Here is a 56,369-nt window from a genome sequence, read left to right on the forward strand (position 1 = left end):
GATGCCCTGCAGGTAGGCGCGGTGCTGGTCCAGATCGCCTTCCTCTTCCCAGATCACGGCCACGTCGGGGTCGTTCATCCAGCGGTGGAAGCGCGGCAGGTCCTGCTCGGTATCGAGGCTGCGGAACGAGAAGGTGCGGTCCAGCCACGGGATGTACCGCTGGTAGAGCACGCCGCGCTGCTTGGGCGCGCGGCGGGGGTGGTATCGGCCGTTCGTGAGCGCGAAGCGCTGGGCCATCGGCGGCGGCACCTGGGGCAGCCAGAGGGCCTCGTGCTGCCAGAGCGTGTCCTTGCAGGCCCGCAGCGTGCCGTCCGGGTGCGGCAGGAGCACGCCGGCAGCCGACAGCGGCGCGAGCCATGCGGCCTCGGCCAGCACGATCTCGCGCCGTGCCAGGTGGAGCGAAAAGGCCGCATCGAGCGCGGCCAGCGCATGCGCTGTGCCGCCCGCCTGTGCATCGCCGGCCCCGTGCGACATCGCCAGATCGTCGCCGCGGGCCGCCAGCGTCCATGCGGATGCGTGGCCGGTGCGGGTATCGGTCACGCGCAGCTCGGGCCCCTCGGCATGCACGGTGTGCAGCACGCCGCCCGGGTAGGAAATGAACGGGGCCGCCTCCGCGCCGGCGTTCGTGGCGGCGGCTCCGGTGTCGGGGCTGGAATGGGGCGTGGCGAATTTCATGGTGTCTCCTGTTCGTTCTCAGAGGGAGGGGGTGGCGGGGGCCGAAGCGGCGGGGGTGGTGTGCGGCGCCAGCAGCGCGAGGCCCTGGTGGAGGGCCGGGAACAAGCTGCGGTGGAAGTTGTTCCAGCGCAGCTCCAGGATGTTGTCCTGCGGCTGGATGTCGGTGGCCAGCACGTCGAAGATCACCTCGCCCGAATCGATGCCGTTGTCTACGTAATGGAGCGATGCGCCGGTGCGTTCCACGGGCGCGATGCGCTCCGTGGCCAGCGTCTGCCAGTCGGTCACGCGTTCGCCGCGCGCGCCGTGCAGCGCATCCAGCGTGGCCCGGGCGCCGCGGCGCTGGTAGGGCGATTCGAGCCGCGTGATGCCGGGGTGGATGTTCACGATGCGGCGGTAGAAAGGCGCCCCGGGCCGCACCAGCGCATCGAGGATGACCAGCAGCCCGTCGAGCACCACCACATCGGCCTGCAGGCCCCGCAGCGCGTCCAGCAGGGCGTCTTCAAAGGCCTGCTTGCCGGCTGCGCGTTCCGGCGCGCCCAGCGGCAGGCGCCGGTACTCGGACGGCACGGGCTGCAGCAGGTCCCGCAGCTTGCGGTCCTGCGTGGTGAGTTCGTGCGGAAAGATCCAGGGCCGGCCCGGCGTGCATGCGAAGCCGTAGTCGCCCAGGGCGGCCCGGTCGCGCGGCGAGCCCGGGTCGTCGTCGAAGAGCACGCCCTCCAGCGAATACGCGTCGCCGAGCGGCGTGGTGTCGAGCGCGTGCGCGAGGTATTCGAGCGGGGAGGGCATGTAGCGCCTTCCTCCGCGGTAGTCGATGAACTGCCCGGCCTGGTCGGCGGCCGCGTTGCGCAGGGACAGGATGTAGACGAGCTTGGCCTGTGGCATGGATGGTCGGTGAACGGAAACGGTCGGAAGGGGTGGAGGGAAGCGGAAAAGGGAAAAGGGAACGGAGAAAAGGGCGGCTGAGCGCGGCTGCGCAGCCGGGTGGCCGTGCCCGTCAGGGCACGGAGGCCTCCGGCGCCGTGGGCGAAGGCGCAGGCGCGTGTGCATGCGCTTCCCCATCGTGTGGGGTGCGGGGGCTGCGGTGGCACGGGTCCAGCGGGCATCTGCCGCAATAACCCTCGCCGGGCAGCAGGTAGTACAGGCAGCACTCGCGGTGCAGCGCGACGGGCACGGTGCCCTGTGCCGTGGCCATGGGCACCACGCGGCGGGGCCGGCACAGCGGATTGGTGCGTGGCGGGCCGGCAGGCCCCGCCGCCGCGTCCGGCGCCGGCCCGGGCCAGTCGGGCGTGTGCAGCAACAGGGCGGCATCACGTGCGATGGTGGGCACCTGCGGTGCGAGCTGCGCGGCCTGTTCCAGCACCGCTTCGAGGTGCCGCGCTGCATTGCTCCACAGTACCTTGGGCGGAACGCGCGCCACGCGCTCCAGCGCGCCGAAGAGGGGGTGCCAGTGCCTCCATACCAGCCCGTCGTAGCGCTCGGCGGTGCTGCCGGCGGGCATGCGGGTGCCCGCAGAGGCGAGGTGGAAATCCCGCAACCGCCCGTCGGCGTCCAGCCGCACGTGCAGTTCTGCCAGTGCCACGGGAAAGGCATGGCCCAGCACGCTGGCGGCCGCGGCCACCGGCGGCACCAGGGCACCCAGGTAATCCAGCAGCCAGGCCGACGCGGGTGCGCGCAGGTCGCGGGGGGCCGCCACGTCGATGCGCCACACGCGCTCCGCGTAGCGCCGCAGCAAGGCGTCGAGGACATCGGGCTCCAGCAGCTGCGATGCCGGCAGCGCATCCGCGGGTGGCTCCGGCGCGCACTGCAGGCGCTCCGCGAGCGGCGCCAGCGCGCCCTGGAAAAGGGGCTGCAGCAGCGGGATCACGGGGCAGGGGGACCGGCGAGCCGGTCGGTGCCATGGGCGGTCGGGGGCGCAGGGGCGCAGTGCATTCCTGGGAGACGTTCCTGCGCCCCGCATGTTCAGGGCGGGCGCGCAGCGGTGCGGCGGGTGGCGGCCGGCCGTGAACATCGCGCGGCCGATTGCGTCTTTGCTGCAGGCACCCGGGTTTTCCTCCGGTACCTGCCGCGTGCCTTGCCCCGAGCGGCTTGCGGCCACGCACCGGCCGGCGGGCCACGGGCCCGCCGCTTCCCCTTTTGCACAGCAACCAGGCCCTCGATGGGCGGAAAGAGATCTTGCGCATGACAGCAGTCACAGCTCCGCGCGCCCCGGCTTCCGAGGTGGCGCGACTCCTTCGACCGTTTCTTCCGTGGATCGCGCTCTCCACGGTGTGCGGGGTGGGCGCCGGCATCGCCACGGTGCTGCTGCTGCGCACGGTCAACGAGGTGCTGCACCGCCAGGGCGGCATGTCCGGCGGCCTGCTCTGGACCTTCGTGGCGCTGTGCGCCGCGGCGCTCTTCGGGCGCCTGCTGGCGGACGTGTCCACCAACTACGTGGGCCAGAAGCTCGTCGCCCAGGTGCGCATCAGCCTCGCGCAGAAGATCCTCTCGGCGCCCATCGACGCGCTGGAGCGCTACCGCACCCACCGCCTCATGCCCGTGCTCTCGCAGGACGTGGACATGATCAGCGACGCCGCCTTCGTGCTCTCCTCGGCGCTCATCGCCACGGCGGTCACTGTGGGCTGCCTCGTCTACATGGCCTGGCTCTCGGTGCCGCTGTTCGCGATCGTGCTGGGTGCGCTGGTGCTCGGCGCCAGCCTGCAGGTGGTGGCGCAGACGCGCGCAGAAAAGGGCTTCTGGAAGGCCCGCGAGCACGAGGACAGCCTGCACAAGGCCTACCGCGCCATCAGCGAAGGCGCCAAGGAGCTGCGCATGCACCGCGAGCGCCGCAACCGCATGCTGGGCGGGCAGGTGGAGCGCATCGTGGCGCAGATCCGCGACGTGAACGGCCGCGCGATCAACACCTACGTCATGGCGACGGCCTTCGGGTCGGCACTGTTCTTCCTGCTCATCGCCATGATCCTGGGCTGGGCCGCCTTCCAACCCACCGAGCCCGCCGTGCTGAGCGGCTTCGCGCTCGTGCTGCTGTTCCTCAAGGGGCCCATCGACCAGATCGCCGCCACGCTGCCGCACATGGGCCGTGCCAAGGTGGCGTTCCTGCGCATCGCCGACCTTTCTGCCCGCTTCGCCACGCCCGAGCCGCACCTGCACCTGGACCGCCCGTCCCCCGCGCCCGTGCTGCACGAGGGCATCGCGCTGAGCGGCGTGCGCTATGCCTTCGATGCGCCGCCGGACGGCGGCGAGCCCTTCGTGCTCGGCCCCATCGACCTGGATCTGCGGCGCGGCGAGATGGTGTTCATCGTGGGCGACAACGGCTCGGGCAAGACCACGCTCATCAAGCTGCTGCTGGGCCTCTACGCGCCCCAGGGCGGCGAGGTGCGCATCGACGGCGTGGCGGTGGACGCCCCCGCGCGGGACGACTACCGCCAGCTCTTCACCACCGTGCTCTCGGATTTCTATCTCTTCGAAGACCTGGCCGGCGGCGGCACCGAGGCGGGCCCGGGCATGGCCGCGCTGCCCGAGGCCGCACGGCCCTACCTGGAGCGCCTGGAGATCGCGCACAAGGTGAGCGTCAAGGAGGGCGCCTTCAGCACCGTGGACCTGTCCACCGGCCAGCGCAAGCGCCTCGCGCTGGTGCATGCCTACCTCGAAGGCCGGCCGGTGCTGGTGTTCGACGAGTGGGCCGCCGATCAGGACCCCGCCTTCCGCCACCTCTTCTACACCGAGCTGCTGCCCGAGCTGCGCGCCAAAGGCCACCTGCTCATCGTCATCTCGCACGACGACCGCTATTTCCATCTGGCCGACCGCGTGGTCCACATGCGTGCGGGCCGCATCGCCGAGAACCGCGTCCGTGCGGACCGCGAAAGCCTGGCCGCCTGACGGACCGCCCGCGCCTCCCGGGGCGCACCCTCCCTTTCTCACAAGGTTTCCAAGGAGTTGTCATCCCATGCAGCACATCCATGACCTGATCGGTATCGGCTTCGGCCCCTCCAACGTGGCGCTCGCCATCGCGCTGGAAGAGCGCCGCGACGCCCACGGCCGCGCGGCGCAGGCCTTCTTCATCGAGCGCCAGCCGGCCTTCGCATGGCACCCGCACATGCTGCTGGACCAGTCGCACATGCAGATCTCGTTCCTGAAGGACCTGGCCACGCTGCGCAACCCGCAAAGCCGCTTCACCTTCCTGAACTACCTGCACGAGCAGGGCCGCCTGCCGGACTTCATCAACCTCAAGAGCTTCTTCCCGAGCCGCCACGAGTTCAACGACTACCTCGGCTGGGCGGCCCGCCAGTTCGAAGGAATATGCGCCTACGGCGAAGAGGTCTTCGAAGTGCTGCCCGAAGCCGCACCGGACGGCAGCGTGGAACGGCTGCGCGTGCGCTCGCGCAACGCCGCGGGCCGCGTGCAGGAGCGCGTCGCGCGCAACCTGATCGTGGGCGTGGGCGGCACGGCGCGCATTCCCGAGGTGTTCCGCGGGCTGCACGGCGACCCGCGCGTCTTCCACTCCAGCACCTACCTGCGCGATATCGCGCGCCAGGGCGAGGCGCGCAGCATCGCCATCGTCGGTGCCGGCCAAAGCGCGGCCGAAATCTTCATGGATCTGCAGGGCCGCGCCCACGCCCCCGAGGTGGATTGGGCCATGCGCGCGCGCTCCATCCGGCCCTCGGACGACAGCCCGTTCGTCAACGAAATCTTCAATGCCGATTTCACCGACTACGTGTTCAGCCGCGACGGCGCTGACCGCGAAGCCCTGCTGCGCGAATACGCCGGCACCAACTACGCCGTGGCCGACCTCGAACTGATCCAGCAGATCTACAAGGTTCTCTACGAGCAGCGCGTGGCCGGCAGCCAGCGGCTGCGCATGCTGCGCCAGCACGAAGTGCGGGCCACGCGCGCCGATGCGTCCGGCGTCTTCCTGACCTTCTTCGATGCCGACCGGGGCGAGGAGCAGACCGTGCGCTACGACGCCGTCGTGCTGGCCACGGGCTACGAGCGCGTGGCCCACCGCGGGCTGCTGGAACCGCTGGCGCCCTACCTGGGCGACTTCACCGTGGACCGGCAGTACCGGCTGCAGACGGCCGAGCACTTCCGCCCCGCCGTCTTCCTGCAAGGCGCATGCGAAGACAGCCACGGCCTGAGCGACACGCTGCTGTCGGTGACCGCCGTGCGCACGGGAGAGATCGGCCACGCGCTGGCCGCCGCGCTGCCGCCCGCGCGCGACCCCATCCGCACCCGCGGCCCAGGCTCCGCAGGCACCCCGGCCCTGGCGGATGCCGCACGCGAAGACGATCGGCTGCGCGTGGCCTGAGCGACCCGCGGCGTCGCGGCGCCCGGGGCGGTGCTCAGGGCGGTGCTCAGGGCGGTGCTCAGGGCGGTGCTCAGGGCGGGGGGGCGCGGACGCCGAGCGCACGACAATCCCGCCATGCAGATCCCCAGCGCAGCGATGTGCCCCGTCCCCTGGCCTGTGCCCGGCACCGTGCCGGCCGGCCTGAGCGTGTGGCGCGTGCCGCTCGACCTGGGCCGCCCGGCGCCAGCCGATGACTGGGCCGTGCTCTCCCCGGACGAGGCGGCGCGGGCCCGTCGCCTGCGCCAGCCCGCCGATGGCGTGCGCGCCGTGCGCACGCGCGCAGCGCTGCGGCGGCTGCTGGGTGAACGGCTCGGCGTGCCGGCGCCCGATGTCCCCCTGGGCACCGGCCCCTGGGGGCGGCCCCGGCTGGCCAGCGGCACCGGGCCCGATTTCAATGTCTCGCATTCGGGCGACTGCGCGCTCATCGCCCTGTCGGAGCGCGGACTGGCCGTGGGCGTGGACATCGAGCGCACCGATGCCATCCTGCAAGGCACGCCCGTGGACCGCGCCGCGCTCGAAGCGCTGGTGCTCTCATGCCGCGAGCAGGGCGCCGCTCCTGCGGTGCGCCTTCCCTTCCCTGCCGTCTGGACGGCGAAGGAGGCGGTGCTCAAGTGCCTGGGTGTCGGCGTGGCGGAACACCTCGCCGCGGTCTCCCTGGAAGAGGATCCGGTCGCACCGTGGCCACCGGCCCGGGACTTGGCAGCAGACGCAGGAGCAGGCGGAGTCGGGTGGCCACCACTGGATGCCCCGGCGTCGGGCCGCTGCCTCCGGGTCCGGCTGGAGGGCGCGCTGCAGGGCTTCGGCGTGCAGGCATGCACCTTGCCGGCGCCCGCGGGATATGCCGCCGCCCTGGCTTGGTCGGACCCCCTGGGCTGGCCGCGGGGAACGCCGATTGCCCAGAGCAGGGCAGGAGCTTCCGCGACCGGCTAGTTGCTATTGCTTGTATAGCAAAGTATTCAATGAATACGGCGGCATGAGCACCTTTTCATGCCAAGACGGAGCGGGGCATCGCCAAACTTGCAGCAAGGAGCGCCCATGACGTCCCCCAAGGTCACCCGCACCCCCTGGCCGTTTCCCACGGCCGAATCGCACCCCGCGCCGCCTCCGCAGGCCAGCGGGCTCCAGGTACAAACCGTCGAGGAAGACACGCTCGACAGTGCCGTGGAAGAAACCTTCCCTGCCAGCGACCCCGTCTCGGTGGTCAGCACCAAGGCCGTGCCGACCCACGGCTCCGGCGACAGTGGAAAAAAGCCGCACTGACGGCACCGCGGCCGGGGGGCGCGGCCGCCTGCCCGGGGCCGCCGCGCCGCCGTCCCGATGACGCAGGACGCCAGCCTCACCCTGCTCGGCCTCCTCATGGCGCTGTGGATCGCGGCCGGTGTTACGGACTGGTGGTGCCACCGCCGCACGCACATCGAAGCCACCTCGGGCCTGGCCGAATCGGCCTTCCACTGGGCGCTGTTCCTGCAGATGGGCGCCGCCGTGCTGGCGGCCCTGCTGCTGCGCCCCACGGCCGCACTCGTCGCCTTCCTCCTCGCCATGTGGGCCCTGCACGAAGTGGCCACTTGGCTGGAACTGCGCATGGTCGCGCCCGTGCGCACCATCACCCCCCTGGAGCAGATGGTCCACAGCTTCATGGAAATCCTGCCCCTCGCCGGCGTCATGCTCCTGTGCCAGCCCGCGCTCACCGCCTGGCTGCAGGCCCCTGAGAGCGAACGCACTCTCGACTGGTGCTGGCTCCCACGCGAATCCCTGCCGCCCTGGCCGGTGCTTGCGGGCTACGCAGTGGCGATCGCGGTCTGCAATGGGGGACTGCTGGCGGAAGAGAGCTGGCGGTGCTGGCGCACCGCCAGGGCGGGAGGGGGCCGCTGAGGGAAATGCCGCGGGGGAAGGCTCTGTGCATTTCGGTGCGCCCTGCGATGCCGGCGAATCAGACTGGTGAAGCGCGCGTTCCGGGCTGCCGCGCGGCGGAGACGGACGTTGCGCGATACAGCTTTTGATGTGTTGGTTTGCTATGTTTTTTATAGCTGACTATTCAATGTATTCAGCGGCATGGAAGCGAAAAGACTCCATATAAGCTTCGCAACTGCTTTGTTCGACTCCACATGCGGCGTTTGTTGGTTCCGGGTCATCCGCCGTTATTTGCGGAAGATGGCTGCAGCGCAACGGTGCCGAGCGCCTCCCGCAGGCGCTCCCCGCCCGGGCTTTAGGCCTCGGCTGCCCGCGCCAGTGCGTCCAGGGCCGCCTGCACGTCCTGCGTGCCGACGCCTTCGACAGGCGCCAGGTGCCCCGCCAGCGCGGCCAGCGCTCCGGGCTCCCGCTGCAGCCGCGCGATGGCCTGGCCCGCGTCCCGTGGAACGTCGAAACCGGTGCTTTGCAGCAGCAGGCGCCCGTCCGCGGCCACCAGCTTGAAATAGAACTTGCCGTCCGCCTCGCGGTACTGCTTGAAGGAGGGCAGGGCGGCGGGCCTGGCGCTTGCGGCCGGGCGGGCGGCCGCGGCAGCACCGCTCCGAAGGCTGCGCAGGCCCACGGCGCTGCGCAGTTCGCGGATGAACGGCTGTGCCAGCGCGCGCGCGCGTTCGGCGCCGGCCAGCAGCGTGTCTTCGATGCGGCCGGGGTTGGCGATCAGCGATTCATAGCGCTCGCGCATCGGGCCGATCACGCTGTCCACGCGTTCGAACAGAACCTGCTTGGCGTCGCCCCAGGCGATGCCCTCCGCATACTGGTGGCGCAGCGCTTCGGCCTCCGCGGCAGTGGAGAACGCCTGGTAGATCTGGAAGAGCGCCGAGCCCTCGGCTTCCTTGGGCTCGCCGGGCGCGCGGGAATCGGTCTGGATGCCGCCGATGAGCCGCCGCAGTTGCTCGCGCGGGCTGAAGAGCGGGATCGTGTTGTCGTAGCTCTTGCTCATCTTGCGGCCGTCCAGGCCCGGCAACGTGGCCACATGCTCGTCGATGGCGGCCTCGGGCGGCACGAAGTGCTCGCCGTACATGTGGTTGAAGCTCGCCGCGATGTCGCGCGCCATCTCGATGTGCTGCACCTGGTCGCGGCCCACGGGCACCTTGTGCGCCTTGAAGAGCAGGATGTCGGCGGCCATCAGCACGGGGTACATGAAGAGGCCGGCCGTCACGCCGTCGTCCGTCTCGCGCCCGGCGGCCTCGTTCTTGTCCTGCGACGCCTTGTAGGCATGCGCGCGGTTGAGCACGCCCTTGCCGGTCACGCACGACAGCAGCCAGTTCAGCTCCGGGATTTCGGGGATGTCGGACTGGCGGTAGAACGTCACATGCTCCGGGTCCAGGCCCGCCGCGAGCCAACTGGCCGCGATCTCCAGCGTGGAGCGCTGGATGCGCACCGGGTCTTCGCACTTGATGAGCGCGTGGTAGTCGGCCAGGAAGTAGAAGCTCTGCACCCCGGGCCGCAGGCTGGCCGCCACCGAGGGGCGGATGGAGCCGACGAAGTTGCCCAGGTGGGGCGTGCCCGTGGTCGTGATGCCGGTGAGGAAGCGCGTGGTGCTCATGGTCGGAAACGGAAAGCGAAGGACGGGGGAAAGCCGGGGCGGAAACCCGCTGCGTGGCTCCGGGATGGGGCGTGAGGGCGGGGTGGTGGAGCCTGTCAACGCAGCAGCGCGGTGAGCGGGGTCAGCAGCAGGTTGATCGCGGAATAACCCACCGACATCAGCGGGCGCAGCCACACCGTGCCCACGATGCCCGCCACCACCAGGGCCAGCACGATGAAGAAGCCGTAGGGCTCGATGCGCGAAAGCCAGTGCGCCTGCCGCCAGGGCAGCAGCCCCATCAGGATGCGCCCGCCATCGAGCGGCGGCAGCGGGAACAGGTTGAAGGCCCACATGACCAGGTTCACGAGCACGCCGGCACGCGCCATTTCCATGAAGAAGCGCTCGTCCACCTCGAAGGCCACCAGCGCCACCATCAGCACCGCCCACAGGACCGCCTGAACGAAATTGGAGGCCGGGCCCGCCAGCGCGACCCAGATCATGTCGCGCTTGGGGTTGCGCAGGTGCCCGAAATTCACCGGCACCGGCTTGGCATAGCCGAACAGGAACGCTCCCGAGGTGGCGAAATACAGCAGCAGCGGCATCAGGATCGTGCCGACCGGGTCGATGTGCCGCAGCGGATTGAGCGTGATGCGCCCCATCATCGCCGCGGTGTTGTCGCCGAAGTAGCGTGCGGCGTAGCCGTGGGCCGCTTCGTGCACGGTGATCGCGAAGAGCACCGGCAGGGCATAGATGAGAACGGTTTGGATGAGATTGGAGAAGTCCACCGGCCGATTGTCTCAGAGGCCGCGTTGCGCGCCGGTCACGCAGGCAGGGGAACCCCTGGGGTCCGCCGGTTACCCGCCGCGTTAGCATGCTTATTTGTTGCCAAATGCAACGCGGGCGGTCGGACATCTCCGGCCCGGCGCACCACTACGGCAGGAGACGCGGCTATGGCTTGGGATGGTTTGAGAACCGGGACGCGGCTGGTGCTGGCGTTCGGCGTGCTGGCGTTGCTGGTCGCGGTGCTGATGGGCGTGGGCATCGCCGACATCGGCCGCGCCCAGGACGCGCACCGCGCCGTCCTGCAGGCCGCCGCCGCCTTGCCCGATGCGGCACAGCGTGCCCCCATCGAGCGCGCGGTGGCCGAGGCGCAGGGCGAGTTGTCCGGTCTGCGCGCCTGGCTGCTGGGCCTGGGATGCGCCGTGTTCGCCGTGGCGTTCGGCGCCTTCGTGCTGTTGCGGCGGGGCATCGTGGCACCGCTCGACCAGGCCATCCTCATCGCGGAAACCGTGGCGGCCGGAGACCTGAGCCAGGAATTCAGTTCCGACCTGCAGGGCGATTTCGGGCGCCTGCTGGGCGGGTTGGGCACCATGGAGGACACGCTCACCGAACTGGTGTCGCGCATCAAGCAGTCCACCGACGCGATCGGCGCCAGCGCGGGCGAGATCGACGCCGGCAACGGCGACCTGGCGCGCCGCACGGACGAACAGGTGGCGTCGCTGGCCGAAACCGCCGCGAGCATGGAGCAGCTCACCGCCACCGTGCGCCAGAACGCCGACCGCGCGCGCTCGGCCAGCGGCCTGGCGGTGGCGGCCTCCGGCACGGCCGAGCGCGGCGGCACGGTGGTGGGGCAGGTGGTGCAGACCATGCAGGCCATCAGCGGCAGCTCGCACAAGATCGTGGACATCATCCAGGTGATCGAGGGCATCGCGTTCCAGACCAACATCCTGGCGCTGAACGCCGCGGTGGAAGCGGCCCGCGCGGGCGAGCAGGGCCGGGGCTTCGCCGTGGTGGCCGCGGAAGTGCGCAGCCTCGCGCAGCGCAGCGCCGTGGCGGCGCGCGAGATCAAGGGCCTCATCGACACCTCGGTGGAGCAGGTGCAGAGCGGTGCCGGCCTCGTGGAGCAGGCCGGGCGCACCATGGAAGAAATCGTGCGCTCGGTGGGGCAGGTGACCACGCTGCTCGGCGAGATCTCCCATGCCCTGCACGAGCAGAGCGACGGCATCGCGCACGTGAACCAGTCCGTCGCGCAGATGGACGGCACCACCCAGCAGAACGCCGCGCTGGTGCAGCAGGCGTCGCGCGCGGCCGCGGCGCTCAACGAGAGGGCGCACGACCTGCAGCGCGCCGTGGGGGCGTTCAAGCTCGATTGACGGGGCCGTTGGCCGGGCGGGCCGTAGACTGCCTTCAGCGCCGCCGGCCCCCGGCGGCTTTTGGTTGGTGACCGAGAACGGAAGGCAGGCCCCATGGACGGCATCGGCGACGGTGCGCCGCCCTGCACGCGCAGGGCATTTTTCCGGCACGCATCCCGCGCATCGGCGGGCGTGGCGGCGCTCTCCGTGGCCGCATGCGCGCGGCCCCTGCAATCGCCGCCTCCGCTGCGCATCGACCGCAGCGTGTCCTCGGAGAGCCAGGATGCACGCGTGCGCCACCTGGTGCTGCACTACACGGCCGCACCGCTCGCGCGCTCGATGGAACTGCTCACCGACGCGGCTTTCCGGGTGAGCGCGCATTACCTGGTGCCCGAGGGCGAGGATCTGCCCGTGTACCAGCTCGTGCCGGAAGACCGGCGGGCATGGCATGCCGGCCCGAGCTACTGGCAGGGCGAGCGGATGCTCAACGCCAGCTCGATCGGGATCGAGATCGTCAACCCCGGCTTTCCGGACGAGGACCAGGCGCTGCCACCGATGCTGCGCCGCTGGCACCCCTACGGCGAGGCGCAGTTCCAGGTGCTGGCACGGCTCGCGGCCGGCATCATCGCGCGGCACGGCATCCGGCCGACCCGGGTGGTCGGGCATTCCGACATTGCGCCCGGGCGCAAATCCGACCCGGGGCCGCTGTTCCCCTGGGAGCGGCTCTACCGCGAGCACGGCATCGGCGCGTGGCCCGATGCCGCGGCGGTCGAGCGCCACGCCCGGCTGCGGCCTTTTGCGGGCGACATGGCATCGCTGCAGTCGCGGTTGCAGGCCTACGGCTACGACACGCCGCAGACCGGCCTGTTCGATGAGGGGACGCGGCAGGCCGTCATCGCGTTCCAGATGCACTTCCGGCCGGCGCGCTGCGACGGGGTGCCGGACACGGAAACGGCCGCCATCCTGGATGCGCTGCTCGAGAAATACCGCGGTCCGGGCCGCGCGGCGGGTGCGCCCGGCAGCGGGGCAGGCGAAGACAACGGGGAGCCGCAGGAAGCCGGGGCACGCTGAGCGGCCCGGCCACCGGCAGGCCCGTCAGAGCCCCAAGGTCGCCAGGCTGCCCCGCCCCTCGCGCACCACGCGCGGCTCGCCGCCGCTGGCCATGTCGGTCAGGTCCACGACGGTCGTGGGCTCCAGGGGGCAGGCGCCGGCGTCCACCACGGCGTCGATCTGGTGCTCGAAGCGCGAGCGGATTTCGGCGGGGTCGTTCATCGGCTCGGTCTCGCCGGGCGGGATCAGCGTGGTGGCCAGCAGCGGTGCGCCGTGCAACTCCAGCAGCAGTTGCAGCCCCTTGCGGTCGGGCACGCGCAGGCCGATGGTCTTGCGCTGCGGGTGGCTCACGCGGCGCGGCACTTCCTTGGTGGCATCGAGGATGAAGGTGTAGGGGCCGGGCGTCGCCTGCTTGACGAGGCGGTACTGCCGGTTGTCCACGCGGGCGTAGTTGGACACCTCCGAGAGGTCGCGGCACAGCAGCGTCAGGTGGTGCTTTTCATCGACCTGCCGGATGCGGCGCAGCCGGTCGACGGCGTCCTTGTCGTCGAGCTGGCACACCAGGGCGTAGCTGGAATCGGTGGGCACGGCGAGCACGGCGCCGCGCGCCAGCAGGGCGGCGGCCTGCTTGAGCAGCCGGGGCTGCGGATTGTCGGGGTGGACTTCGAAGTACTGGGCCATGGGTGTCGCGCGGGGCCGGTTTTTCAGGCGGCGGGCTGCCGGACGCGGTCGGCGAGCAGGTCCCAGACCGGGGTGAGCGTGCCGGGCAGCGGTGGCAGGGCGCCCAGGTCGGTGTGCGATTCCTGCGGGCTGTGGAAGTCGCTGCCGCGTGAAGCGGCCAGCCCGAATTCCTGGGCCACGCCGGCGTAGGTGATGTACTCGGCGGCCGTGTGGCTGCCCGTGACGACTTCGACCCCGCGGCCGCCGTGCTGCCGGAATTCGGAGAAGAGCGCGTATTCCTCGGTGGCCGAGAACCGGTAGCGCGCGGGGTGCGCGATGACGGCCATGCCGCCGGCTTCGTTGATCCAGCGCACCGCATCGCCCAGAGCGGCCCAGCGGTGGGGCACATAGCCGGGCTTGCCCTCGGTGAGGAACCGGCGGAACACCTCGGAGGTGTCGCGGCACACGCCGGTCTCCACGAGGAAGCGCGCGAAATGCGTGCGGGAGATGAGTTCGGGGTTGCCCACGTAGCGCAGCGCGCCCTCGTAGGCGTCGCGGATGCCCACCCGTGCGAGTTGCTCCGCCATCTCCTGCGCGCGTTCGCCGCGGCCGCCGCGCGTGGCTGCCAGGCCCTGCCGCAATTGGGCGTCGTCCGGGTCGAACCCCAGGCCGACGATGTGCACCGTCGTGCCGATGAAGGTCACGGAGATTTCCACCCCGGTCAGGTAGGCCATGCCCTGGGCGGCAGCGGCAGCCATGGCGCGGTGCTGGCCGCCGACCTCGTCGTGGTCGGTCAGGGCCCAGAGCGTGACGCCGTTGGCGCGCGCCCGCTCCGCGAGGGCTTCAGGCGTGAGCGTGCCGTCGGACACCACGGAGTGGCAATGGAGGTCGGCATTGGGCTGGGTAGGCACGGGGCCATTGTAGGACCGGGTTTTTCGCGGTGTATGCCGCGCGCCACGAAAACGCCTTCCGGCAACGCGACCGTAGTGCCATGCACCGGTATTTGTCACATAGGTTGGCTAGGCACCGAGGCGTCCATGCCAATATGTACAAAAATGTTTCAGCGCCCCCCGGCGCCCCTTTTACCGATGGGGCTTCCCTTTCGTGTGCCGAGCGCACGCCGTCCTCTCTTCCTTGCTTCCTTGTTATGACCTTGAACCATCTGCCTGTCGGCCGCAAGCTGTGGGCCATCATCCTGGGCGTGCTCGTCACCATGCTCCTCCTCCTGGGCGGGCTGCTGGCCCATGTGTCCCGTGTCGACGCGGAAACCGCCCGGGCCGTGCAGGCATCGGAAGACCGCATCAGCGATGCGCTGCGCTGGAAGGGCATGGTCGAGCGCAATGTGGAGCTGGTCATCATCGGGGCGATCACTTCCGAAGACGCACTGGCCGCCCAGTTGCAGGCCGATGTGAAGGCCGGCATCGCCGCCGTGTCGGAAGTGCAGAAACGTGTGGTCGAGGGGGCCGTCACGCCCGAGGACAAGGCGCAGCTCGAACGCGTCGCCGCGGAACGCACCAGTATCCTGGCCGTCGTGGCGGAAGCGCAGAAGGCCCGCGCGTCCGGCGACATCGAGGGTGCGCGGCAGATCGCGCAGCAGCGCATGCGCCCTGCGGCCGCGCGCTACACGGGCGCCCAGGAGGCTTTCGTGGAATTGCAGGCGAAGGCGCGCGAGCGCGCGAAGGCCGAGGGGCAGGCGCAGCGCAGCAGGGCGCAGGCCATCGGCTTCGGGCTCGCCGTGCTGGTGTGCGTGCTGGCCGTCGCCATGGCGCGCTTCGTCGTGGCCTCCATCACCCGGCCGCTGGACCGCGCCGTGGGGCTGGCCGACGCCATCGCCGAGGGCGACCTCACGGTGGACGTGCACGACGACCGGCGTGACGAGCTGGGCCACCTGCTGCGCTCGCTCTCGGCCATGTCGGCCCGGCTGCGCGGCGTGGTGACCGAAGTGCGCTCGGGCGTGGAATCGGTGTCCTCCGCTTCCAACGAGATCGCCACCGGCAACCAGGACCTTTCCGCGCGTACCGAGCAGACGGCGGCCAACCTGGAGGAGACCGCCGCCAGCATGGAACAGCTCACGGCCACGGTCACGCAGTCGGTCGACACGGCGCGGCAGGCCAACCAGCTCGCCGCCACGGCCGCGCAGGCGGCCGAGCGCGGGGGTGAGGTCGTGGGGCAGGTGGTGGCCAGCATGCAGCAGATCACCGACAGTTCGCGCAAGATCGGTGACATCATCGGCGTGATCGACGGCATCGCGTTCCAGACGAACATCCTCGCGCTCAACGCAGCCGTCGAGGCCGCCCGCGCGGGTGAGCAGGGCCGTGGCTTCGCCGTGGTGGCCGGCGAGGTGCGCAGCCTCGCGCAGCGCTCGGCCGAGGCCGCCAAGGAGATCAAGCAGCTGATCGGCACGTCGGTGCAGAACGTCGAGTCCGGATCGCAGCAGGTCAGCCAGGCGGGGCAGAGCATGCAGGAGATCGTGGGCAGCGTGCGCCGCGTGTCCGACCTCATCGGGGAGATCACCGCCTCGTCCACCGAGCAGCGCGACGGCATCTCCCAGGTCAACCAGGCCGTGAGCAACCTCGACCAGATGACGCAGCAGAATGCCGCGCTCGTGGAGCAGTCCAGCGCCGCGGCCAGCGCCATGCGCGACCAGGCCCGCCGGCTGTCGGAAGTGGTGTCCGTATTCAACGTCGGTGGGCAGGCGGTGCCGCAGCGGCCCGTGCCGGTGCCTGCACCGAAGGGGGTTGGCGCGGGCGGCAGCGTCCCCCGCGCGGTGGCGGCAGCGCCGAGCGCGGCGGCGCGCAAGGTCGCCGCCCCGGCCTCCGCCAGCGCACTGCCCGCCGCACCACGCAAGGCCATTCCTGCTGCAGCGCCCGCCCCCGTGGCAGCGGCCGCATCCGCACCGGCGCCCAGGCCCGCCACGCCGGCCACCGCGCCGATGTCGGCGCTGCGCACACCCGCCAAGCCTGCCAAGGCCACCACGGCGGACGACGACTGGGAAACCTTCTGACCGGCACGGCGCCGCGCCCGACGCTGGAGGCCGGGCCTCGCGTTGCAGCGGCCTAGAGCTGCGCGCCTTCCACCAGGAACTGCACGCGCCGCTCGCCCTTCCATTCGTTCACGTCGAGGCGGAACGCGAGCAGCACGCGCGCGGGCAGCGGGTCGGTGTGGCCGAACCAGATGCCGTCCACCGGACGGCCCTGGTGCAGCAGCTTGAGCGAAAGGTGGTTGCGGCCTTCGCCCACGAGGCGCTGGCTCACGATCTCCACCTCTTCGCTGAACGTGGGCGGCGCGAAGCCCTGTCCCCAGACCTCGCGGTGCAGCGTGTCCACCAGCTCCGCGCGGCAGTATTCGGGCGAGAGCGGGCCGTCGGTGTCGAGCCGGCGCATGAGCGTGGCGGCGTCGAGCCATTCCTGCGCCACCTGCGCGAAGGCGCGCTCGAACACCGCGAACTGCTCCTGCGCCACCGTGCAGCCGGCCGCCATCGCATGGCCGCCGAACTTCAGGATCACGCCCGGGTGGCGCTTGGCCACGAGGTCCAGCGCATCGCGCAGATGGAAGCCGGGAATGGAGCGGCCCGAGCCCTTCAGCTCGTGCGCCTTGCCCGGCGCGCTGCTGGTGGCGAACACGAACGTGGGCCGGTGCAGCCGGTCCTTGATGCGTGAAGCCACGATGCCCACCACGCCCTCATGGAAGTCGGGGTCCCACACGCTGACGGCGGCGGGCGGCGTGTCGTTCTCGCCGAACAGGCTCTCGGCCATGAGCAGCGCCTGCTCGCGCATGCCGCCCTCGATCTCGCGCCGTTCGCGGTTGATGGCGTCCAGCGTGCGCGCCAGTTCCGCCGCGTGCCCCGGATCGTCGGTGAGCAGGCATTCGATGCCGAGCGTCATGTCCGCCAGCCGGCCGGCCGCGTTGATGCGCGGCCCCAGCGCGAAGCCGAAATCGAAGGTGGTGGCCACGGCCGCCTTGCGGCCCGCGGTGTCGAAGAGCGCCGCGATGCCGGCCGGCATGAACCCGGCCCGGATGCGCTTGAGGCCCTGCGCGACGAGGCGGCGGTTGTTCGCGTCCAGCCGCACCACGTCGGCGACGGTGCCCAGCGCCACCAGCGGCAGCAACGGCTCCAGCTTGGGCTGGCCGGCCTTGTCGAACACGCCGCGCTCGCGCAGTTCGGCGCGCAGGGCCATCAGCACATAGAACATCACGCCCACGCCGGCGATGGATTTGCTCTCGAAGGCACAGCCGGGCTGGTTGGGGTTCACGATGGCGTCCGCCTCCGGCAGCGCCGGGCCGGGCAGGTGGTGGTCGGTGACCAGCACCGAGAGGCCCAGGGCCTTGGCTTCGGCCACGCCCTCCACGCTCGCGATGCCGTTGTCCACGGTGACGAGCAGGTCGGCGCCGCGCTCGTGCACGCGGCGCGCGATGGCGGGGCTGAGCCCGTAGCCGTCGATGACGCGGTCCGGAACGAGGTAGCCGACCTGCCGCGCGCCCAGCAGCCTGAGCCCGCGCACGGCCACGGCGCAGGCGGTGGCGCCGTCGCAGTCGTAGTCGGCCACGACGACGATGCGCCGGTCGTGTGCGATGGCATCGGCCAGCAGGGCCGCGGCCTCGCGCGCGCCGTGCAGCGACGGTGGCGGCAGCAGCCGCGCGAGCGCGTCGTCGAGTTCGTCGTGCGCGGTCACGCCGCGCGCGGCATAGAGCCGGGCGAGCAGCGGATGCACGCCCGCCTGTTCCAGCGCCCACACGGCGCGGGGCGGAATGTCTCTGGCGATGATCTTCATAGCTGGGGGTGGATGTCCGCGAAGCGCTCCGGCCGCAGGCGGCGGCGCAGGCGCTCCACCAGGCCCAGGGGCCGGTTTTCCCAGGCCATCGCGCTGCGTTCGCCGCAGAGCGTGAGGCGCACCGCGCCGCCTGCCGCGGCGCGGTCGGCCAGCACGGCCACCGGGCCCGCGTCGAGTGCGCGCCAGGCCTGGGCCCAGGCACGCCAATCCTCGTGCAGGGCGGCGTCGCGCAGGTCCGTGGGCATCTGCGGCACGGGAGCTGCGGGCGGGACGTGCTCCGGCAGCCGGCCGGCGCCATGCACCCAGAACGCGTTCACGGGCGGCAGGCCACGCTCGGCGCGGGCGTCGTTGAAGGGATGGGTGTAGAGCAGCATCTGCATCTCGCTGTGCAGGCGGTGCAGCAGCCGCGCCCGGTCCGCATCGGGCATCCAGGCGCGCACGTCGCGCTGCACCACGCGGTCGAGCGACGCGGTGGCAAGGCCTTCGAACACCGGCGAGCGGGCGAGCCAGCGCGTGGGCGAGGCATAGGAGAGCGCGATGCCGTCCTCGGCGAACCACGGCGCGACGATTGCCAGCGCCTCGCGCGAGGCGGCTTCGTCCAGCCCCAGCGTGGCCGGGTCCGCCAGCATGACCTGGTCCGCGCCGACCTGCCAGCGGCAGGGCGTCACCCAGGCCCAGGCAGCGCCTTCGTCGGCGCCAAGCGTTTGCGCGTGCTGCGACCACGCGGCCCAGGGCAGGGCGCCGTCGCCCGGAGCGGTGAGGCCCAGGTGGCGGGCCAGCGCGCGTTCGTGGGGAGGCGTGAAGTCGGATTCCTCGCCGGCGTCGGTGCCGGCGGGCGACAGGCGTGCGAGCAGCCGGTCGAGGTGGGGCAGGCCGAGGTCCTGCAGGACCTGCCGGGACCCGGGCGCCGTGCTGGCCGCCAGGGGGATGAGCAAATGGTGAATCTCCGACATGGAGGGTATTGTCCGGGATGCCACAATCTGCGCCGCTTCGGTGCCGCCATTCCCGGCGCGGCGCGGGGCCGCTTCTTCCCCAACATGCAACTTCCCTACGAACTGGCCCTGGGCTGGCGCTACACCCGGGCCGGACGCGCGACGCGGCGCAACGGCTTCATCTCGTTCATCTCCGGCGTCTCCATGCTCGGCATCGCGCTCGGCGTGGCGGCCCTCATCATCGTGCTGAGCGTGATGAACGGCTTCCAGAAGGAAGTGCGCGACCGCATGCTCAGCGTGGTCTCGCACATCGAGATCTTCGCGCCGCAGGGCGCGGCGCTTCCCGACCTGCAGCGCACGATGGCCGAGGCGCGGCGCAATCCCGAGGTGGTGGGTGCCGCGCCGTTCGTGGCGTCGCAGGCGCTGCTGGCGCGCGGCGAGGACATGAAGGGCGCCCTGGTGCGCGGCATCGATCCGGCGAGCGAGGGCGAAGTGACCGAGCTGGCCGCGCGCAATGCCAGCGCGGTGAAGACCCTGGTGCCGGGTGAATTCCACGTGGTGCTCGGCACCGAGCTGGCGCGCTCGCTCGGCGTGCGCCCCGGCGACGCCGTGACGCTGATCGCGCCGGGCGGCCAGGTCACCCCGGCCGGCGTCGTGCCGCGCCTCAAGCAGATGACCGTCACGGGCCTCTTCGAATCGGGCCACTACGAATACGACTCCGCGCTGGTGCTGCTGCACCACTCGGACGCCGAGCGCATCTTCCGCCTCGAAGGCCCGACGGGCATCCGCCTCAAGCTGCGCGACCTGCACCAGGCCCCGGCGGTCACGATGCAATTGGCGCGCTCGCTCACCGGCGACCTGCTGATCCGCGACTGGACACAGCAGAACCGCACCTGGTTCGCGGCCGTGCAGCTCGAAAAACGCATGATGTTCATCATCCTCACGCTCATCGTCGCGGTGGCGGCGTTCAACCTCGTCTCCACGCTGGTCATGACGGTGACCGACAAGCGCGCCGACATCGCCATCCTGCGCACGCTGGGCGCGAGCCCGCGCAGCATCATGGCGGTGTTCGTCGTGCAGGGGGCCATGGTGGGCGTGATCGGAACGGTGTGCGGGCTGGCGCTGGGCCTGCTCGTGGCGTTCAACATCGACGTCATCGTGCCGGCCATCGAGCATGCCCTGAACGCGAGCTTCCTCCCCAAGGACATCTACCTCATCAGCAAGATGCCGAGCGACCCGCAGACCAGCGACATCGCGCCCATCGCGGTGATCTCGCTCATCCTGGCCTTCGCGGCCACGCTGTACCCGAGCTGGCGCGCCAGCCGCGTGAACCCCGCCGAGGCACTTCGCTATGAGTAATGAGATCCCCACGCCCGGCACCGACGTGTCCTCGCTGCCCCCCGAGGGGGGCCTCGCCCGTGCTGCGGGCGCCGCCGAAGCACCGGTGGTGCTGCAGGCGCGCGGCCTCACCAAGCGCTTCACCGAAGGCCGGCTGGACGTCACCGTGCTCAAGGGCGTGGACCTGTCCGTGCACGTGGGCGAGACCCTGGCCATCGTGGGCGCCTCGGGCTCGGGCAAGAGCACGCTGCTGCACCTGCTGGGCGGGCTGGACGCCCCCTCGGCGGGCAGCGTGCAGTTGCAGGGTGCGGCGTTCGACACGCTGTCGCCCCAGCAGCAGGGGCGGCTGCGCAACGCGCACCTGGGCTTCATCTACCAGTTCCACCACCTGCTGCCGGAGTTCAGCGCGCGCGACAACGTCGCCATGCCGCTGCGCATCCGGCGCGACGCCTACGCCGACTGCCTGGAGCGGGCCGACGCCATGCTGTCCGCCGTGGGCCTTGCGCAGCGCCTGGACCACCGGCCCGCCGAACTCTCCGGCGGCGAGCGCCAGCGCGTTGCCATCGCCCGCGCCCTGGTCACCCGGCCCGCCTGCGTGCTGGCCGACGAGCCCACGGGCAACCTCGACCGCGCTACTGCCGACAGCGTCTTCCAGTTGATGCTCCAGCTCGCGCGCGAGCAGGGCACGGCCTTCGTCATGGTCACCCACGACGAGGCGCTGGCGGCGCGCTGCGACCGCATGGTGCGCCTGGTGTCGGGTGTGCTCGATGCGCGGTAATTGCTATTAAATAGATAGTAAACTATTGAATGAATCCGGCGGCATGGAGGCAAAAACACTGTGAATCCTCTTGTACAGGGCGCCGCTGAGGCCCCGCTGCCGCCGCTGCTGGCGATCACGCAGGGCGACCCGGCCGGCATCGGTCCGGAGATCGTCGCGCGGGCCTTCCGCGATGCGCCCGGCGATCTGCGCGGCTGCTTCGTGGCCGGCGACGTCGAGACGCTGCGCCGCGCCGCGCGCTGCATTGCGCGGCCGGGCGAGCCTTCGCTGCCCGTCGCCGTGCTGGCATCGCCCGCCGAGGCCCGCGGCGCGCCGCCGCGCTGCCTGCCGGTGCTGCCGCTGCCGGGGCTGCCCGGCCCGGTACCGTTCGGCGCGGTGAGCGCCGAGGCCGGACGGGCCGCGGCGGATTGCGTCGTCTGGGCCGCGCGGGCCGCGCTGCGCGGCGAGGTCGATGGCCTAGTGACGGCGCCGCTGCACAAGGAGGCGCTGGCGGCCGCCGGCGTGGACTATCCGGGTCACACCGAGCTGCTGCAGGCAGAGGCTGCCCGCCATGCCGGCGTGCCCGTGGCCGGCATGCCGGTGCGCATGATGCTGGCGAGCGATGAACTGCGCACCGTGCTGGTCAGCATCCACGTGTCGCTGCGCGACGCGATCGCGGCCGTCACGCCGGACAACGTGCTGCGCACGCTGGAGATCACCCACGAGGCGCTGCGCCGCAGCCTCGGCCGCGCACCGCGCATCGGCGTGGCGGGCCTCAACCCGCACGCGGGCGAGGGCGGGTTGTTCGGGCACGAAGAGGCGGAGTCCATCGCGCCGGCCATCGCGGCCGCGCGCGCACGGGGCATCGATGCGCACGGCCCCTTCGCGCCCGACACGGTGTTCATGCGCGCGCGCAGCACGCCGCAGCGCGCGGGCGAATTCGACGTGGTGCTGGCGATGTACCACGACCAGGGCCTCATCCCCGTGAAATATCTGGGCGTGGACAAAGGCGTGAACGTCACGCTCGGGCTGCCGCTGGTGCGCACCAGCCCGGACCATGGCACGGCCTTCGACATCGCGGGCCGCGGCACGGCCGATGCTTCGAGCCTGATCGAGGCCGTGCGCATGGCACGGCGCCTCGCGCGGCCGTGACCGGGGAGCGGCGCGCCGCTCCGCTCTTTTTTACCGGCAGGTCAGCGGCGCAGGCTGTCGCGGATCTCGCGCAGCAGCACGATGTCCTCGGGCGGCGTGGCGGGTGCGGCCGGTGCCGGGGGTGGTGCCTCGCGCTTCAGGCGGTTGATTTGCTTGACCATCAGGAAAATGATGAAAGCGAGAATCAGGAAATTCACCGCGACGGTAATGAAGCTGCCATAAGCGAGCACCGGAACGCCGGCTTTGCGCAACGCATCGAGCGTGGCCGGGGTACCCGGCGGGACACTGCCGAGCACGAGAAACAGATTCGAGAAATCCAGCCGGCCGAATACCAGGCCGACCACCGGCATGATGACGTCGTTCACCAGCGAATCGACGATCTTCCCGAAGGCGCCGCCGATGATCACGCCGACGGCGAGGTCTATCACATTTCCCTTTACCGCAAACTCCCGGAACTCTTTTGCAATACCCATTTCGCCTCTCCTTGATATAGCTGAAAACCCTTGCAGTATTGCCGAGTTGGAGGGGTGATAACCCCTGGAATTAACCTTACTCGCGCCGCTACAATTTGTGATTGATCCTAAAGCGACGACCTTCGAGGACCCCCATGAGTGAAACCCCAATCGACTCCAGCAAGAGGACGTGGCTCATTGCGTCGGGCTGTGCTGGTGCGGTGGGCGGCGTGGCGACGGCCGTGCCGTTCGTGAGCACGTTCCAGCCCTCCGAAAAAGCCAAGGCCGCTGGGGCCGCGGTCGAGGTGGACATCTCCGGCCTGAAAGCCGGCGAGAAAGTCACGGTGGAGTGGCGCGGCAAACCGGTGTGGATCATCAAGCGCACCCCCGAGCAGCTCGCCGCGCTTCCCGGCCTCGACGGCCAGCTCGCCGATCCCAAGTCCGAACGCAAGCCGTCCGAACTCACCCCCGAATACGCGCGCAACGAGAACCGCTCTATCAAGCCCGAGATCCTCGTGGCGGTGGGCATCTGCACGCACCTCGGCTGCTCGCCCAGCGACAAGTTCGCCCCCGGTGCGCAGCCCTCGCTGCCCGACGACTGGAAGGGCGGCTTCCTCTGCCCCTGCCACGGCTCGACCTTCGACATGGCCGGCCGCGTCTTCAAGAACAAGCCCGCGCCCGACAACCTCGAAGTGCCTCCCCACATGTACCTGTCGGAGACCAAGCTCCTGATCGGTGAAGACAAGCAGGCCTGAGGGAGAAGAACGCATGGCTCACCACGAATTCAAGGACATCTCTCCGAACGCCTCCACGGGCGCCAAGGTCACGAACTGGTTCGAGAACCGGTTCCCGACGGCCTTCGACGCCTACCGGGTGCACATGTCGGAGTACTACGCTCCGAAGAACTTCAACTTCTGGTACATCTTCGGCTCGCTGGCGCTGCTGGTGCTGGTGATCCAGATCGTCACCGGCATCTTCCTCGTGATGCACTACAAGCCCGACGCCGCCAAGGCATTCGAGTCGGTCGAGTACATCATGCGCGACGTGCCCTGGGGCTGGCTCATCCGCTACATGCACTCCACGGGCGCCTCGGCGTTCTTCGTGGTGGTGTACCTGCACATGTTCCGCGGGCTGCTCTACGGCTCCTACCGCAAGCCGCGCGAACTGGTCTGGATCTTCGGCTGCGCGATCTTCCTCGCGCTCATGGCCGAGGCCTTCATGGGCTACCTGCTGCCCTGGGGCCAGATGTCGTACTGGGGCGCCCAGGTGATCGTGAACCTGTTCGCGGCCATCCCCTTCGTCGGCCCCGACCTGGCACTGCTGATCCGCGGCGACTACGTGGTGGGCGACGCCACCCTGAACCGCTTCTTCAGCTTCCACGTGATCGCCGTGCCGCTCGTGCTGCTGGGCCTCGTGGTCGCCCACCTGCTGGCGCTGCACGACGTGGGTTCCAACAACCCCGACGGCATCGAGATCAAGGGCCCCAACGCCCCGCGCGACGAGCAGGGCCATCCGCTGGACGGCATCCCGTTCCACCCGTACTACACGGTGCACGACATCTTCGGCGTGTGCGTGTTCCTGTTCATCTTCTCGGCCGTGGTGTTCTTCGCACCCGAGTTCGGCGGCTACTTCCTGGAATACAACAACTTCATTCCGGCCGACCCGCTCAAGACGCCCGCGCACATCGCGCCCGTCTGGTACTTCACGCCGTTCTACTCGATGCTGCGCGCCATCACGAGCGAGATGATGTATGCGCTCATCGGCTGCGTGGCGCTGGCCGCGGGCTTCGGCGTGATCAAGGGCCGGCTGCCGTCCTTCGTCAAGGCCGCCATCGTGGCCGTGGCCGTGGTCGCCATCGCGCTCATGCTGTCCATCGACGCCAAGTTCTGGGGCGTGGTGGTGATGGGCGGTGCCGTGATCATCCTGTTCTTCCTGCCGTGGCTCGACCACAGCCCCGTGAAGTCCATCCGCTACCGCCCGAGTTGGCACAAGTACCTTTACGGCATCTTCGTGATCAACTTCGTGGCCCTCGCATACCTGGGCGTGCAGCCCCCGTCGCCGATCGGCGAACGCGTCTCGCAGGTCGGCACGCTGTTCTACTTCGGCTTCTTCCTGCTCATGCCCTGGTGGAGCCGCCTCGGCGAGCCCAAGCCGGTGCCTGACCGCGTGACCTTCGCCGCGCACTGAGCGGGCCGGAACGACGACCATGAAAAAAATCATCCTCACGCTGATTGCCTCGCTCGGGTTCGCCCTGGGCGCGCACGCCGCAGAAGGCGGCATCGCCTGGGACAAGGCCCCGGTGCGCACGAACGACACGGCCTCGCTGCAGAACGGCGCCAAGATCTTCGTCAACTACTGCCTGAGCTGCCACTCCGCCGCCTTCATGCGCTACAACCGCCTGAAGGACATTGGCCTCACCGACCAGCAGGTCAAGGACAACCTGCTCTTCGCCACCGACAAGGTCGGCGAGACGATGAAGGCCACCATCGATCCGCGGCAGGCCAAGGACTGGTTCGGCGCCAACCCGCCGGACCTCACCGTGATCGCGCGTTCGCGCGCCGGGCACAACGGCACCGGAGCGGACTACCTCTACACCTTCCTGCGCACGTTCTACCGCGACGAGACCAAGGCCACGGGCTGGAACAACCTCGCTTTCCCGAGCGTGGGCATGCCGCACGCGCTGTGGCAACTGCAGGGCGATCGCCGTCCGGTTTTCGAGGAACACGAGAGCCACGGCCACAAAACCCAGGTATTCAAAGGCTGGGAGCAACTGACTCCGGGTACCATGTCGCCCCTCCAGTACGACGAGACCGTGGGTGATCTCGTCAACTACCTGCAGTGGATGGCCGAGCCGGCGCAAAATACGCGGGTTCGCGTCGGTGTGTGGGTGCTGATCTTCCTCGGCATCTTCACCGTCATCGCCTGGCGCCTCAATGCGGCGTTCTGGAAGGACGTCAAGTAAGCTTGGCCTCCGCTGCAGCATCAGCGTCGCCTTCGTGCGGCGCATTTCGCTTTCCAGAGTGGACGTTTCACGCGCCCACTCTTTTTGATTTTTAGGAGCTTCCCACCATGATGGTGCTTTATTCGGGTACGACCTGTCCTTTCTCCCATCGCTGCCGCTTCGTCCTGTTCGAAAAGGGCATGGACTTCGAAATCCGCGATGTGGACCTGTACAACAAGCCCGAAGACATCAACGTGATGAACCCCTATGGCCAGGTGCCCATCCTGGTCGAGCGCGACCTCATCCTGTATGAGTCGAACATCATCAACGAGTACATCGACGAGCGCTTCCCGCACCCGCAGCTGATGCCTGGCGACCCGGTCGACCGTGCCCGCGTGCGCCTGTTCCTGCTCAACTTCGAGAAGGAACTGTTCGTCCACGTGAACGTGCTGGAGTCGCGCGCCACCAAGGGCAACGAGAAGGCGCTCGAAAAGGCCCGCTCGCACATCCGCGACCGCCTCACGCAGCTGGCCCCGGTGTTCCTCAAGAACAAGTACATGCTGGGCGAGAATTTCTCGATGCTCGACGTCGCCATCGCGCCGCTGCTCTGGCGCCTGGACTACTATGGCATCGAGCTGTCGAAGAACGCCGCGCCGCTGCTGAAGTACGCCGAACGCATCTTCTCGCGCCCGGCCTACATCGAAGCGCTGACGCCTTCCGAGAAAGTCATGCGCAAGTAAGCGCTGCTGCTGCACCCTGCCTCCCCGCTTCCCTTCCGAAACGCCGACATGATGAACGCCCAGGACTCCACTTCCACGCGCCCCTACCTGATCCGGGCCTTGTACGAGTGGTGCACCGACAATGGCTTCACGCCCTACATCGCGGTGCGCGTGGACGATTCGGTCCAGGTGCCGCGCGAATACGTGAAGGATGGCGAGATCGTGCTCAACGTCAGCTACGACGCCACCAGCGCGCTGCAGCTGGGCAATGATTTCATCGAGTTCAAGGCCCGTTTCGGCGGCAAGCCGCGCGACATCATGGTGCCCATCGGGCGGGTGATCGCGATCTATGCCCGCGAGAACGGCCAGGGCATGGCATTCCCCCCGCCAGTGGATGTGCTCTCGCCGGGGGGCTTGCCGCCCGGTGCGGTGTCCAGCCTGCTGGATGCCGGCGGCGCCCCCACCGGAGGTGCGCTCGAACCTGCGGAAGGCGACGACCGCGTGGTGCAGCTCGTTCCGTCCGAGGGTGGTGCTTCCTCCCCTTCGGACGAACCTCCGCGCGGCCCCGGTCCGGCTGCGTCGGGTGGCCGTCCCTCGCTCAAACGCGTCAAGTGATCCCGGCGCCGGCTGCGCCCGGCCCCTGCGAAGGGGCTGCGTGGCGCGGTAGAATGCGCGCTTCGCCGATTTAGCTCAGTTGGTAGAGCACCCGCCTTGTAAGCGGAAGGTCGTCAGTTCGATCCCGACAATCGGCACCATCTTTTTTCTTCCCGTTCGCCACCAGCGTGCCGCAGGGCCTCAGGTTTGGATTTTCAGGCGAATGGCGTTAACCTCCCACCCCCGAACGCGCAGATGCGCCTGCAAGGCAGGCAGCAACTGACGCACCTTGGCTGCCGCCGCATTGCTGCGGACCAGCAGGCACCACGTCGTGCCCTCGATCGGCCCTGCCTGGATGGCGGGCCGCAAGGTGGCGGGAATCAGCAACTCGATGGCCTTGAGCCGTTCGCTCGAGTCGCGCGTCAAGGCAGCCAGGCGGGCCAATGTGGGGGAATCCTCGGTGGCCTGCAGCAGCGTGACGGCGTGGTGACGGCGGTTCATGGAAATGCGCCGCGCGGCGCGGAGAAACGAAGTGCAGTTGATTATCACGGACGCCTGGCTGGCGCGCAGCCGCGCCATCCATCTCTCGGGCCTGCGGCTGGCGGTGGCCGGCCTGGTGCTCTCGGTGCTGGTCATGCTGGTGGCGGCCTTGCTCTACCACTGGGTGTTCCTGAAGGGGGCCCGCGAAGGCTGGCCGGTGGTCGGTTCGCTGGTGCGGCTGGCCGCGCGCGACGAGATGGCCGAACGCGACCGGTTCATGCGGGCGAACCTCGACGCGATGGCCCGCAAGGTCGGCGAGATGCAAGCGCGCATGCTGCAGCTCGAATCGCTCGGCGAGCGGGTTTCCGGCCTGGCAGGCATGCCGGCCGCTGAATTCACCCGCCCGCCGGGGCAGGGCGGGGCGCTGGTCTCCAGCCGCCCGATGGACATGGAAGAACTGCAGAGCACGCTGGATGCCCTGTCCCAGCTCACCGACCGCCGGGTGGACCTGCTGACCGTGGTGGAATCGCGCCTGTTCGACCAGCACATCCGCAAGAACATGGTGCCCACCCAGGAACCCGTCCTCGGCAAGTCCGCAGGGTCGCCCTTCGGCTGGCGCATCGACCCGTTCACGGGCCAGTCGGCCCTGCACACCGGGCTGGACTTCCAGGCCGACACGGGCACCCCCATTTTGGCGGCCGCGGGCGGCGTGGTGGTGGCGCAGGAATACCACCCGGCCTACGGCAACATGATCGAGGTCGACCACGGCAACCAGTTGGTCACGCGGTATGCGCATGCTTCCCGCACGCTCGTCAAGCGCGGCGATCTGGTCCGCCGGGGGCAGAAGATCGCCGAGGTCGGGACCACCGGCCGTTCCACCGGGCCGCACCTGCATTTCGAGGTGCTGGTGCAGGGCGTTCCGCAGGATCCGCAGAAATTCCTGCATGCCGGCACGACGGGCATCCCTGCGGACCAGCGGGTGGCGGCGAAGGCCGCCACGCCTCGCAGGTAAAATCGCGCGCTCCGGAATCGCTGCCCCTGGTTGCATAACTTGCAAGCGGTGGCGGTGGCCCCCATCTGAACCCACTTCATCATTAGGGATTCGGGTCGCGGCACCTGCCCCAGGGCAGGTCGCGGTCCTGTTCGCATGGCCTCCAACTTCCTCACCAAACTATTCGGCAGCCGCAACGACCGGCTCCTCAAGCAATACCGCAAGACGGTGGCCCGCATCAATGCGATGGAGCCCGATTACGAGAAGCTGAGCGACGAAGCCCTGCGCGCCAAGACGGGGGAGTTCCAGGGCCGCGTCGCCAAGGGCGAAGCGCTCGACGATCTGCTGCCCGAGGCCTTCGCCGTCGTGCGCGAGGCCTCCAAGCGCGTGATGAAGATGCGGCACTTCGATGTGCAGCTTCTGGGCGGCATGGCGCTGCACCACGGCAAGATCTCCGAAATGCGCACGGGCGAGGGCAAGACCCTCACCGCGACGCTGCCGGTGTACCTGAACGCGCTGGCCGGCAAGGGCGTGCATGTGGTGACCGTGAACGATTACCTCGCCAGCCGCGACGCGCGCTGGATGGGCCGGCTCTACAACTTCCTGGGCCTGACCGTCGGCATCAACCTGCCGCAGGCGCCGCGCGAGGAAAAGCAGGCCGCCTACGCCGCCGACATCACCTACGGCACCAACAACGAATACGGCTTCGACTACCTGCGCGACAACATGGTCTACGAAGCACGTGACCGTGTGCAGCGCGTGCTGAACTACGCCATCGTGGACGAGGTGGACTCGATCCTGATCGACGAGGCGCGCACGCCGCTGATCATCAGCGGCCAGGCGGAAGACCACACGGCGATGTATGTCGCCATGAACAAGGTCGTGCCGCTGCTCGTGCGCCAGGAAGGCGAAGCCGATCCCCGCACGGGCGAGGGCGTGACCAAGCCGGGCGACTTCACGCTCGACGAGAAGACCCACCAGGTCTTCCTCACCGAGCAGGGCCACGAGACGGCAGAGCGCGTGCTCGCGGACCAGGGCCTGATCGCCGAGGGCGCCTCGCTCTACGATCCCGCCAACATCACGCTGATGCACCACCTGTATGCGGCGCTGCGGGCCAACCACCTCTACCACCGCGACCAGCATTACGTGGTGCAGAACGGCGAGATCGTCATCGTGGACGAGTTCACCGGCCGCCTCATGGCCGGCCGCCGCTGGAGCGAAGGTCTGCACCAGGCCGTGGAAGCCAAGGAAGGCGTGGAGATCCAGGCCGAGAACCAGACCCTGGCCTCGATCACCTTCCAGAACTACTTCCGCCTCTACGGCAAGCTCTCGGGCATGACGGGTACGGCCGACACCGAGGCCTACGAATTCCAGGAAATCTACGGGCTCGAGACCGTGGTGATCCCGCCCAACCGGCCCAGCAAGCGCGACGACCAGCTCGACCGCGTCTACAAGACCACGCGCGAGAAGTACGAGGCCGCGATCCAGGACATCCGCGAATGCCACGAGCGCGGCCAGCCCGTGCTGGTGGGCACGACGTCGATCGAGAACTCGGAAATCATCGACCAGCTGCTGCAGAAGGCAGGCCTGCCCCACCAGGTGCTCAACGCCAAGCAGCACGCCCGCGAGGCGGACATCGTGGCGCAGGCCGGCCGTGCCGGCATGATCACCATCGCCACCAACATGGCGGGCCGCGGCACCGACATCGTGCTGGGCGGCAACATCGAGAAGGAAGTCACGGCGATCGAAGAGGACGAGTCCATCGACGACGCGGCCAAGGAAGCCCGCATCGCCGCGCTGCGCGCAGAGTGGGCCGTGGACAACGAGAAGATCAAGGCCCTGGGCGGCCTGCGCATCATCGCCACCGAACGCCACGAGTCGCGCCGCATCGACAACCAGCTGCGCGGCCGCTCGGGCCGCCAGGGCGATCCCGGCTCCTCGCGCTTCTACCTGAGCCTGGACGATTCGCTCATGCGCATCTTCGCGGGCGACCGCGTGAAGTCGATCATGGAGCGGCTCAAGATGCCCGATGGCGAGGCCATCGAGGCCGGCATCGTCACGCGCAGCATCGAATCCGCGCAGCGCAAGGTCGAGGCGCGCAACTTCGACGTGCGCAAGCAGTTGCTCGAGTATGACGACGTGGCCAACGACCAGCGCAAGGTGATCTACCAGCAGCGCAACGAGATCCTCGACGCCGCGGACCTCTCCGCCGTGATCGCCGGCATGCGCGAAGCCTGCCTGACCGACATCGTGCGCCAGTACGTGCCCGCCGAATCGGTGGAAGAGCAGTGGGACCTGCCTGCGCTCGAGAAGGCCCTGGCCGACGAGTGGCAGATCCGGCTCGCGCTGCAGCAGGAAGTGGAAAGCGCCCAGGCCATCACCGACGACGAGATCCTCGACAAGGTGGTCGCCGCCGGCCATGCCGCGTTCCAGTCGAAGGTGGATCTGGTGGGCCAGGAGAACTTCCACCAGTTCGAGCGCGCCGTGCTGCTGCAGAGCTTCGATTCGAACTGGCGCGACCATCTTTCGGCACTCGACTACCTGCGCCAGGGCATCCACCTGCGCGGCTATGCGCAGAAGCAGCCCAAGCAGGAATACAAGCGCGAGGCGTTCGAGCTGTTCCGCCAGCTGATCGACCAGGTGAAGAACGAAGTCACGCGCATCCTGCTGACCGTGCAGGTGCAGTCGCCGTCGGAGCTGGACCAGGCCGCCGAAGCCCTGGAAAGCCGCGCGGAACAGATCGCCAACGTGACCTACACCGCGCCCACCGAAACCGGCGAACCCGAGGTCACGTTCGACCCCCGGACGCAGCCGGGTGCAGGCGGCAACGATGGCCTCAACCTGCCCGAAGGCGTGCGTGTGGGCCGCAACGACCCCTGCCCGTGCGGCAGCGGCAAGAAGTACAAGCAGTGCCACGGCAAGCTCGCCTGACGGTGCGCTGAAGCCTGCGTCTTCGCTGCATGGGCCGCCGCAATGCGGCCCATGCCACGTCCCGGCGGCGTTGCGGCCCGACCGCTGCGCCCCTTTTCACCCAAGGATTTCCGCATGCCCGTGAACCTCTCCGCTCCCGTTGCCTCCGATCTGCACCCGGTCGCCGGCGTCCGCATCGGCGTCGCCGAAGCCGGCGTCCGCAAGGTGGGGCGCAAGGACGTGACCGTGTTCCTGCTGGACGAAGGCGCCGCCGTCGCCGGCGTCTTCACGCAGAACCGCTTCTGCGCCGCGCCCGTGCAGGTGTGCCGGGAGCATCTGGCCCGCGGCACGCAGATCCGTGCCATCGTGGTCAACACCGGCAACGCCAATGCGGGCACGGGGGCTGACGGCCTCGCGCGGGCCCGTGCGACCTGCGATGCGCTGGCCGCGCAGCTGGGCGTCGATGCCGCGCAGATCCTGCCGTTCTCGACGGGCGTGATCATGGAGCCGCTGCCCCACGACCGCATCATCGCCGGCCTGCCGGCGGCGATCGCCGATGCGCAGCCTGCGCACTGGGGGCGCGCCGCCGAAGGCATCATGACCACGGACACGCTGCCCAAGGCCTTCAGCACGCAGGTGCGGATCGGCGGAGCCACCGTCACCGTGACCGGTATTTCCAAGGGCGCGGGCATGATCCGCCCCAACATGGCGACCATGCTGGGCTTCCTGGCCACCGATGCCCGCATCGCGCCGGAGCTGGTGCAGCCGCTCGTGCGCGAACTCGCCGAGCAGTCGTTCAACCGCATCACCATCGACGGCGACACGTCCACCAACGATTCGTTCGTGCTGATGGCCACGCAGCGCGCGGACCATGCCGCGATCGATTCCCTGGACAGCGCCGAGGGCCAGGCCCTGCGCGCGGCGCTGCGCGAAGTGGCGCAGAAGCTCGCGCAGGCCATCGTGCGCGACGGCGAGGGCGCCACCAAGTTCATCGCCATCCGCGTGGAGGGCGGCCGCACGGCGGAGGAATGCCGCAAGGTGGGCTATGCCATCGCGCATTCGCCGCTCGTGAAGACGGCCTTCTTCGCCAGCGATCCGAACCTGGGCCGCATCCTGGCCGCCGTGGGCTATGCGGGCATCGACGATCTCGACCAGACCCGCATCGACCTGCACCTGGACGACGTGCACGTGGCCGTGCAGGGCGGACGCCACCCCGCCTACCGCGAGGAAGACGGCCAGCGCGTGATGAAGCAGAGCGAGATCACCGTGCGCGTGGGGCTGGGCCGCGGCGAGGCCGCCGACACCGTGTGGACCTGCGACCTGAGCCACGACTACGTGACCATCAACGCCGACTACCGCTCCTGAACGGGGCCCGCCGGGCCGCGCGCGACTTTCCTCCGAACCCATGAACGATCGATTCGAACACCTCCTGCTGCGCGCCGAGCAGCTCATCGACCGCATCGAGTCGGTGCTGCCCCGTCCCCTCGCAGCGCCCGCGGACTGGAACGCCTCCGTGGCTTGGCGCTACCGGCGGCGCGGCGGCGGCCACGGCGCGCTGGAGCCCGTGCGCCACGTCGCGGGCATCGCGCTGGACGACCTCAAGGAGATCGACGCGCAGAAGGAAAAGATCGAGCGCAACACGCTGCAGTTCGTCGAGGGCCGGCCGGCCAACAACGTGCTGCTGACGGGCGCACGCGGCACCGGCAAATCCTCCCTCATCAAGGCCTGCCTCCAGACCTACGCTAGCCGCGGCCTGCGGCTCATCGAGGTGGACAAGGCGGATCTCACCGACCTGCCCGACATCGTGGACGTGGTGGCCGGCCGGCCCGAGAAATTCATCATCTACTGCGACGACCTGAGCTTCGAGGAAGGCGAATCGGGCTACAAGGCGCTGAAGTCGATCCTCGATGGTTCCGTGTCCGCCTCGGCGCCGAACGTGCTGGTGTATGCCACCAGCAACCGGCGGCACCTGCTGCCCGAGTACATGAAGGAAAACCTCAGCTACACGCACACCGAGGATGGCGAGGTCCATCCGGGCGAGGTGGTGGAGGAGAAGATCTCGCTGTCCGAGCGCTTCGGCCTCTGGATCAGCTTCTATCCGTTCAGCCAGCAGGAATACCTGGCCATCGTGGCGCAGTGGTTGTCCGCGCTGGGCGTGCCGGCGCAGGCCATCGAGGCAGCCCGGCCCGCGGCCCTGGTCTGGGCGCTGGAGCGGGGCTCCCGCAGCGGGCGCGTGGCCTACCAGTTCGCCCGCGACTTCGCGGGCCGTGCCCATGGCTGAGGCCCGCGAAGCGCCCGCCGGCGCCACGCCGCGCAAGCACACCGAAGTGGCCGTGGGCATCCTGTTCCGCGGCGACGGCGCAATGCTGCTGTCCACCCGCCCGGCAGGCAAGCCGTACGCGGGATACTGGGAGTTCCCGGGCGGCAAGCTGGAGGCCGGGGAGACCGTCGAGCAGGCCCTGCGCCGGGAACTGGTCGAAGAGCTGGGCGTCACCATCGGCCCCGCTGCGGTCTGGAAGGTGACCGAGCACGACTATCCGCACGCGCTCGTGCGGCTGCACTGGTGCAAGGTGCACGCCTGGACCGGTGAATTCGAGATGCGCGAAGGCCAGGCCATGGCGTGGCAGCAGTGGCCGCTGGAGGTGTCGCCGGTGTTGCCCGGGGCGTATCCGGTGCTGCAGTGGCTGGCCGAAGAGCGTGGCCTGCCATTCGATATCAATTTGCTACAAAAACAATAGCAAACTATTCAATGAATCCGGCGGCATGGAGCATGAAACACCCCAAACCGCCTGTTGAGGGGGCTCAATGCTCCCGGGGCGGTGGCTGGAGGTGGTCGCCGAACCCGTCCTCGTCCGGGGGAGCCTCGGCAGGCATGCGGAAGTCCTCGGAAGCCCAGGCCCCGAAATCGATCTGCTGGCAGCGATCGCTGCAGAACGGGCGGTAGGGGTTGGCGGGCGCGTACAGGCTCTTGCCGCCGCAGGTGGGGCAGTCCACCCACAGCGCACGGTGCGGGGCAGCGGCCCCTTCCTGGCGGGGATCGTCGTCTTGGCTTGGCGGCATGGGACTCCTGAAGCGGTGGGTTCCGGCCGTCCTCACGCGCAGAGCGTGAGTTCGAACGCGGCGTCTTCCTGCACCGACTGCAGTTTGCCGTCGGTCTCCTGCCGCATGAGCCGCACGGAAACTATGAGGCGATTGCCGCTGATCTCCGGCACCATGTTCCACGCCGGGTCGATCCGCAACCGCAGGAGCTGGAAGGTACGGCCCTGGGGCAGGGTCTGCTGGAACTGGCCATGGTCGGCGGCCACTTTCTGCGGCACGCCGGAGTCGCGCAGCAGCTTCAGCAGAACGTAGAGCGATTCGGCCAGCGGGGCGAGGTGGTTGGCCCAGCCTTCCAGGTCACGCTGGCGCTTGTCGGGGGAGTGGTGCTGCCATGCGTAGTACGCCGGCAGGTCGAAGCCGCAGGTGCCGCCGGGAATGCCCACCCGGCTGCGGATGCTCATCAGCCATTCGTTCTCCGTGAGCGCCTGGCCCGTCTTGCCGGTCTGCGCATTGAGGGCGGAGAAACAGTGGTCCAGCTGCGCGATGACGCTGTCGAGCACGGCCTCGGAGATCGAGGGGTTGCCGCGATAGCCGTCGAGCTGGTGGCGGTGCTTTTCGAGGTCCTTCAGAACGTCGGTCTTCAGGTCGGCCCGGGCCGCCACATCCATGATCTCGAACAGGGTCACCAGCGCGAAATGGTGGTCCAGAGGATGGGGGCGGGGAATCAGCTCGCCCAGGCGCCGGAAGAGCTGCTCCAGCCGCAGGTAGGTTCTGAGGCGTTCGTTGAAAGGGTATTCGTAAAGGATCACGCTGCAGGGTTCCTGGGGGCACACGGCTGGCGCTGCCAGCTTCGCGCGTCCGATATCTCCTGCATCATAGCCCGAAGCCATCGGCGATTCGCCGTACCTCCGTCCGCAGCGTTTCAAGAGGTATTCCATCGTTGTGCAACACCAGGTCCGCGATGGACCGCCGCACGGCGCGCGGTGCCTGCGAGGCGATGATGGACTCCACCACCTCCCGCGCCAGGCCATTGCGGGCCTGCACGCGGGCCACCTGCGTGGCTTCCGAGCAGTCCACCACCAGGATACGGTCCAGCACCGGAGGCCAGCGGGGGGACTCGGCCAGCAATGGAATGTCGAAAACGACCACCCGCGCGCCCGCCAGCGCGGCCTGCTCCGCTGCGGCATGGATGGCCTGCCCGACCACCGGGTGGACGATGGCTTCCAGCCGCTGGCGCGCACCTGCATCGCGGAAGGCCAGCTCGCGCATGCGGGCCCGATCCATGGCGCCGTCGGTACCGATCAGGCTGTCGCCGAAAGCGGCCCGGATGGCCGGAATGGCGATGCCACCTGCGGCCGTGGCGGCCCGTGCCATCTGGTCCGCATCGATCAGCGCGGCCCCGAAGCCTTCCAGCCACTGGCCGACCGTCGTCTTGCCGCTGCCGATGCCGCCCGTGAGGCCCAGCCTCAGGGCGGGCAGGCGGCTGCTGGGGGACGTCACAACCCGAGCGTTCCCAGGATGGTCCGCATGACGTTTTCGGGCCCGAACAGCATGGCGGTCAGCCCGGCACCCACCAGGAAGGGGCCGAAGGGGATGTAGCCGCCTTCGCGCAGGCCCTTGCCGAGCTTCATGCCGATGCCGATCACCGCGCCGATCACCGACGCCATCAGGATGATGGGCACGAGGGCCTGCCAGCCGAACCAGGCGCCCAGCGCCGCGAACAGCTTGAAATCGCCATATCCCATGCCTTCCTTGCCCGTCGCCAGCTTGAACCCCCAGTACACCGCCCACAGCGACAGGTATCCGGCCGCCGCTCCGAAGAGGGAGTCGGGCAGGGGCACGGCGGTCCACTGGAGTGCCGCGGCCAGCAGGCCGGCCCACAGCAACGGCAACGTGATGTCGTCGGGCAGCAGCGTGGTGTCCCAATCGATGAACGCCAGGGCAACCAGCGCCGCCGAAAACCCGCACCATGCCGCCGCCGTCGGCGTAGCGCCCCACCGCCATGCACAGAAGCCGAACAGCAGACCCGTGGCGAGTTCGACCGCCGGGTAGCGCGGGCTGATGCGGGCCTTGCAGGCAGCGCACCGGCCCCGGAGCCCGATATAGCTCAGCACCGGGATATTCTCGAACCACCGCACCTCATGGCCGCATGCCGGGCACCGCGAGCGCGGAGTCCAGAGATTGAAGGTGTCCGCAGGGGGCTCAGGAGGGGGCGGAGCACCGGTCGCGGCAGTGGATTGGGAGCGCAGGTAATCCGCGCACTCGGCCGCCCACTGGCGCTCCATCATCCGCGGAAGGCGGTGGATGACGACGTTGAGGAAACTGCCGATCAACAGACCGACGAGGCCGAACACCGCGGCCTCCAGCCAGGGCTCGAAACCCATCAGACCACCTGGCCCAGCTTGAAGATGGGCAGGTACATCGACACCACGATGCCGCCGATGATGGTTCCCAGGAACACGATGATGATCGGCTCCATGAGGCTCGAAAGACCGGCGACCATTTCATCGACTTCTTCTTCGTAGAAGTCGGCCGCCTTGCCGAGCATGTGGTCGATCGAGCCGGATTCCTCGCCGATGGCGCACATCTGGATCACCATGGACGGGAACACGTTCGCGTTGCCCATGGCCGCGGTCAGGCTCGTGCCCGTGGAGACTTCCTGCTGGATCTTCTCGGTGGCAAGGGCATAGACCGAATTGCCGGAGGCGCCGCCCACGGAGTCCAGCGCTTCCACCAGCGGGACGCCGGCCGCGAACATCGTGGACAACGTCCGGGTCCAGCGGGCCACGCAGGACTTGTCGATCAGGGAGCCGAAGACCGGCAGGCGCAGCAACACCCGGTCCATGAACATCTGCATCTTCTCGCTGCGGCGCCACGCCTGCAGGAAGAAATAGAACCCGCCGCCCAGGACGCCGAAGATGAGCCACCACCATTTGACGAAGACCTCGCTGACCGCCATCACGAACAGCGTCGGTGCCGGAAGATCGGCCCCGAAGGAGGTGAACACTTCCTTGAAGGCCGGGATCACGAAGATCATGATCACCGTCACCACGACGAAGGCCACGATGATCACGGCCGTCGGATACATCAGCGCCGAACGGATCTTGGACTTGATGGCTTCGGTCTTCTCCATGTAGAGCGCCAGGCGGTCGAGCAGCGCTTCGAGAATACCGGCGGCTTCGCCGGCCTCGACCAGGTTGCAATACAGGCTGTCGAAATACCGGGGGTATTTGCGGAAGGCCGCGTTGAGCGAGGTTCCGGTTTCCACGTCGGCCCGGATATCGTTGAGCAGCTTGGTGACGCTGGCGTTGGTGTTGCCCCGTCCCACGATGTCGAAGGACTGCAGCAACGGTACGCCCGCCTTCATCATCGTGGCCATTTGCCGCGTGAAGAGTGCGATGTCCTTCGGCTTGATCTTCTTGCCGCTGCGCATGCGGCGCTTCTTGATCTTGGTCGGGAGCACGCCCTGGCGCCGCAGGGTGGCCTGGACCTGGTTCTCGCCCACGGCGCGCACTTCGCCCCGGACGATCTTGCCGTGGCGGTCCTTGCCTTCCCACTCGAAAACGAAATCCTTGATGTCCCTGGATGCGGCGGTTGCCATGGCGGCCTCTTGAGGTGGTTGCAGCTTGTTATTCGTTGGTCACGGCCAGCACCTCTTCGAGGGAGGTCAGGCCCTGCTTGGCCTTGTGGAGTCCTGATTCGCGCAGGCTCCGCACGCCTTCCGCACGTGCCTGCGCCGCAATCTCCAGCGCGCTGCCGTCGCGCAGGATGATGCGTTGGATTTCTTCGGTGATCGGCATGACCTGGTAGATACCGACCCGGCCCTTGTATCCGTTATTGCAGGCGGAGCACCCTACCGGCCGGTAGGTCACCCAGGTTCCGTCGATCTCTTCGTCCTTGTAGCCGGCTTCCAGCAGGGTTTCGTGCGGAATGTCCGCCGGCGCCTTGCAGGCGGGGCACAACCGTCGCGCGAGCCGCTGCGCCGTGATCAGGATCACGCTCGAAGCGATATTGAAGGGCGCGATGCCCATGTTCCGCATCCGCGTGAGCGTGGTGGGGGCATCGTTGGTGTGCAGCGTGGACAGCACCAGGTGACCCGTCTGGGCCGCCTTGATGGAGATGTCCGCCGTCTCCAGATCGCGGATTTCCCCCACCATGATGATGTCGGGATCCTGCCGCAGAAAAGACTTCAGCGCGGTAGCGAAGGTCAGCCCCGCCTTTTCATTCACGTTGACCTGGTTGACGCCGGGCAGGTTGATTTCCGATGGATCCTCTGCCGTGGCGATGTTGACGCCCGCTTTGTTCAGCAGGTTCAGGCACGTGTAGAGCGACACGGTCTTGCCGGACCCGGTGGGCCCCGTCACCAGAATCATTCCGTAGGGCCGACCGATGGCGTGCAGCAGTCGCTCTTTCTCCTCGGGGTCGTAGCCCAAGGCATCGATCCCCATCTTGGCGCTGCTCGGATCCAGGATACGGATCACGATCTTTTCGCCGAACAGGGTGGGCAGCGTACTGACCCGGAAATCGATGACCCGGTCCGGACCGACCTTGAGCTTCATGCGCCCATCCTGGGGCACGCGTTTCTCGGAGATGTCGAGCCGCGAGATCACCTTGATGCGCGAGGCCAGCTTTTCCTTGATGGCGACGGGAGGCGACGCGATCTCCCTCAGTTCGCCGTCGATGCGGAAGCGGACGCGATAGTTGTGTTCGTAAGGCTCGAAGTGCAGGTCGGACGCGCGCATGTTGAACGCGTCCAGCAGCATCTTGTGCAGGAATTTGACGATGGGAGCGTCTTCGACATCGTTCGTGCCCGAGTCCGCTGGATCGGGAGCTTCCTGTACGGAAACGTCGTCGAATTCGAAGTCGGCACCACCGGACAGGTTCTCCATGGATTCCGCCACCGACTTCGTCGTGGCATCCACCAATTGGTTCAGCTTATCGTATTCAGCAATGATCCAATCCACCCCCATCTGCGTGGTGAATTTGATCTTTTCGGCGGCTTCCTGATCGGTCGGATCCGCCGTGGCGACGATCAGGCGATTGTTGCGCTTGTTGAGCGCGACCACCCGGTAGGCCTGGCAGATCTTTCCATCCAGCAGGTCCTTGGGCAGCCGCTGAACATCGATGGCGTCGAGATCCAGCAGCGGCGCACCGAATACCGAGGAGACCGTGTGGGCAAGATCCGCTGCGGAGACCACTCCGGAACTGGTGAGCTCGGCGATGAAACTGGTCTTGTTGGCGCGAGATTTCCGAAAAACCTCTTCTGCAGCCTGCTGACTGAGCTTTCCCGCGGACATCAATGCCCGCCCCAATCCGGGCAAAGCGATTACGTTTCCCTCTCGCAGGGCGGTATCGACAGCGGCCATGTAACCAGCAGAATCTTGTGGATGGAAAAGGAAACCATCCTATCATCGCGCTAGGGCAATAGGCTACAAGGGGTGGAGTGGATGCAAGGAAACCACGCTGCCTGTGGATTCAATTGAAACTGGTCGGGGTGAGAGGATTCGAACCTCCGGCCTCTACGTCCCGAAGGCCATGGCACTCGCCTTAGGGGACTGCTCCAGAGGGGTCTTCCCTCTAGAGAGGCGAATCATAACCTGCTTCCAAGCGCATCTGAACGAAAGTAGGTGAAGAGGTGGCTGGAACAAATTTGGAACAGATTTCGGCTGCTCTTTTTCCGCGCCATGGAGGTGTATCGCCAGCAGATTTGACTGGCCGGCGGCGTCAAGGGGGGATGCGGTGCGGGTTGGCTGATGCCTCGTAGGCCGACTCGTGCGAAGAAGCGCTGCATATCGGCGATGCCTGAAGTCGTGCGGCCAATCCATGAAGCGACGCTTCACCCCAGGTGGCTTCATAGTGAGCTCTCAATGTGGAGCCCGCAGATGCAAGCCCAAAGCCCCCCTTCAGCGCTGGTCGCGACATTCAAGCGACCGGTAACCGGCGGTCGCCTTGTGCGGCGGCGACCTGGATTTGCAGGCCGCCCGGCGCTCCAGGCTTGGCTGTGCCATTCGAACCCACTTTGACGCATCGAGGTTCTGCTCCTGTGCGTCCCGTGCTGTTCTTGGACCTAGACGACACGTTGTGTCTCAATGCCCCCTACGGTGGGTTGCATGCGCGGCAGGCTGTGCGTGTCCCTGGGAACGCGCCGCCGGACTTTTATGAGCGCCTGTTCGCGCCGGGCGCGGTCGCTTTCATGAACACGCTGCTCGACGAGTTTCAGCCCGGCATCGTGCTGACAACGAGTTGGCTTGCACTGCTGGAGCGTGAGGACTTCATCGAGATTTTTTGCCGCACGGGTTTGCAGAGGGTCGCGAACGCCTTGCACGCGCACTGGGACGCCCCTAGCAATAGAGGGACTTCACGTGTGGAAGCGATAGATGCCTGGCTCGCCCGGTATCACGAGGAGGGGCAGCCAGTCCTCATTCTTGATGACGTGATTTCTGGCGAAAGCCTTATCGGCTCATTTCACGAGGGCTGCGGCCGCGCTGTACTGTGTGAAGTGGACCAGGGGTTGAACGAGGGACATCTGAACCTGGCCCGACAAGCCCTTAAACGCCCCTATGTCAATAGCCAGCCGTGGCTCTAGTTTGGCAAACAAAACGAGCGATTCTTCTGGAAATCCCGCACGTGGGCACCATAACCGCACGCACTTTCGGCTTCAGTAGGTGTCTGGAGATGTGTAGTAAGTAAGAGTCCGATATCCGCTGCTTTAACGAAGCCCCGCTGTACCTGTACTGCTCGGGTCAGTTGGTTCCGGGCAATCAACTGCGTAAGCGGCGCAATGCCGGACCCGGCAACGGCTGCATCGTGCACCATCAGGAACCACGAGAGTCTAGCTGGAATGGATGCAACCCGGAGTTGCCCCAAGGTGGTCGACGAATCTGACTGCTCGTCCGAAGCGATGACCTCCGCACTTTAGATATCACAGTCTCAACGCGATTTTCACGATGTGTTTTCTGGGCATGTACGAAAAGCACCTTATGGCGCTCTTGATATGCCAACGAATGTCACCGGTAGACGAGCGCTGGCAACTCCTTTGTCTTCCTCTCTCAGCTAAGGTTTGGCCAATCTTCCGGAACCAGGGCTGGCGGCTTTCGCCACGGGTCCTCGACTAGCGCTGCCTGGAACCAGTCCTCGCGCAGGTTGGCGTGCTCGGTGACGATAATTTGGAAACCCGGAGCCTCCTTCTGCGTGAACTCGAGCAGGAAACTGAAGAGCCGTCGTACTGCAACAACGTCGGCGTCTTCTTCGGTTTTGTCTACATCGCCTCCTGCCGCCTTGTAGAGCTCAACTGTCGGGAAGTAGACCTGCGTGGGCTGGTCAATCAGCAGGAAACGCGGAATGGGCCGGTCGTTCTTGGCTGCGAACCAATGCAGCGCGAGCAATGCGGAAAGGTGGTAGGCCAGATGGTTTTCACCACCGCCAGACTTGCTCATCGGTATGCTGCGTTCAAGTCTGTCGAAGGTGACGGTTAGATTTTTCAAGTCGAACCGGGCGGGGTATATCTTGAACTCGCCTTCGAGCTTGTCGATATACTTGGTGACTTGCGTCGAGATATTGTTAAGTATCGAATCAAGTCGGTCTTGGCTGTTGTCCGCATCAATTTTGCTCTCTAAGTCCGCGACCTTGGCCTGCAGCCTGCGGTTCTCAGCCTGAAGGCTTTCCAACTCAGAATCAGGTGTCAGCCCTTCCAAGAACAAGCTAACCCGGCCGACGACGCGTGCAGCGGCGTTGTTTCTTGAGCCCATCTGGGCGAGGAGTTCATTCGCCGAAATCGCGGCGGCAAGCTCCACCTCTTTGGTTTCGATGGTTGCCGAAAGGTCTCGAACCTTCTGTTCGTTTTCGGCGATGTAGGCGTCGAGCTGTGGCCGTTCGCCAAGGACGATATCCAACTCCTTGTCCAGGGTTGTCAGTTCTGCCAGCAGAACCGTTGCAATCGGTGACTCCATCGAAAGATTGGCCTCGCAGAACGGCCATTGCCACTCCCCGGTTGCGGGGTTCTTGGGAAACGCCTTAATGGATGCCAGTCTGTCGCGCTGCTCCGCGGCCTCGCTCTGGAACCCGTTGGCCTTCTTTGCGTACTGTTGAGCCGCATCCGTTCTTGCTTGGACGTCGCGACGTTCCTTGCGGAGGTCCAGAATTTCACTCTCAAGCCTTCCGACCCGACTCGTATCTGCGTCCGGCACCGAGGTGGGGCGCCAGCGTAGCGCTCCGCGCAGTGAATCGATGATTTCCGATGGGGATTCAGAATCCTGTCGCTGCCCAAGGATGCTGACCGCCTGAGCTTCGGAGTACAGGCTGATAGCTCTTTGTTGCGAGGTATCAACGTTGTTTTTCGCCTGCTCCAACAACTTATTGGATAACTTCAAATCGCGTTGAACAGCTCTGAGTTTTGCTTCGAGTTCGTATCTGTCTTGCGACGATACCCCCAGCAGAATTGGCAGGGTGTCCTTGATTGCCTGAGGCTGGAACGGCTCGTTTTGCCGATAGAGCAAGATGTCTTTGTTGGCAACCAGCGTTTGCTTCTGGAAGAGGTAGTACAGTGTGTGCTTTACGTTGGCGTCGTAAGTTGCTCTCGTGTTATTGGTCGGGACGTCAATGCGATTTTCCGGAATGCCAAGCAAGCGCGTAAGCAACGACTCCACTGCATCGTCGTCTGCATTCTGTTGAAGTTCGTTAAAGTCGGGAATGGCGATAGCGACCCCACGCCGGTACATCGCGATACTGCAGCTCTCGCCGCCGTGGGGAGGCGACGGCTTGGCGACGAAAACCTGTTCGTTTTCAAACTGGAAGAGAACAGAGTACCAGGCAACCTTGTCCCGAATGACGCCCTCGGCTACGTTGAAGGACGACCTGCCCATGCAGTACTCGATGATGTCGGACAGCGCGGACTTGCCTGTTGATGACCGGCCGGTGATGACGTTCAACCCATTGAGGTGAAAAGGCAGGTCTCGCCTGTCACCGTTCTTGCTGTACAGGTGTATCGATTTTATTTTCAAGGCCTGACTCCCAATGTTGTGTAAACAGTCACGCGGTCATCGATGCGTGCGAACTCTTTCCCAATAAAGCGCGAAACTCTCTGGCAAGAAACGGACTCTGTTGTCCCGGTGTCAGACTTTCGGACCATGTTAGGCACAGCTCTAAAACTGCCTGCATCCGTTATCTCAATGCATTGCCTCTCCAGCAACATGCCCAAGGCCTCCAGGGTGTACGGGACCAAATCAGAGGCTCTCTTGGGGAAATTCACCAGTACCTCTTGGTTCATCTCAATCACGCGCAGTAACTGACTGCGATTGCCCGCAGCCAGGGTTTCGCGAGTCTCCTTGTGCAAGCACAATGGCAACACGAGAAACGTGAGAGAGAACGGCATACCATCGTGGCTGAGGTCGCCATGGCCCGTGATGGCTCTGTGCAAGAGTAGGCCGCAGAACGCTGGGTTGAAGAGGTTGCGGATTTCTACAGGGCGGTGGTTCCACGCTTTCAACGCTTAACTCCCAAGGCTTCATCCAGTCTGTCTAGAAATCGTGGGTGCCACCAAACCTTTGGTTTTGGCATGAAGTTTGCCAATATGTGGAAGCCTCCCCGAATGACGTAAGGCTCAGAGACTCGCTCGCGGATGCGTAAGGAGGCAATGTTTCCGCTCTCCAAGTCGGCCCATCTGTAGAGCTCTCGCCCGGCCTCTTGCAGCAAATCTTCGGCAGTTGTTTCGTCGAGGGTTTCGAACACGACGTCCTTGTAGCGGGACCATTCATCCACCAAACGCTCTTCGTAGTCCTCAATCTCGCCGGAAATGAGCAAGCTCTCGCGCGCCCAGGATGACCGCTGCTCAAACGCACGGTAGTAGTCGAGGATGGCGTTCCGTATCCGCGCGGAGCCAATGCCAATCTCCCGAAGCTGGCGCACAAACATGCGGGAGTCTGTGTCGACCAAAACACCCCCAGCCGGCTCTGCCTTCCGGAACGTGATTGGAAGGTTGTCCTCTTGATACTCGCTGTTAATTGCGGCTAGCTTGTCCGAGACTTCGAACCCTGTGATGGCGGTTTCTCGTTCGCGCGTGAGCAACTTGATGGTCAGGTCGCTCCACCAACCTTCAAGGCGCTCAAAAACCGCTTGACGGTTTTCTCGTTTCACCACTCTCATCAAATCCATGATGAGCGGGGGCAAGTCCTCAATTCGCGGGCTTGACTCGAAGATGCTTATCCTCGACAGGAAGTCGGTGCGCTCATTCTCTGGCAGTTCACCGAACTCTTTTGCGATTCCTAGGATTAGGGCGGATGTGGTTTCCGCAAGTGCGTCTTCAGCGAGCTTCAGGAGCGATTGGTCGACGGGCAGTGTCGGAGCTCCCGGCCGGAAGTGGCTGAGGAATGACGACGCCGAAATCGTGGCTGTGGTGAAGAGGAAGAACTTCAGATTTGAAGTGATTCGACCTTCGCGTTTATAGGCTGCAAGCCACACGCGGACTGACTTCCAGAAGTCGACGCCAAGGTCTGCGAGGCGTTCACCCTCAGCCTTGTGCTTCAGGGAGCCCAGACTCTTTTTGCCGTCGGCATCAATGAAATCCAGGTCGTCGTCCTTCTCTATAAGGACGGCCGTCGATTCGGGCAGCTGCAGTATCTTGAGCAGCGCGAATCTAGGCTGGTAGATGTAGCCCAGCCCTTGCTCCCCAGCAGAGAACTTGTTCTTGTCGTTCATCTGTACCTCCGGTTGCCGCCGCATCGGTGCTTTTGGACCTTCCCCACCAGCACGCGGCGTTTCTTTTTGTAAGCGCCGACTATACGGCTTATATGAGCCAGCCTGCGACAGTGGGAATGCTGCGGCGACATCGGTCACTGCATGTGAGGAGCGGCCAGCGTCTATGCGAGGTTATCGTGGTTGAGCTGCTCGATGCAGGTCGTGCTCTGGTTCGGTTGGCGGCCCTTGGCTGGAGTTCGCTGTCGGACTGGGATAGCCATGCTTTATGGTGGAGTTGTCACTCGAGGGGTGGTTTCGTCAGCTCCAACGGTACTTGGAGGTACCGCAACCTATCAACCCGCGCTGAACTGGTCATGTGCGGCAAGGGCCGTTTGAGCTGGGTGACGTTTTTTTGGTCGAGAGCAGGCCAGATGCGAGTGGATAGTGCGCCTCTCACCCAGTGCTGATGCCTATGCTGTCGGCTATGATGCGTCCTAAGGACGCATCATAGCCGACAGCAGGATTCTTGTCAAATTTCGGGAATTTACAGAACTCTCATCACAGGTTAGCATCCGCGTCCTTAGGACGCGGATGCTAACCTGTGAGTGAAAAATCAATACTCCCCGAGCTCGTCAGGCCTATCCAGGAGCGGCTGGGGACGTGGGAGCGCCCCGTTGTAACTGGGTACGAACTGGGTGTTCTGGCCTCGACCTATGCTGAAAACCGTGCCATTTCGCTGCATGTGTACGCGGAACTGGTCCGCGTGCTTACGTCCTTCGGGCTGATTTCACCGGCAAAGGAATTCAAGCCGGGCTCGGTCTTCCATCTTTTTGGGCGAAACAAGCCGCTGCCCATGGAGGTGGCCTGCTCGGTTGACCCGTTTGCCTATGTGAGCCATCTCAGTGCCATGGAGTACCACGGCATCACAGACCGGTTTCCTAAGGTCCTATACCTGTCCACGCCGCCGGCCCAGGAATGGAAAGAGCAGGCAGAGGCACGCATGGACAAGGACCTCAAAGAATTCAAAAAGGACTACCTAGCGGCCAAGCTGCCAGCGTTGAGATTTCAAAAGTTTGAGCGTGTCGGTGGCGTGCGGGTTGAATTGATGCGTCGTTCGCATCGGGGTGCCTTCAAGACCATCAAGTCTCCGTCTATTCGTGTGGCAATGGTCGGGCGAACCTTCTTGGACATGCTTCGTGAGCCTGAATCGTGCGGGGGCATGCTACATGTCGTCGATACCTATCGCGAATATGCAGGTAAGTATTTCAAACTCATCCTTGACGAAGTGAGCAAGCATGGGACGTTGATTGAGAAGGCCCGGGCTGGCTACTTGTTGGAAAAGGTATGCGGCAGGGTTGACCCAGTGATTGATGGTTGGGCTTCCACGGTTCAGCGGGGAGGCTCTCGAAAATTGGACCCGCAAGCGGAATACGCGCCATTTTTCTCGGAGCGGTGGGCACTATCGGTCAACGTTCCTTCGTTGGACGGTCCGCAACTTGAGTCTGATGCGTTATGAACGAAGTAGAAATCGAAGCATGGGTTGCACAGGCCCCACAGGGGCAGCAAGGTTTCAGAGAAGCGGTGCACACCATCCTCGACAGCATTGGCCACTCCCAGAACCTGAGTGCCAAGATGGTGATGAAGGGTGGCCTGCTACTGGCTATCCGCTATGACAGCTCTCGATTTACCCGTGACCTCGACTTTTCCACCAGAGAACGGTACACGGCAGAAAGTGCTGATGCGATTTTGGCGGAACTGACGGATGGGCTGGTTTCTGCAGAGGACCGCCTGCCTTATGCGACGGCGTGCCGTCTTCAGTCCCACAAGGTTCAGCCGAAGGGCGAAAACAAGACCCATCACAGCTTGGCGCTGAAAATCGGGTTCGCCAATCGCAGCAATGCGGCTGCCATGGTCCGTTTAGAGGCCGGGACGTCGCCACAGGTTGTGGAAATCGACTACAGCTTCAACGAGGCAGTCTTTGATGTGGAGGTACTGGAACTGGATGGGGGCGCAACCATTCATTCCTACACTTTGAACAACGTACTGGCTGAGAAGATGCGCTCACTACTTCAACAGCCCATTCGAAAGAGAAACCGCCGACAAGATGTTTACGACATCTGGCTATTGCTGGAGTCGGGACCTGCGCTTAGTACTGAAGAGCTTGCCAAGGTTCACGAAATGTTGGTGGCGTCATGTGGCTCAAAAGGAATTGTCCCGAACGCCGAATCCATGGAAGCCGATGCGGTGGTTACCATGGCCCGCAGCGGCTACCAAGACTTGGCCTCCGATGTGGACGGTGACCTGCCAGCATTCGACGACGCGATGAGTCGGGTGGTGTCCCTGTATCGCAGCTTGCCTTGGTGAGTCCGCTCGGACGGAGATGAGAAAAGTACCAGGCCCTTGCTGGCTCATAGAAATTTGGGTGTTCTGACTTCCGGTCTAGCCGCCTGAAAGCATCTTGTTCAGTTTCCCCCTGTTGCGAGACATGGCATCCTCAGCAATTGAAAGATGCCTAGAAGGTCGAGCCGGCCGGGGCTGTTTGACCGTCGGCGTTGCAGAGCAAGCGAGAAGTCCATTTGCTGGCGGGCGAAGTGTTTGGTCTAGCCATTCATAAAAAACTTGAGAGTGCCAGTAGACGCGACCCCCGATGTCGACTGAATGCGGCATGCGCCCGCTCTTCTGCCAGTTTTCTAGCGTTCGGATGCTCACGTCCAGAATCTTTGAAACTTCCAGTCGAGACATAGGTCGGAGACAGCACTCCGATGCCGAGTTTGAAGAGTGAGCGATATTGGTGATGGGGAGCATGACGTTCTCTAGAGGAGGTTGGAGCAATGTGTAGCAACGACCGCCATCCTCTAAAACGTTTGGTTTAAGCGCTCGGTGCTCCCGGTGTGAAAATTTGCGCTGAATTCTTGCTCGAAGGTCGTGGAAGCGCCGTGATTTCCTCCCAAAGGCTAAATTCGCTCGCTATAAATTTCTAAAAAGTTAGTCGTCGGGGGCGCGTCGCGCCCGTGGGTGCCAAGATTGTGGGAGTGGAGAATTCTGCGGAGTCCCCTGGTTGTTCAGAGTTGTAGGTAGGCAGCAGTCATGTATATGCACTGTCAATACCCAAGACGTGAAGCCCGACTTCATGAAGGGTGGTCGCATAGTGGCTCTCAATGCGGGGCCTTCATGCAAGAAAGAAATTCATCGAACCAACACGCTGCGGCGTTCTCACGTCCCGTCGTCGTCACCATCAACGCGGTAGATGGTCGCCAAGAGACCATTCAACTGTTGCCGGCCGGTCAAGTCGGCCATCAGTTCGAGGCCATCATGGGCTTGGACCATGCACCCGTATTGCCGCAACGGGTGCTGCTGCCGTGCCCTCCATCGAACTGGGACATCGCCTTCGTGATGGTCCTCGCGGCAGCTACGGAGCCTGCCATTCCGACCATACCGTTTGTTCAGCCGAATGAGTGGCGCAACGCCTCGGTGGTGTTGCCTGACTTCGATGGAGTAGAAGGTGCCAAGGTCCGCGTGGCCATCGATAGCCAAACCTGGGTGGCAAGTTTGTCGGGGGCCGAGCGCGCGGAAGCGCAGATGCTGGTACCTGAGGGGGCAATGCGTTACATGACGGTCGGCTGGATACTCGCGGAGATGTCTTCGAGGCTCATCCTGCGGCAACCCGGGTTCGAGGCCCGTCTCGCGAGTCACTCTCGTCGGTTGAGCCGGCGCTAAAAACTTCTTTGCCGTTGCCGTCTAGACATTGGCAACAGCGTCTGACCCTACGCGGGCGACGCGTGATAGTCCTAGAGCCCCCGCTGAACCGTACGGCACCCATTGGCGCAACCGCTGCCGCGAAGGAAAGTCTTGATGCCTTTCTGCGTGGTTTCGAACTGCGAGGCTCACTCCCCAACTGTGTCGGGCAAGGGGGCTATGCGACGTCGAAGTAGGCTTCATCCCATCGCCGACCGCGACCAGACCTGGCTCTACACCGATGGCGCGCAAATTGGGGTTCAAAGGGGCGGCTCTGGACATGGGTATGCCGTCATGCTTCAAGTGAACAGACACAAGCTACCACCGGCCGTACGACGCCGTCGTGCCCAAGAAATTCCAGGGGTGCAACTCCTCGAATTTGCGGAGGCATTACACGCGCAAGGGCTGCTACGGCGCAGTGTGCTTTTTAAGCTGCGGTCACTTGGAAAAAAGGCCGCAATCAGGACCGACCTGCGTCGGCGCAAATAACTGTCGATATGCCTGGGAGCAGATGCTGATAGCCGTCCCATCAACGGTGGGTCGCCGCCAGTTTTGACGTCAAAAGACGTGTAGCTGCATATCGTGTCGACGCCAATTCTGTAGGTGGTGGAGTTCTAGAAATTCCCAGCCATCAAATAGACTGTTGACGAAAGTTCCTGCTATTGAAGCACTAAGAATTTGAGTCTTGCCGTATCTGGACTTGTAGGAAATGTAAGGTTGGAGGAGATATCGCTGCGTAACCTGTGGCTATTGAGTCTCTAAGACTAATGCGGATTTCCCCCAAATTTTGATGACAAAATTTCGTGTAGTGACTACCACGGTTGGGAGTGAAGTACGACTTCATGGTCTTGCCAGAGGTGCTTCATGCGCGCTACGTTGATAGTGCCTTGCAGGAAAAACGCGCAGGCAGAAAATGCAAGACTCTAATGTAAGAAAGCGAGATGCGGGCTACGCACACGTTCAAGTACCCGATGACTTCCCTAGGTCTGGCGGGCAAAATACTCTCCCTGGAGCGCAACCAAAGCTTAACGCCGAGTACCGAAATGGTCGATTTGTTGTTGGTCCATCGCTCTATGAGTTGCAGATGCGCTATACCGTGTGTCTCGAATATACAAAGGTGCTTCCGGAGTATTGTTTAGACCTGCATGCTCGCCATCCCGACTGGAAAATCAGCAAGGTCTTGGAACATACAGGACGCTCGTTGGCGCGGCGGCATCAGCGTATGAGTGGCTTGGAAATCGACTGGATAATTGAAAAATTGGCTGTCGCGCTCGATTGGGAGTTGGAGGCTGGTGTACTTTGGCGTGGTCGTTCTGGTTTTTGAAGCTGAAACAAGTCAACTATCTCGAAGCGCGTGCAGCCGCCCGAAAAAAGGAGCGCCTTGTCAGGCGCTCCATGAATCACTCGTTGCTCGAGGTTGACGGCTTGCCCACATCACTGCCAACCGTCACTGCGGCGAACAAGTCTCGAAACCAGTTCGCACTCTCGGGAGAGTCGCCAGGTCTGCTTTCGTTGTACAGAAATGCGACAAAAGTCTGAACATCCCGCGACACTTCCGGCAGCGACTGCGGCATGAACGGACCCACGGCAGGGTCCTGGCGCATCTTCTCCATCTCACGATACAGGTACATATCGCGCGCCAGTGGTTGTGGCCGTGCGAGGTCCTGCAGCGTAAGTACACCGGCATAGGCTAGTACGGTGACGCGCGGCAACTGGAGATACCCGGCAGCTTTGGTGAACACGTCAGGCTGTGCCGTGCGGATGTCGGCGCTCGCGTTCTGCCATTGTGCAAAGCGGCGGTAGCTCACGCCGAGTTGGCGAGCGAGCGAAGCTAACGTATCGCCGCGTAGGTGTGCTTCTTGAATAAGCATCTGAATCAGCGGTGGCGGGCGCACTGTATGCGACCCGGTACTCGGTGGTGGCCTGTCTTTCATTTTGGTCCTTCTGCAGCATATGCTGCAGAACGTGTAGGGACCTTTTGGAAAGGGGCGGGCAAGAAGGGGCCCACGATTTCATGCCGGCCCATCCACGATGGTGAGTGTGCCCATTACATTTCCGCACCATCAACCCCTGATTCACATTTTGCTGAAGCTCTCCGCCAATAGTTCAGCCATTCTTGCTGAACCGTCGCCACTGTGGAGGCCTGCATAGTGCGCCTCGACCGTAGACTCCTTGTCGTTTAGGACCAACGCTGCGATTTTGGTGGTGCCCATAGGAGACTTCAGGATGGCGCTTGCCACCAAGTGTCGGAACGCATGTGCACAAATTCCGGGGCACTTCCAGAGATACCGCTTGGTGAGCCATTTGACCGTTTTGCTCAGTGTGGAAAAAGGTTTATGGGGCTCGCCCTTATTTGACTTGTCCGTTAGCAGAACGAGGTCTGTTGGAGAACTCATGAGAAGAGGACGATGTTTGAAGAGATACCGTTCAAGGTCAGGCCAAGCACTCTCGTGGACAGGTGCGTCGTAGTCTCGCACTGCAAGTCCGCGGCGATTCTTCAGAAGCTGCTTGGGCACAAAAATCCACCACGATTTGTCAGAGCGCTGATAAAGCGAACACTCAGTGTGTGGATGAAACCCGTCCTTGTTTGAAGGGGACCATCGCAATGACGCGATGTTGCGCATGCGCAGCGGGTTAGAAACCAACAGCTTAATCAGCACCATGTTACGGGACCAAATCGCTTCGTTGACAGGAGCTCCGCCCACCGGTCGCGCGGCGCGCATACGTTGAATCATGTCGACGATGGCATCCATAGGCTGCGGCAGGTCGAGAATTGGTCGTATAGCCTGAAATGGGTCTCGCGAGGGGCGAAATTCCGCCCTATAAGCTTGTTTGAGTTGCGCGCAATAGCGGAACTGCTGAACACATTGGCTTTTCCACTCCGAGACTTGGAATTCGAGAGGCAACGTCTTTTGCAGATGAGGTTGCTGGGTCAGATATCCCATCTCAGGGTGCGTCATCCAAGCCAGAATTCCCAAGAATGTTGCTATCGAATTCGACACGATGCCACCGGTGCGTTTTTTGCGCCATTCGATATAGCGCTCCACAAAATCAGGAATGGCCAGCCATGCCAATGTATGCAATTCGCCTTCTGGAATGCCTTGCCCTCCCTCGTTAGCAGAAAGGCCAAGCCAGCCGAGGTACCCGGCAACCTGAGTCCAATTAGGGTGAGCTGACGGTACCTCTTTGCCGTCAAGAAATTGAAACCAGTTTGTTGGGGTTTCCTCACGGATAGGCAGCGGTGACACCGTCCAGCGGGCCTTCGCTGAACGCTGCAAAACCGGCACTGGCGCAACCTTGTAGCCAATCAGATGAGCCCATTGGCGGCGCATTGGCGACTCAGGTGGGGCGGTCAGAAGTAGACGCGTTCCTTTAAGGCTTCGAAGCCGTTCGCGATACTCGTTTTTCGGTGCTTCACCGACCGTCGGTGCTGGTCGCTTGCCTTCTTTGATGCCTGCCAGCACTGTCAAGCTACCTTGTTCGATGCCGAAGAAGGACTCCAGCCGATGAATGAATTTCGCATTGCTGGGGCGAGGCTCCTTGCCTTTGAGCCAGCCGAAAATCATGTCTGAGCTGATGTCTGCCTGCTTCGCAACCCGCTTGACTGCCTGGCCTTCCATCAGCGAGCGGATGGCTTGCCGGAAGGGCGAATCGGCGTCAGCAGCCGCTGCGCGCATCTTGTCTTCCGCCACCACCATTTCGCGAAAGCGACGCAGCATGGACTGGATGTTGGTGATGGCTCGAGACGTGCGGCCCTCTGCGTGGAGCTGTTCGGACAGCTTCTTTTGTGCAAGCGAGAACTCCGCGCGCATTTCAAATCCGACGACGTCTTGCTCGGTCAAGTGGTGGGCATTCAGAAAGAGGCGCAAAGCGCTGGCCCGGTTGGCGGCAGTTTGCTTGCTGACTTGGTCGAGCTGAACTTGCTGCTCCTGGTTCTGCAGGAGGGTTTGGTAGGTGAGAGGTAGCTGATGCAATGGTTTCTTTCGAGCCTTTGCACTGGACTTGGCCGTCTGCGGAGCAAGTAAAGACGACGGAACGAAATACCTGCGAATTCTGTAAGTGGTTGAAGAACCAAGGGTTTTTTCAACTACCTCATTGCCACCTTTTTGGTTGAAAGGGCTGGAGAGTGCAGGTATGCGTTTGGGTCCGCATGCAAGGCGAGAATTTGCTCGCCTTGCGTGTAGATATCGTTCGCCGAGATTTGAAACTCGGCATATAGGTCCAGGTTTGGCATATATCCATCGCTCAGATGGAGTCAGAAAGCGCACGCCATTCGTCGATAAAGGGCTCCGGGCGCATTCTCAACCGATGCCGAAGGTCTGTTACATTGATAGACGATGTACAGACGTTGTGTAGAAATCCCATGAGCCAGCGTAAGAGCCAAGCCATCAATCTCCGCATGACTCCTGAGCTGAAGGAACTGCTGCGGCTCGCTGCTGAGCGCGAACGCCGGACGCTTTCGAACATGCTGGAAGTGTTGATACTCGACTACTGCCAGCAGCACGGTCTGACGGCCGGCGGCTCATCTGCAAGCTTGGATTCGGCATCTGGCGCCAACAAGACGAAATAAGAACAGGGAGAACAACAGAATGCTTCCCATCGCCCCGGGTGCCCGAGCGGTCATCCGAAATGAAGAATGGCTTGTGCGCCGTGTAGACCCAGCGACCGATGGTGGCTGGTTGCTGACCTGTGACGGCATATCCGACCTGGTTCGAGGCCAAACGGCGCTCTTCCTGACCTCGCTGGAAGACGCCATCGAGGTCCTGGACCCTGCCAAGACCAAGCTTGAGCTGGATACTAGCCCGACCTACAACGCCTCGGTGCTGTTTCTGGAGAGCATGCGCCGCCGCAGCGTGGCCAATGACGAGCGCATCCACCTGGGCCATCGCGGGGTCATGAACCTCGTGCCCTATCAGCTCGACCCCGCCTTGCAGGCTTTGCGCCAGCCGCGCTCGCGCATCCTCATTGCTGATGCCGTCGGTCTGGGTAAGACGCTCGAGGCCGGCATCCTTGCCACCGAGCTGATTCAGCGCGGCCGAGGCAAGCGCATCCTGGTGGTCACGCAGAAGGCCATGCTCACCCAGTTCCAGAAGGAGTGGTGGAGCCGCTTCTCCATCCCGCTGGTACGGCTGGACTCCGTGGGGCTGGCACGCGTGCGTAACCGCATCCCTGCCAACCACAACCCCTTCAACTACTTCGACCGCAGCATCATCTCCATCGACACCCTTAAGAACAACCTGGAGTACAGGAACTATCTTGAGAACGCCTGGTGGGACATCATCGTCATCGACGAGTGCCACAACGTGGCGGCCCGCGCCGGTGAATCCGGCCTATCGCGCCGCGCCCGCCTGGCGCGGCTGCTGTCCAACCGGTCCGACACCCTGATGCTGCTGTCGGCCACCCCGCACGACGGTTCGGCCCGCAGCTTTGCGTCCTTGATGAGCCTGCTGGACCCGACGGCCATCTCCGACCCCGACCACTACACCCCTGACGACTTCCGTAACAAGGGCCTGGTCATCCGCCGCTTCAAGAAGGACATCAAGGACCAGGTCCAGTCCGACTTTCAGGAGCGCAACACGGTGCGCCTGCGCCAGCCTGCAAGCGCGCACGAAGAAGCGGCCTACCGCGCCTTGCTGGCGATTCCCTTCACCCAGGGTGGACAGCACAAGGCTGGCCGACAGCAGGAACTGCAGCGCGTCGGCATGCAGAAAGCCCTGTTCTCCAGCCCCGCTGCTGCCTTGGAGTCGACCCAGAAGCGCATCAAGCTGCTGAGCGAGAAGCCCAACGCAACGCCCGAAGAGCAGCAAGAGGTGGATGGCCTGCGCGTCTTCGCTGAAGCCTTGCAGGCCATCGTTGGCGACGCCTCAGCCGCCTCCTTCAGCAAGTACCAACGCCTGTTGGAGCAGCTCCGTGTCCCTGCGTTCGGCTGGACCCGTCAGGAACCAGCCGACCGCCTCGTCGTGTTCTCCGAACGCATCGAGACCCTGCGCTGGCTGGAGCGCCAACTCACCGCCGACCTCAAGCTCAAGCCCAACCAGGTTGCGGTCCTCCACGGGCAGATGTCTGACACCGACCAGCAGGAGTTGGTCGACCGCTTCGGCCGCCTCGACGACCCCATCCGCGTCCTCCTCTGCTCCGACGTCGCCAGCGAAGGCCTGAACCTCCACTACTTCTGCCACCGGCTGGTTCACTTCGACCTGCCCTGGTAGCTGATGGTGTTCCAGCAGCGCAATGGCCGTGTGGACCGCTACGGCCAAAAGCACCAACCGGAAATCGTCTATCTGTTCACCGAGACGGTGACCGACCGCATTCGCGGCGACCTGCGCATCCTGGAAATCCTCCAAGCTAAGGACGAGCAGGCCTACCTGAATCTCGGGGACCCCTCCGCATTCCTGAACGTCTACGACCCCGAGAAGGAAGCCGAGAAGGTTTCGGACTTCATGGCCCAAGGCATGGCCCCCGAGGCCGTGGAGGCCAAGCTGGAACAGGCCGCCGCCGACGAATCGGACAACGGGGTCGATTGGCTGATGCAGCTCTTCGGTGGAGGCGACGCCGCAGCCACAGCGCCGGAGCCGGCTGCCCCCAGCAGCGTGCAGCAAATCAACGAGCCGGCCTCGCTATTCGACGGCGATTACCACTACGCCAAGACCGCGTTGACCCAGCTGAACCAGGGCCAGACCCTGTGCCAGTGGACCCCGCACGACGGCGAGAAGGTCATCGCACTCACGGCGCCACGTGACCTTCAGGACCGCCTCAAGCAGCTTCCTCGAGAGGTCCAGGCCGACAACGACCATTACTCTCTATGTGCTGACCCCAAGCGCATGGCCGCCGCCATAGAGACAGCTCGTCAAGCGCGCCGAGAGCAAGACACCTGGCCGCAGCTCCACTACCTCTGGCCGCAGCACCCCATCATGGAATGGCTGGGCGACCGCGTGCTCACCCACTTCGGGCGCCACACGGCGCCATTGCTGCAAAGCCAGAAGCTGGCCCCGAACGAGCAGGCCTTCATCCTGATGAGCCTGGTTCCCAACCGGAAAGGCCAGCCCCTGCTGGTCGAGTGGCAGGTGGCCAGCCGTGTCGGCCAAGGCGCCTTCCAACTTGAGGACTTCGACGCATTCATCGCCAGGGCGGGCATCCGCGCAGGTGCTCTGCCTAATCGTGGTTACACCGACGGTCTGGCTGCGCTCCAAGGCTTAAAGCGGCTAACAAAACCATGTCATCGCAAATCGAGCGAAGAGCGTTTGGTGATGCATGAGTCGAAACAAGAAAAAAGAGATAAGCGCAGCACTGTTCAAGAAGGTTGCGCCGCTGTTGCCGGTAGTCGCCGCCTCGGCCAAGGGCGGTCGCCCGCGGGTGAGCGACGAGATGGCCCTCAACGGCATCCTGTTCGTTTTGCGCACCGGCATCCCTTGGGAAGAGTTGCCCCAGGAACTGGGCTTTGGCAGCGGCATGACTTGCTGGCGGCGTCTACGTGACTGGCAGGCCGTGGGAGTGTGGCATCGCCTGCATCTGCTGTTGCTCGATGAGTTGCGCGG

51 protein-coding genes and 1 tRNA gene (1 of these 52 running past the window's edge) are annotated in these 56,369 nt (G+C 65.4%); 30 read left to right on the forward strand and 22 right to left on the reverse strand.

The annotated features are described in order from the left end of the window. From BM144_RS04295 to fhuF, 3 genes are all read right to left on the reverse strand, one after another. On the reverse strand, positions 1 to 675 hold the 5' portion of the coding sequence (locus BM144_RS04295; protein WP_092950045.1) for a GNAT family N-acetyltransferase. Its footprint begins 402 nt before the window's first position; the window shows 675 of its 1,077 coding nt (coding positions 1-675); its start codon is at positions 673 to 675; its stop codon lies beyond the left edge, outside the window. Between the two features lie 18 nt (positions 676 to 693). Next, positions 694 to 1,557: a formyltransferase family protein gene (locus BM144_RS04300; RefSeq protein ID WP_092950046.1), complete on the reverse strand. Its 864-nt coding sequence runs from the start codon at positions 1,555 to 1,557 to the stop codon at positions 694 to 696. A gap of 112 nt (positions 1,558 to 1,669) precedes the next feature. Beyond that, complete coding sequence (gene fhuF / locus BM144_RS04305) at positions 1,670 to 2,539, reverse strand: siderophore-iron reductase FhuF (protein ID WP_092950047.1); 870 nt, start codon at positions 2,537 to 2,539, stop codon at positions 1,670 to 1,672. A 314-nt stretch (positions 2,540 to 2,853) separates the two neighbouring features. Here fhuF and BM144_RS04310 point away from each other — a divergent pair, with 314 nt between their 5' ends. From BM144_RS04310 to BM144_RS04330, 5 genes are all read left to right on the forward strand, one after another. Continuing rightward, a complete protein-coding gene (locus BM144_RS04310; protein WP_092950127.1) occupies positions 2,854 to 4,551 on the forward strand; it encodes a cyclic peptide export ABC transporter in 1,698 nt (565 codons plus the stop codon). A gap of 67 nt (positions 4,552 to 4,618) precedes the next feature. After that, positions 4,619 to 5,977, forward strand: a complete 1,359-nt coding sequence (locus tag BM144_RS04315; protein WP_092950048.1) for a lysine N(6)-hydroxylase/L-ornithine N(5)-oxygenase family protein — start codon at positions 4,619 to 4,621, stop codon at positions 5,975 to 5,977. A 114-nt stretch (positions 5,978 to 6,091) separates the two neighbouring features. After that, entirely contained in the window at positions 6,092 to 6,946 is an 855-nt protein-coding gene (locus BM144_RS04320; protein ID WP_092950049.1) for a 4'-phosphopantetheinyl transferase family protein, read from the forward strand. Between the two features lie 105 nt (positions 6,947 to 7,051). Beyond that, a complete protein-coding gene (locus BM144_RS04325) occupies positions 7,052 to 7,276 on the forward strand; it encodes a hypothetical protein (RefSeq protein WP_092950050.1) in 225 nt (74 codons plus the stop codon). A gap of 57 nt (positions 7,277 to 7,333) precedes the next feature. Then, positions 7,334 to 7,888 carry a hypothetical protein gene (locus BM144_RS04330; RefSeq protein WP_245783523.1) on the forward strand — a complete coding sequence of 185 codons (555 nt, stop codon included), beginning with the start codon at positions 7,334 to 7,336 and terminating at the stop codon, positions 7,886 to 7,888. A gap of 334 nt (positions 7,889 to 8,222) precedes the next feature. Here BM144_RS04330 and BM144_RS04335 read toward each other — a convergent pair whose 3' ends face one another. Next, complete coding sequence (locus BM144_RS04335; RefSeq protein ID WP_092950051.1) at positions 8,223 to 9,530, reverse strand: tryptophan--tRNA ligase; 1,308 nt, start codon at positions 9,528 to 9,530, stop codon at positions 8,223 to 8,225. Between the two features lie 95 nt (positions 9,531 to 9,625). Continuing rightward, a complete protein-coding gene (locus BM144_RS04340; RefSeq protein ID WP_092950052.1) occupies positions 9,626 to 10,294 on the reverse strand; it encodes a site-2 protease family protein in 669 nt (222 codons plus the stop codon). Positions 10,295 to 10,459: 165 nt separating this feature from the next. Between BM144_RS04340 and BM144_RS04345 the strand changes: the two genes are divergently transcribed. Next, entirely contained in the window at positions 10,460 to 11,662 is a 1,203-nt protein-coding gene (locus BM144_RS04345) for a methyl-accepting chemotaxis protein (protein ID WP_092950053.1), read from the forward strand. A 93-nt stretch (positions 11,663 to 11,755) separates the two neighbouring features. Continuing rightward, a complete protein-coding gene (locus BM144_RS04350; protein ID WP_092950054.1) occupies positions 11,756 to 12,712 on the forward strand; it encodes an N-acetylmuramoyl-L-alanine amidase in 957 nt (318 codons plus the stop codon). A 24-nt stretch (positions 12,713 to 12,736) separates the two neighbouring features. Here BM144_RS04350 and BM144_RS04355 read toward each other — a convergent pair whose 3' ends face one another. Both BM144_RS04355 and BM144_RS04360 read right to left on the reverse strand, forming a co-directional pair. Beyond that, positions 12,737 to 13,372: an L-threonylcarbamoyladenylate synthase gene (locus BM144_RS04355; protein WP_092950055.1), complete on the reverse strand. Its 636-nt coding sequence runs from the start codon at positions 13,370 to 13,372 to the stop codon at positions 12,737 to 12,739. A 23-nt stretch (positions 13,373 to 13,395) separates the two neighbouring features. After that, entirely contained in the window at positions 13,396 to 14,262 is an 867-nt protein-coding gene (locus tag BM144_RS04360; protein ID WP_092950056.1) for a 3',5'-nucleoside bisphosphate phosphatase, read from the reverse strand. A gap of 236 nt (positions 14,263 to 14,498) precedes the next feature. Between BM144_RS04360 and BM144_RS04365 the strand changes: the two genes are divergently transcribed. Further along, the gene (locus tag BM144_RS04365; RefSeq protein WP_092950057.1) at positions 14,499 to 16,355 is read left to right on the forward strand and encodes a methyl-accepting chemotaxis protein; all 1,857 of its coding nucleotides are present in this window, start codon (positions 14,499 to 14,501) and stop codon (positions 16,353 to 16,355) included. A 52-nt stretch (positions 16,356 to 16,407) separates the two neighbouring features. Here BM144_RS04365 and recJ read toward each other — a convergent pair whose 3' ends face one another. Then, positions 16,408 to 18,123, reverse strand: coding sequence for a single-stranded-DNA-specific exonuclease RecJ (gene recJ, locus BM144_RS04370; protein WP_092950058.1), 1,716 nt, complete (start codon positions 18,121 to 18,123; stop codon positions 16,408 to 16,410). Further along, on the reverse strand, positions 18,120 to 19,076 hold the full coding sequence (locus BM144_RS04375) for a phosphoglycerate mutase (RefSeq protein ID WP_092950059.1): 957 nt from the start codon (positions 19,074 to 19,076) through the stop codon (positions 18,120 to 18,122). The genes recJ and BM144_RS04375 overlap by 4 nt, the downstream gene beginning before the upstream one ends. 84 nt (positions 19,077 to 19,160) lie before the next feature. Between BM144_RS04375 and BM144_RS04380 the strand changes: the two genes are divergently transcribed. Genes BM144_RS04380 through pdxA form a run of 3 tightly spaced genes read left to right on the forward strand, consistent with a single transcriptional unit; the run spans position 19,161 to position 22,302 of the window. Next, the gene (locus tag BM144_RS04380) at positions 19,161 to 20,414 is read left to right on the forward strand and encodes a lipoprotein-releasing ABC transporter permease subunit (protein WP_092950060.1); all 1,254 of its coding nucleotides are present in this window, start codon (positions 19,161 to 19,163) and stop codon (positions 20,412 to 20,414) included. Then, the gene (lolD, locus tag BM144_RS04385; protein ID WP_245783524.1) at positions 20,407 to 21,171 is read left to right on the forward strand and encodes a lipoprotein-releasing ABC transporter ATP-binding protein LolD; all 765 of its coding nucleotides are present in this window, start codon (positions 20,407 to 20,409) and stop codon (positions 21,169 to 21,171) included. Before BM144_RS04380 ends, lolD begins: the two co-directional genes overlap by 8 nt. A gap of 60 nt (positions 21,172 to 21,231) precedes the next feature. After that, positions 21,232 to 22,302 (forward strand): 4-hydroxythreonine-4-phosphate dehydrogenase PdxA, encoded by a 1,071-nt coding sequence (gene pdxA / locus BM144_RS04390; RefSeq protein WP_434802642.1) that lies wholly within the window; start codon positions 21,232 to 21,234, stop codon positions 22,300 to 22,302. Between the two features lie 41 nt (positions 22,303 to 22,343). On the opposite strand, the gene mscL is transcribed toward pdxA, so the two are convergent. Then, positions 22,344 to 22,775, reverse strand: a complete 432-nt coding sequence (mscL, locus tag BM144_RS04395) for a large conductance mechanosensitive channel protein MscL (RefSeq protein WP_092950061.1) — start codon at positions 22,773 to 22,775, stop codon at positions 22,344 to 22,346. A gap of 134 nt (positions 22,776 to 22,909) precedes the next feature. On the opposite strand from mscL, the gene petA reads away from it, so the two are divergent. The 6 genes from petA (at position 22,910) to BM144_RS04425 (ending at position 27,169) form a co-directional block, all read left to right on the forward strand. Further along, entirely contained in the window at positions 22,910 to 23,509 is a 600-nt protein-coding gene (gene petA / locus BM144_RS04400) for a ubiquinol-cytochrome c reductase iron-sulfur subunit (protein ID WP_092950062.1), read from the forward strand. A gap of 13 nt (positions 23,510 to 23,522) precedes the next feature. Then, positions 23,523 to 24,941, forward strand: coding sequence for a cytochrome b (locus tag BM144_RS04405; protein ID WP_092950063.1), 1,419 nt, complete (start codon positions 23,523 to 23,525; stop codon positions 24,939 to 24,941). Between the two features lie 19 nt (positions 24,942 to 24,960). After that, positions 24,961 to 25,716, forward strand: coding sequence for a cytochrome c1 (locus tag BM144_RS04410; protein WP_092950064.1), 756 nt, complete (start codon positions 24,961 to 24,963; stop codon positions 25,714 to 25,716). Positions 25,717 to 25,823: 107 nt separating this feature from the next. Beyond that, positions 25,824 to 26,435, forward strand: coding sequence for a glutathione S-transferase N-terminal domain-containing protein (locus BM144_RS04415; protein WP_092950065.1), 612 nt, complete (start codon positions 25,824 to 25,826; stop codon positions 26,433 to 26,435). A gap of 51 nt (positions 26,436 to 26,486) precedes the next feature. Continuing rightward, positions 26,487 to 27,029, forward strand: coding sequence for a ClpXP protease specificity-enhancing factor (locus BM144_RS04420; RefSeq protein WP_175525943.1), 543 nt, complete (start codon positions 26,487 to 26,489; stop codon positions 27,027 to 27,029). 64 nt (positions 27,030 to 27,093) lie between these two features. Further along, positions 27,094 to 27,169: transfer RNA gene (locus BM144_RS04425), tRNA-Thr, on the forward strand. A gap of 40 nt (positions 27,170 to 27,209) precedes the next feature. Here the strand turns inward: BM144_RS04425 and BM144_RS04430 are convergent. Beyond that, positions 27,210 to 27,509 carry a hypothetical protein gene (locus BM144_RS04430; protein ID WP_092950067.1) on the reverse strand — a complete coding sequence of 100 codons (300 nt, stop codon included), beginning with the start codon at positions 27,507 to 27,509 and terminating at the stop codon, positions 27,210 to 27,212. Positions 27,510 to 27,513: 4 nt separating this feature from the next. Between BM144_RS04430 and BM144_RS04435 the strand changes: the two genes are divergently transcribed. The 5 genes from BM144_RS04435 to BM144_RS04455 all read left to right on the forward strand — a co-directional run bounded on the left by BM144_RS04435 (position 27,514) and on the right by BM144_RS04455 (position 34,127). Continuing rightward, positions 27,514 to 28,500, forward strand: a complete 987-nt coding sequence (locus BM144_RS04435) for a M23 family metallopeptidase (protein ID WP_092950131.1) — start codon at positions 27,514 to 27,516, stop codon at positions 28,498 to 28,500. 135 nt (positions 28,501 to 28,635) lie between these two features. Continuing rightward, a complete protein-coding gene (gene secA / locus BM144_RS04440; RefSeq protein ID WP_092950068.1) occupies positions 28,636 to 31,410 on the forward strand; it encodes a preprotein translocase subunit SecA in 2,775 nt (924 codons plus the stop codon). Between the two features lie 114 nt (positions 31,411 to 31,524). After that, positions 31,525 to 32,754, forward strand: coding sequence for a bifunctional glutamate N-acetyltransferase/amino-acid acetyltransferase ArgJ (gene argJ, locus BM144_RS04445; RefSeq protein WP_092950069.1), 1,230 nt, complete (start codon positions 31,525 to 31,527; stop codon positions 32,752 to 32,754). A gap of 40 nt (positions 32,755 to 32,794) precedes the next feature. Then, entirely contained in the window at positions 32,795 to 33,670 is an 876-nt protein-coding gene (locus tag BM144_RS04450; RefSeq protein WP_092950070.1) for an ATP-binding protein, read from the forward strand. Next, positions 33,663 to 34,127 (forward strand): NUDIX domain-containing protein, encoded by a 465-nt coding sequence (locus BM144_RS04455; protein WP_092950071.1) that lies wholly within the window; start codon positions 33,663 to 33,665, stop codon positions 34,125 to 34,127. Before BM144_RS04450 ends, BM144_RS04455 begins: the two co-directional genes overlap by 8 nt. 64 nt (positions 34,128 to 34,191) lie before the next feature. Here the strand turns inward: BM144_RS04455 and BM144_RS04460 are convergent, their stop codons facing one another. The 6 genes from BM144_RS04460 to pilB form a co-directional block, all read right to left on the reverse strand. After that, on the reverse strand, positions 34,192 to 34,449 hold the full coding sequence (locus BM144_RS04460) for a DNA gyrase inhibitor YacG (RefSeq protein WP_092950072.1): 258 nt from the start codon (positions 34,447 to 34,449) through the stop codon (positions 34,192 to 34,194). A gap of 32 nt (positions 34,450 to 34,481) precedes the next feature. Further along, on the reverse strand, positions 34,482 to 35,237 hold the full coding sequence (gene zapD / locus BM144_RS04465; RefSeq protein WP_092950073.1) for a cell division protein ZapD: 756 nt from the start codon (positions 35,235 to 35,237) through the stop codon (positions 34,482 to 34,484). A gap of 64 nt (positions 35,238 to 35,301) precedes the next feature. Continuing rightward, positions 35,302 to 35,928 (reverse strand): dephospho-CoA kinase, encoded by a 627-nt coding sequence (coaE, locus tag BM144_RS04470; RefSeq protein WP_092950074.1) that lies wholly within the window; start codon positions 35,926 to 35,928, stop codon positions 35,302 to 35,304. Beyond that, positions 35,925 to 36,812 carry a prepilin peptidase gene (locus BM144_RS04475; protein ID WP_092950075.1) on the reverse strand — a complete coding sequence of 296 codons (888 nt, stop codon included), beginning with the start codon at positions 36,810 to 36,812 and terminating at the stop codon, positions 35,925 to 35,927. The genes coaE and BM144_RS04475 overlap by 4 nt, the downstream gene beginning before the upstream one ends. Then, a complete protein-coding gene (locus tag BM144_RS04480; protein WP_092950076.1) occupies positions 36,812 to 38,029 on the reverse strand; it encodes a type II secretion system F family protein in 1,218 nt (405 codons plus the stop codon). Before BM144_RS04480 ends, BM144_RS04475 begins: the two co-directional genes overlap by 1 nt. A 28-nt stretch (positions 38,030 to 38,057) precedes the next feature. Next, a complete protein-coding gene (gene pilB, locus BM144_RS04485) occupies positions 38,058 to 39,794 on the reverse strand; it encodes a type IV-A pilus assembly ATPase PilB (protein WP_092950077.1) in 1,737 nt (578 codons plus the stop codon). Between the two features lie 686 nt (positions 39,795 to 40,480). Between pilB and BM144_RS04490 the strand changes: the two genes are divergently transcribed. Next, positions 40,481 to 41,014, forward strand: coding sequence for an HAD domain-containing protein (locus tag BM144_RS04490; RefSeq protein ID WP_139225629.1), 534 nt, complete (start codon positions 40,481 to 40,483; stop codon positions 41,012 to 41,014). A gap of 463 nt (positions 41,015 to 41,477) precedes the next feature. On the opposite strand, the gene BM144_RS04495 is transcribed toward BM144_RS04490, so the two are convergent. From BM144_RS04495 to BM144_RS04505, 3 genes are all read right to left on the reverse strand, one after another. Next, positions 41,478 to 43,355, reverse strand: coding sequence for a DUF3732 domain-containing protein (locus BM144_RS04495; protein WP_245783525.1), 1,878 nt, complete (start codon positions 43,353 to 43,355; stop codon positions 41,478 to 41,480). A 68-nt stretch (positions 43,356 to 43,423) separates the two neighbouring features. Beyond that, entirely contained in the window at positions 43,424 to 43,912 is a 489-nt protein-coding gene (locus BM144_RS23360; protein ID WP_092950080.1) for a three component ABC system middle component, read from the reverse strand. Next, positions 43,909 to 45,120 (reverse strand): ABC-three component system protein, encoded by a 1,212-nt coding sequence (locus tag BM144_RS04505; RefSeq protein ID WP_092950081.1) that lies wholly within the window; start codon positions 45,118 to 45,120, stop codon positions 43,909 to 43,911. Before BM144_RS04505 ends, BM144_RS23360 begins: the two co-directional genes overlap by 4 nt. Positions 45,121 to 45,700: 580 nt before the next feature. Between BM144_RS04505 and BM144_RS04510 the strand changes: the two genes are divergently transcribed. The 4 genes from BM144_RS04510 to BM144_RS22555 all read left to right on the forward strand — a co-directional run bounded on the left by BM144_RS04510 (position 45,701) and on the right by BM144_RS22555 (position 50,158). Further along, positions 45,701 to 46,615, forward strand: coding sequence for a type IV toxin-antitoxin system AbiEi family antitoxin domain-containing protein (locus tag BM144_RS04510; protein WP_092950082.1), 915 nt, complete (start codon positions 45,701 to 45,703; stop codon positions 46,613 to 46,615). Continuing rightward, on the forward strand, positions 46,612 to 47,463 hold the full coding sequence (locus BM144_RS04515) for a nucleotidyl transferase AbiEii/AbiGii toxin family protein (protein ID WP_092950083.1): 852 nt from the start codon (positions 46,612 to 46,614) through the stop codon (positions 47,461 to 47,463). Before BM144_RS04510 ends, BM144_RS04515 begins: the two co-directional genes overlap by 4 nt. Before the next feature lie 807 nt (positions 47,464 to 48,270). Continuing rightward, the gene (locus BM144_RS04520; RefSeq protein WP_139225630.1) at positions 48,271 to 48,816 is read left to right on the forward strand and encodes a hypothetical protein; all 546 of its coding nucleotides are present in this window, start codon (positions 48,271 to 48,273) and stop codon (positions 48,814 to 48,816) included. A gap of 931 nt (positions 48,817 to 49,747) precedes the next feature. Then, positions 49,748 to 50,158, forward strand: a complete 411-nt coding sequence (locus BM144_RS22555) for a hypothetical protein (RefSeq protein WP_139225631.1) — start codon at positions 49,748 to 49,750, stop codon at positions 50,156 to 50,158. A 76-nt stretch (positions 50,159 to 50,234) separates the two neighbouring features. On the opposite strand, the gene BM144_RS04525 is transcribed toward BM144_RS22555, so the two are convergent. Continuing rightward, entirely contained in the window at positions 50,235 to 50,705 is a 471-nt protein-coding gene (locus tag BM144_RS04525; RefSeq protein WP_092950085.1) for a LysM peptidoglycan-binding domain-containing protein, read from the reverse strand. Between the two features lie 204 nt (positions 50,706 to 50,909). After that, positions 50,910 to 52,808 carry a hypothetical protein gene (locus tag BM144_RS23365; RefSeq protein WP_245783526.1) on the reverse strand — a complete coding sequence of 633 codons (1,899 nt, stop codon included), beginning with the start codon at positions 52,806 to 52,808 and terminating at the stop codon, positions 50,910 to 50,912. A gap of 389 nt (positions 52,809 to 53,197) precedes the next feature. Here BM144_RS23365 and BM144_RS04540 point away from each other — a divergent pair, with 389 nt between their 5' ends. The 3 genes from BM144_RS04540 to BM144_RS04550 form a co-directional block, all read left to right on the forward strand. Continuing rightward, complete coding sequence (locus tag BM144_RS04540) at positions 53,198 to 53,404, forward strand: type II toxin-antitoxin system antitoxin (protein ID WP_092950087.1); 207 nt, start codon at positions 53,198 to 53,200, stop codon at positions 53,402 to 53,404. A 19-nt stretch (positions 53,405 to 53,423) separates the two neighbouring features. Beyond that, positions 53,424 to 55,043 carry a DEAD/DEAH box helicase gene (locus tag BM144_RS23370; protein ID WP_245783527.1) on the forward strand — a complete coding sequence of 540 codons (1,620 nt, stop codon included), beginning with the start codon at positions 53,424 to 53,426 and terminating at the stop codon, positions 55,041 to 55,043. A gap of 1,042 nt (positions 55,044 to 56,085) precedes the next feature. Then, a partial coding sequence (locus BM144_RS04550) for a transposase (RefSeq protein ID WP_139225632.1) occupies positions 56,086 to 56,369 on the forward strand: 284 nt, incomplete at its 3' end.

Source organism: Paracidovorax konjaci (genome assembly GCF_900112675.1).
Taxonomy (GTDB): domain Bacteria; phylum Pseudomonadota; class Gammaproteobacteria; order Burkholderiales; family Burkholderiaceae_C; genus Paracidovorax; species Paracidovorax konjaci.

Coding starts and splice junctions, on each gene's coding strand:
- BM144_RS04420 (WP_175525943.1), top strand. CDS start 26,487: ATGAACGCCCAGGACTCCACTTCCACGCGCCCCTACCTGATCCGGGCC.
- BM144_RS04505 (WP_092950081.1), bottom strand. CDS start 45,120: ATGAACGACAAGAACAAGTTCTCTGCTGGGGAGCAAGGGCTGGGCTAC.
- BM144_RS04310 (WP_092950127.1), top strand. CDS start 2,854: ATGACAGCAGTCACAGCTCCGCGCGCCCCGGCTTCCGAGGTGGCGCGA.
- BM144_RS04375 (WP_092950059.1), bottom strand. CDS start 19,076: ATGTCGGAGATTCACCATTTGCTCATCCCCCTGGCGGCCAGCACGGCG.
- BM144_RS04335 (WP_092950051.1), bottom strand. CDS start 9,530: ATGAGCACCACGCGCTTCCTCACCGGCATCACGACCACGGGCACGCCC.
- BM144_RS04430 (WP_092950067.1), bottom strand. CDS start 27,509: ATGAACCGCCGTCACCACGCCGTCACGCTGCTGCAGGCCACCGAGGAT.
- BM144_RS04415 (WP_092950065.1), top strand. CDS start 25,824: ATGATGGTGCTTTATTCGGGTACGACCTGTCCTTTCTCCCATCGCTGC.
- BM144_RS04355 (WP_092950055.1), bottom strand. CDS start 13,372: ATGGCCCAGTACTTCGAAGTCCACCCCGACAATCCGCAGCCCCGGCTG.
- BM144_RS04410 (WP_092950064.1), top strand. CDS start 24,961: ATGAAAAAAATCATCCTCACGCTGATTGCCTCGCTCGGGTTCGCCCTG.
- argJ (WP_092950069.1), top strand. CDS start 31,525: ATGCCCGTGAACCTCTCCGCTCCCGTTGCCTCCGATCTGCACCCGGTC.
- BM144_RS23370 (WP_245783527.1), top strand. CDS start 53,424: ATGCTTCCCATCGCCCCGGGTGCCCGAGCGGTCATCCGAAATGAAGAA.
- BM144_RS04515 (WP_092950083.1), top strand. CDS start 46,612: ATGAACGAAGTAGAAATCGAAGCATGGGTTGCACAGGCCCCACAGGGG.
- lolD (WP_245783524.1), top strand. CDS start 20,407: ATGAGTAATGAGATCCCCACGCCCGGCACCGACGTGTCCTCGCTGCCC.
- BM144_RS04345 (WP_092950053.1), top strand. CDS start 10,460: ATGGCTTGGGATGGTTTGAGAACCGGGACGCGGCTGGTGCTGGCGTTC.
- BM144_RS04435 (WP_092950131.1), top strand. CDS start 27,514: ATGCGCCGCGCGGCGCGGAGAAACGAAGTGCAGTTGATTATCACGGAC.
- BM144_RS04315 (WP_092950048.1), top strand. CDS start 4,619: ATGCAGCACATCCATGACCTGATCGGTATCGGCTTCGGCCCCTCCAAC.
- BM144_RS04380 (WP_092950060.1), top strand. CDS start 19,161: ATGCAACTTCCCTACGAACTGGCCCTGGGCTGGCGCTACACCCGGGCC.
- BM144_RS04520 (WP_139225630.1), top strand. CDS start 48,271: ATGCAAGAAAGAAATTCATCGAACCAACACGCTGCGGCGTTCTCACGT.
- BM144_RS04365 (WP_092950057.1), top strand. CDS start 14,499: ATGACCTTGAACCATCTGCCTGTCGGCCGCAAGCTGTGGGCCATCATC.
- recJ (WP_092950058.1), bottom strand. CDS start 18,123: ATGAAGATCATCGCCAGAGACATTCCGCCCCGCGCCGTGTGGGCGCTG.
- BM144_RS04480 (WP_092950076.1), bottom strand. CDS start 38,029: ATGGCAACCGCCGCATCCAGGGACATCAAGGATTTCGTTTTCGAGTGG.
- BM144_RS04475 (WP_092950075.1), bottom strand. CDS start 36,812: ATGGGTTTCGAGCCCTGGCTGGAGGCCGCGGTGTTCGGCCTCGTCGGT.
- BM144_RS04350 (WP_092950054.1), top strand. CDS start 11,756: ATGGACGGCATCGGCGACGGTGCGCCGCCCTGCACGCGCAGGGCATTT.
- pilB (WP_092950077.1), bottom strand. CDS start 39,794: ATGGCCGCTGTCGATACCGCCCTGCGAGAGGGAAACGTAATCGCTTTG.
- BM144_RS04450 (WP_092950070.1), top strand. CDS start 32,795: ATGAACGATCGATTCGAACACCTCCTGCTGCGCGCCGAGCAGCTCATC.
- secA (WP_092950068.1), top strand. CDS start 28,636: ATGGCCTCCAACTTCCTCACCAAACTATTCGGCAGCCGCAACGACCGG.
- BM144_RS04330 (WP_245783523.1), top strand. CDS start 7,334: ATGACGCAGGACGCCAGCCTCACCCTGCTCGGCCTCCTCATGGCGCTG.
- BM144_RS04320 (WP_092950049.1), top strand. CDS start 6,092: ATGCAGATCCCCAGCGCAGCGATGTGCCCCGTCCCCTGGCCTGTGCCC.
- mscL (WP_092950061.1), bottom strand. CDS start 22,775: ATGGGTATTGCAAAAGAGTTCCGGGAGTTTGCGGTAAAGGGAAATGTG.
- BM144_RS04540 (WP_092950087.1), top strand. CDS start 53,198: ATGAGCCAGCGTAAGAGCCAAGCCATCAATCTCCGCATGACTCCTGAG.
- BM144_RS04525 (WP_092950085.1), bottom strand. CDS start 50,705: ATGCTTATTCAAGAAGCACACCTACGCGGCGATACGTTAGCTTCGCTC.
- BM144_RS04325 (WP_092950050.1), top strand. CDS start 7,052: ATGACGTCCCCCAAGGTCACCCGCACCCCCTGGCCGTTTCCCACGGCC.
- petA (WP_092950062.1), top strand. CDS start 22,910: ATGAGTGAAACCCCAATCGACTCCAGCAAGAGGACGTGGCTCATTGCG.
- BM144_RS04455 (WP_092950071.1), top strand. CDS start 33,663: ATGGCTGAGGCCCGCGAAGCGCCCGCCGGCGCCACGCCGCGCAAGCAC.
- BM144_RS04405 (WP_092950063.1), top strand. CDS start 23,523: ATGGCTCACCACGAATTCAAGGACATCTCTCCGAACGCCTCCACGGGC.
- BM144_RS04460 (WP_092950072.1), bottom strand. CDS start 34,449: ATGCCGCCAAGCCAAGACGACGATCCCCGCCAGGAAGGGGCCGCTGCC.
- BM144_RS22555 (WP_139225631.1), top strand. CDS start 49,748: ATGCAAGACTCTAATGTAAGAAAGCGAGATGCGGGCTACGCACACGTT.
- BM144_RS04300 (WP_092950046.1), bottom strand. CDS start 1,557: ATGCCACAGGCCAAGCTCGTCTACATCCTGTCCCTGCGCAACGCGGCC.